51 protein-coding genes and 1 tRNA gene (2 of these 52 only partly in view) are annotated in these 56837 nt (G+C 71.6%); 19 read left to right on the plus strand and 33 right to left on the minus strand.

All coding sequences use genetic code 11. The annotated features are described in order from the left end of the window. A protein-coding gene (locus ABTW95_RS06650) for an amidohydrolase family protein (RefSeq protein WP_396449027.1) crosses the window boundary here: on the plus strand, window positions 1-111 show its final stretch. The gene continues 954 nt to the left of window position 1, outside the view; the window shows 111 of its 1065 coding nt (coding positions 955-1065); the start codon falls outside the window, past its left edge; it ends in the stop codon at window positions 109-111. A gap of 62 nt (window positions 112-173) precedes the next feature. Here ABTW95_RS06650 and ABTW95_RS06655 read toward each other — a convergent pair whose 3' ends face one another. Then, complete coding sequence (locus tag ABTW95_RS06655; protein WP_396449028.1) at window positions 174-1175, minus strand: zinc-binding dehydrogenase; 1002 nt, start codon at window positions 1173-1175, stop codon at window positions 174-176. A 71-nt stretch (window positions 1176-1246) separates the two neighbouring features. Then, a complete protein-coding gene (locus ABTW95_RS06660) occupies window positions 1247-2086 on the minus strand; it encodes a LysR family transcriptional regulator (protein ID WP_500225266.1) in 840 nt (279 codons plus the stop codon). 82 nt (window positions 2087-2168) lie between these two features. Between ABTW95_RS06660 and ABTW95_RS06665 the strand changes: the two genes are divergently transcribed. Next, window positions 2169-2894: an SDR family oxidoreductase gene (locus ABTW95_RS06665; RefSeq protein ID WP_500225268.1), complete on the plus strand. Its 726-nt coding sequence runs from the start codon at window positions 2169-2171 to the stop codon at window positions 2892-2894. Here the strand turns inward: ABTW95_RS06665 and ABTW95_RS06670 are convergent, their stop codons facing one another. The 5 genes from ABTW95_RS06670 to ABTW95_RS06690 all read right to left on the minus strand — a co-directional run bounded on the left by ABTW95_RS06670 (window position 2895) and on the right by ABTW95_RS06690 (window position 6987). Continuing rightward, on the minus strand, window positions 2895-4157 hold the full coding sequence (locus ABTW95_RS06670) for a cytochrome P450 (RefSeq protein WP_500225270.1): 1263 nt from the start codon (window positions 4155-4157) through the stop codon (window positions 2895-2897). Between the two features lie 3 nt (window positions 4158-4160). Beyond that, window positions 4161-4358: a ferredoxin gene (locus ABTW95_RS06675; protein ID WP_396449032.1), complete on the minus strand. Its 198-nt coding sequence runs from the start codon at window positions 4356-4358 to the stop codon at window positions 4161-4163. Window positions 4359-4531: 173 nt separating this feature from the next. After that, a complete protein-coding gene (locus tag ABTW95_RS06680; RefSeq protein WP_396449033.1) occupies window positions 4532-4966 on the minus strand; it encodes a hypothetical protein in 435 nt (144 codons plus the stop codon). A 226-nt stretch (window positions 4967-5192) separates the two neighbouring features. Continuing rightward, window positions 5193-5591: a PGPGW domain-containing protein gene (locus ABTW95_RS06685; RefSeq protein WP_500225272.1), complete on the minus strand. Its 399-nt coding sequence runs from the start codon at window positions 5589-5591 to the stop codon at window positions 5193-5195. A 148-nt stretch (window positions 5592-5739) separates the two neighbouring features. Next, entirely contained in the window at window positions 5740-6987 is a 1248-nt protein-coding gene (locus ABTW95_RS06690; RefSeq protein ID WP_500225274.1) for a hypothetical protein, read from the minus strand. Window positions 6988-7021: 34 nt separating this feature from the next. Here ABTW95_RS06690 and ABTW95_RS06695 point away from each other — a divergent pair, with 34 nt between their 5' ends. Beyond that, window positions 7022-8761 carry a hypothetical protein gene (locus ABTW95_RS06695; RefSeq protein WP_396449036.1) on the plus strand — a complete coding sequence of 580 codons (1740 nt, stop codon included), beginning with the start codon at window positions 7022-7024 and terminating at the stop codon, window positions 8759-8761. A 111-nt stretch (window positions 8762-8872) separates the two neighbouring features. Here the strand turns inward: ABTW95_RS06695 and ABTW95_RS06700 are convergent, their stop codons facing one another. The 6 genes from ABTW95_RS06700 to ABTW95_RS06725 all read right to left on the minus strand — a co-directional run bounded on the left by ABTW95_RS06700 (window position 8873) and on the right by ABTW95_RS06725 (window position 15218). Continuing rightward, window positions 8873-10483 (minus strand): monocarboxylic acid transporter, encoded by a 1611-nt coding sequence (locus tag ABTW95_RS06700; protein ID WP_396446802.1) that lies wholly within the window; start codon window positions 10481-10483, stop codon window positions 8873-8875. Continuing rightward, window positions 10480-10842, minus strand: coding sequence for a DUF485 domain-containing protein (locus tag ABTW95_RS06705; protein WP_396446803.1), 363 nt, complete (start codon window positions 10840-10842; stop codon window positions 10480-10482). The genes ABTW95_RS06700 and ABTW95_RS06705 overlap by 4 nt, the downstream gene beginning before the upstream one ends. A 156-nt stretch (window positions 10843-10998) precedes the next feature. Next, entirely contained in the window at window positions 10999-12729 is a 1731-nt protein-coding gene (locus tag ABTW95_RS06710) for a sodium/solute symporter (protein WP_396446804.1), read from the minus strand. Next, on the minus strand, window positions 12726-13145 hold the full coding sequence (locus ABTW95_RS06715; RefSeq protein WP_500225277.1) for a hypothetical protein: 420 nt from the start codon (window positions 13143-13145) through the stop codon (window positions 12726-12728). Before ABTW95_RS06715 ends, ABTW95_RS06710 begins: the two co-directional genes overlap by 4 nt. A gap of 65 nt (window positions 13146-13210) precedes the next feature. Next, on the minus strand, window positions 13211-13975 hold the full coding sequence (locus tag ABTW95_RS06720; protein WP_396446806.1) for a LytR/AlgR family response regulator transcription factor: 765 nt from the start codon (window positions 13973-13975) through the stop codon (window positions 13211-13213). Window positions 13976-14030: 55 nt separating this feature from the next. Then, a complete protein-coding gene (locus ABTW95_RS06725; RefSeq protein ID WP_396446807.1) occupies window positions 14031-15218 on the minus strand; it encodes a sensor histidine kinase in 1188 nt (395 codons plus the stop codon). A 177-nt stretch (window positions 15219-15395) separates the two neighbouring features. On the opposite strand from ABTW95_RS06725, the gene ABTW95_RS06730 reads away from it, so the two are divergent. Further along, entirely contained in the window at window positions 15396-16709 is a 1314-nt protein-coding gene (locus tag ABTW95_RS06730) for a hypothetical protein (RefSeq protein WP_500225283.1), read from the plus strand. A 72-nt stretch (window positions 16710-16781) separates the two neighbouring features. Here the strand turns inward: ABTW95_RS06730 and ABTW95_RS06735 are convergent, their stop codons facing one another. Genes ABTW95_RS06735 through ABTW95_RS06755 form a run of 5 tightly spaced genes read right to left on the minus strand, consistent with a single transcriptional unit; the run spans window position 16782 to window position 22398 of the window. Beyond that, window positions 16782-17858, minus strand: coding sequence for an acyl-CoA dehydrogenase family protein (locus ABTW95_RS06735; protein WP_396446809.1), 1077 nt, complete (start codon window positions 17856-17858; stop codon window positions 16782-16784). Further along, window positions 17849-18787 (minus strand): VOC family protein, encoded by a 939-nt coding sequence (locus ABTW95_RS06740; RefSeq protein WP_500225288.1) that lies wholly within the window; start codon window positions 18785-18787, stop codon window positions 17849-17851. Before ABTW95_RS06740 ends, ABTW95_RS06735 begins: the two co-directional genes overlap by 10 nt. Before the next feature lie 8 nt (window positions 18788-18795). Next, on the minus strand, window positions 18796-19554 hold the full coding sequence (locus ABTW95_RS06745) for an enoyl-CoA hydratase/isomerase family protein (protein WP_396446811.1): 759 nt from the start codon (window positions 19552-19554) through the stop codon (window positions 18796-18798). Window positions 19555-19579: 25 nt separating this feature from the next. Continuing rightward, window positions 19580-20812 (minus strand): acyl-CoA dehydrogenase family protein, encoded by a 1233-nt coding sequence (locus ABTW95_RS06750; protein WP_396446812.1) that lies wholly within the window; start codon window positions 20810-20812, stop codon window positions 19580-19582. Beyond that, complete coding sequence (locus ABTW95_RS06755; protein ID WP_396446813.1) at window positions 20809-22398, minus strand: AMP-binding protein; 1590 nt, start codon at window positions 22396-22398, stop codon at window positions 20809-20811. The genes ABTW95_RS06750 and ABTW95_RS06755 overlap by 4 nt, the downstream gene beginning before the upstream one ends. A 438-nt stretch (window positions 22399-22836) precedes the next feature. On the opposite strand from ABTW95_RS06755, the gene ABTW95_RS06760 reads away from it, so the two are divergent. Further along, complete coding sequence (locus ABTW95_RS06760; protein WP_500225297.1) at window positions 22837-24654, plus strand: bifunctional metallophosphatase/5'-nucleotidase; 1818 nt, start codon at window positions 22837-22839, stop codon at window positions 24652-24654. 102 nt (window positions 24655-24756) lie between these two features. Here the strand turns inward: ABTW95_RS06760 and ABTW95_RS06765 are convergent, their stop codons facing one another. Then, complete coding sequence (locus ABTW95_RS06765; RefSeq protein WP_500225299.1) at window positions 24757-26238, minus strand: MFS transporter; 1482 nt, start codon at window positions 26236-26238, stop codon at window positions 24757-24759. Window positions 26239-26444: 206 nt separating this feature from the next. Here ABTW95_RS06765 and ABTW95_RS06770 point away from each other — a divergent pair, with 206 nt between their 5' ends. Further along, a complete protein-coding gene (locus ABTW95_RS06770; RefSeq protein WP_396446816.1) occupies window positions 26445-27362 on the plus strand; it encodes an RNA polymerase sigma-70 factor in 918 nt (305 codons plus the stop codon). Between the two features lie 184 nt (window positions 27363-27546). On the opposite strand, the gene ABTW95_RS06775 is transcribed toward ABTW95_RS06770, so the two are convergent. Continuing rightward, a complete protein-coding gene (locus ABTW95_RS06775; protein ID WP_500225302.1) occupies window positions 27547-28500 on the minus strand; it encodes a helix-turn-helix domain-containing protein in 954 nt (317 codons plus the stop codon). Between the two features lie 71 nt (window positions 28501-28571). On the opposite strand from ABTW95_RS06775, the gene ABTW95_RS06780 reads away from it, so the two are divergent. Both ABTW95_RS06780 and ABTW95_RS06785 read left to right on the plus strand, forming a co-directional pair. Then, entirely contained in the window at window positions 28572-30002 is a 1431-nt protein-coding gene (locus ABTW95_RS06780) for a pyridoxal phosphate-dependent decarboxylase family protein (protein WP_500225306.1), read from the plus strand. Window positions 30003-30095: 93 nt separating this feature from the next. Then, window positions 30096-31814: a BCCT family transporter gene (locus tag ABTW95_RS06785; RefSeq protein ID WP_500225309.1), complete on the plus strand. Its 1719-nt coding sequence runs from the start codon at window positions 30096-30098 to the stop codon at window positions 31812-31814. On the opposite strand, the gene ABTW95_RS06790 is transcribed toward ABTW95_RS06785, so the two are convergent. After that, entirely contained in the window at window positions 31777-32430 is a 654-nt protein-coding gene (locus ABTW95_RS06790; protein WP_396446821.1) for a hypothetical protein, read from the minus strand. The two genes, ABTW95_RS06785 and ABTW95_RS06790, sit on opposite strands and share 38 nt — an antisense overlap. Window positions 32431-32534: 104 nt before the next feature. Then, window positions 32535-33329 carry a GntR family transcriptional regulator gene (locus ABTW95_RS06795; protein ID WP_396446822.1) on the minus strand — a complete coding sequence of 265 codons (795 nt, stop codon included), beginning with the start codon at window positions 33327-33329 and terminating at the stop codon, window positions 32535-32537. Between the two features lie 425 nt (window positions 33330-33754). Here ABTW95_RS06795 and ABTW95_RS06800 point away from each other — a divergent pair, with 425 nt between their 5' ends. Further along, window positions 33755-34705 (plus strand): hypothetical protein, encoded by a 951-nt coding sequence (locus ABTW95_RS06800; protein ID WP_500225311.1) that lies wholly within the window; start codon window positions 33755-33757, stop codon window positions 34703-34705. Window positions 34706-34728: 23 nt separating this feature from the next. On the opposite strand, the gene ABTW95_RS06805 is transcribed toward ABTW95_RS06800, so the two are convergent. Then, a complete protein-coding gene (locus ABTW95_RS06805; RefSeq protein WP_500225315.1) occupies window positions 34729-35556 on the minus strand; it encodes an oxygenase MpaB family protein in 828 nt (275 codons plus the stop codon). Window positions 35557-35656: 100 nt separating this feature from the next. Beyond that, entirely contained in the window at window positions 35657-36388 is a 732-nt protein-coding gene (locus ABTW95_RS06810) for an isocitrate lyase/PEP mutase family protein (protein ID WP_500225317.1), read from the minus strand. A 119-nt stretch (window positions 36389-36507) separates the two neighbouring features. Here ABTW95_RS06810 and ABTW95_RS06815 point away from each other — a divergent pair, with 119 nt between their 5' ends. The 4 genes from ABTW95_RS06815 (at window position 36508) to ABTW95_RS06830 (ending at window position 42470) form a co-directional block, all read left to right on the plus strand. After that, window positions 36508-37536 (plus strand): alpha/beta hydrolase, encoded by a 1029-nt coding sequence (locus ABTW95_RS06815; RefSeq protein ID WP_500225319.1) that lies wholly within the window; start codon window positions 36508-36510, stop codon window positions 37534-37536. Between the two features lie 314 nt (window positions 37537-37850). Further along, window positions 37851-40268: a M4 family metallopeptidase gene (locus ABTW95_RS06820; protein ID WP_500225322.1), complete on the plus strand. Its 2418-nt coding sequence runs from the start codon at window positions 37851-37853 to the stop codon at window positions 40266-40268. A 76-nt stretch (window positions 40269-40344) separates the two neighbouring features. Beyond that, entirely contained in the window at window positions 40345-41862 is a 1518-nt protein-coding gene (locus ABTW95_RS06825; RefSeq protein WP_500225324.1) for a M28 family peptidase, read from the plus strand. A 389-nt stretch (window positions 41863-42251) separates the two neighbouring features. Further along, a complete protein-coding gene (locus tag ABTW95_RS06830; protein WP_396446829.1) occupies window positions 42252-42470 on the plus strand; it encodes a DUF2277 domain-containing protein in 219 nt (72 codons plus the stop codon). Between the two features lie 4 nt (window positions 42471-42474). Here ABTW95_RS06830 and ABTW95_RS06835 read toward each other — a convergent pair whose 3' ends face one another. Together ABTW95_RS06835 and ABTW95_RS06840 are read right to left on the minus strand one after the other, a co-directional pair. Continuing rightward, window positions 42475-43494: an aspartate-semialdehyde dehydrogenase gene (locus tag ABTW95_RS06835; protein WP_500225327.1), complete on the minus strand. Its 1020-nt coding sequence runs from the start codon at window positions 43492-43494 to the stop codon at window positions 42475-42477. Window positions 43495-43591: 97 nt separating this feature from the next. Then, a complete protein-coding gene (locus ABTW95_RS06840; RefSeq protein WP_396446831.1) occupies window positions 43592-44743 on the minus strand; it encodes an acyl-CoA dehydrogenase family protein in 1152 nt (383 codons plus the stop codon). A gap of 139 nt (window positions 44744-44882) precedes the next feature. Here ABTW95_RS06840 and ABTW95_RS06845 point away from each other — a divergent pair, with 139 nt between their 5' ends. Further along, window positions 44883-45260: a PspC domain-containing protein gene (locus tag ABTW95_RS06845; protein WP_500225329.1), complete on the plus strand. Its 378-nt coding sequence runs from the start codon at window positions 44883-44885 to the stop codon at window positions 45258-45260. Here the strand turns inward: ABTW95_RS06845 and ABTW95_RS06850 are convergent. Further along, complete coding sequence (locus ABTW95_RS06850; protein WP_500225330.1) at window positions 45257-46585, minus strand: MFS transporter; 1329 nt, start codon at window positions 46583-46585, stop codon at window positions 45257-45259. The genes ABTW95_RS06845 and ABTW95_RS06850 overlap by 4 nt on opposite strands. Window positions 46586-46680: 95 nt before the next feature. Next, the gene (locus ABTW95_RS06855; protein ID WP_500225333.1) at window positions 46681-47022 is read right to left on the minus strand and encodes a metallopeptidase family protein; all 342 of its coding nucleotides are present in this window, start codon (window positions 47020-47022) and stop codon (window positions 46681-46683) included. Window positions 47023-47054: 32 nt separating this feature from the next. On the opposite strand from ABTW95_RS06855, the gene ABTW95_RS06860 reads away from it, so the two are divergent. The 4 genes from ABTW95_RS06860 to ABTW95_RS06875 all read left to right on the plus strand — a co-directional run bounded on the left by ABTW95_RS06860 (window position 47055) and on the right by ABTW95_RS06875 (window position 49757). Beyond that, a complete protein-coding gene (locus tag ABTW95_RS06860) occupies window positions 47055-48722 on the plus strand; it encodes a metallophosphoesterase family protein (RefSeq protein ID WP_396454184.1) in 1668 nt (555 codons plus the stop codon). Window positions 48723-48795: 73 nt separating this feature from the next. Continuing rightward, a tRNA-Glu gene (locus tag ABTW95_RS06865) sits at window positions 48796-48868 on the plus strand. Window positions 48869-48900: 32 nt separating this feature from the next. Continuing rightward, window positions 48901-49137: a helix-turn-helix domain-containing protein gene (locus tag ABTW95_RS06870; RefSeq protein ID WP_500225445.1), complete on the plus strand. Its 237-nt coding sequence runs from the start codon at window positions 48901-48903 to the stop codon at window positions 49135-49137. Window positions 49138-49151: 14 nt separating this feature from the next. Further along, the gene (locus ABTW95_RS06875; RefSeq protein WP_396450688.1) at window positions 49152-49757 is read left to right on the plus strand and encodes a dihydrofolate reductase family protein; all 606 of its coding nucleotides are present in this window, start codon (window positions 49152-49154) and stop codon (window positions 49755-49757) included. Window positions 49758-50005: 248 nt separating this feature from the next. Here the strand turns inward: ABTW95_RS06875 and ABTW95_RS06880 are convergent, their stop codons facing one another. From ABTW95_RS06880 to ABTW95_RS06895, 4 genes are read right to left on the minus strand one after another with little or no spacing between them, the layout of a single operon-like run. Next, window positions 50006-51727, minus strand: coding sequence for an amylo-alpha-1,6-glucosidase (locus ABTW95_RS06880; RefSeq protein WP_500225337.1), 1722 nt, complete (start codon window positions 51725-51727; stop codon window positions 50006-50008). Window positions 51728-51771: 44 nt separating this feature from the next. Next, window positions 51772-52590, minus strand: a complete 819-nt coding sequence (locus tag ABTW95_RS06885) for a carbohydrate ABC transporter permease (protein ID WP_396450692.1) — start codon at window positions 52588-52590, stop codon at window positions 51772-51774. Next, window positions 52587-53570 (minus strand): carbohydrate ABC transporter permease, encoded by a 984-nt coding sequence (locus ABTW95_RS06890; RefSeq protein WP_500225342.1) that lies wholly within the window; start codon window positions 53568-53570, stop codon window positions 52587-52589. The genes ABTW95_RS06885 and ABTW95_RS06890 overlap by 4 nt, the downstream gene beginning before the upstream one ends. A gap of 4 nt (window positions 53571-53574) precedes the next feature. Further along, window positions 53575-54810, minus strand: coding sequence for a sugar ABC transporter substrate-binding protein (locus tag ABTW95_RS06895; RefSeq protein ID WP_396450700.1), 1236 nt, complete (start codon window positions 54808-54810; stop codon window positions 53575-53577). Window positions 54811-55028: 218 nt separating this feature from the next. On the opposite strand from ABTW95_RS06895, the gene ABTW95_RS06900 reads away from it, so the two are divergent. Further along, complete coding sequence (locus ABTW95_RS06900) at window positions 55029-56045, plus strand: LacI family DNA-binding transcriptional regulator (protein ID WP_500225345.1); 1017 nt, start codon at window positions 55029-55031, stop codon at window positions 56043-56045. Here the strand turns inward: ABTW95_RS06900 and ABTW95_RS06905 are convergent, their stop codons facing one another. Continuing rightward, a protein-coding gene (locus tag ABTW95_RS06905) for a LacI family DNA-binding transcriptional regulator (RefSeq protein WP_396450703.1) crosses the window boundary here: on the minus strand, window positions 56046-56837 show its 3' portion. It continues 225 nt past the right edge of the window; the window shows 792 of its 1017 coding nt (coding positions 226-1017); the start codon falls outside the window, past its right edge; it ends in the stop codon at window positions 56046-56048. It abuts the gene before it with no gap.

Here is a 56837-nt window from a genome sequence, read left to right on the forward strand (position 1 = left end):
ACCCGTGACCTCGACCGCGACCCGGCGATCGACCACCGCGCGCACCGCGCCATCACCCGGACCAACGCCCTCCGCATCCTGCCGCGGCTGGCCGCCCGCCTCCCCCGCTAGGCCGCCCGGCGGAGCCACGGCCGCGGGACGACCACGGACCCCGCGGCCCCGGCTCCGCCGTTCTAGTGCCGGACGCGGACGACGAGCTTGCCGGTCGCGCGGTTGTGCTCCATGTCGTCGTGGGCCTGCCTCACCTGCTCCAGGCCGTCGTAGACGCGGTCGACGGGAAAGGCGAGGCGGCCCGCCGCGACCGCGTCGAGGATCTCCTGGAAGACGTCCCGGGGCAGGTCGTCGACGTCGCCGAAGTAGCCCGCCAGGCGCACGCCCCTCGGGATGTACTCGTTCGGTGAGAAGTCCCGCACCGTCCACTGATTGGAGAGGCTGCCGGCGAAGCAGGCCGTGCCGTGCACGCGCACCGCGCGCAGGGTGTCGGGCAGGGTGGGCGTCCCGACGAGATCGAGTGCGGCGTCGACACCGTCCGGGAAGAGTTCGCGTACGGCGGGCGCGACCTCGCCGGTGTCGAGCAGGGGGTGGTCGATGCCGCGGTCCGCCAGGAAGGCGAGGCGGCCGGCCCGGCGCGTGGTGGCCAGCACCGTGGCGCCGCGCCAGGCGGCCAGCGCGGCGGCGGCCAGGCCCACCGAGGAGGTGCCGCCGCGGATCAGGACGGTCTGACCTGGCTGCAGGTCCAGGCCCGTGGTCAGGGAGCCGTAGGCGGTCTGCACCATCTCCGGCAGCGCGCCCAGCACCTCCCAGGGCAACTCGGTGTCGACCGGGATGACCTGCGACAGCGGCACCGACGTGTACTCGGCGTAGCCGCCGTCGTAGGTGCGGCCCATGTCCCCCATCATCGCGACGACCTTCTGACCGGCGGCGAGCCCGCTGCCGGCGGGCGCCGCGTCGACGGTTCCGGCGGCCTCGATGCCCGGCACCCGGGGGAAGGTGACGCCCTCGCTCACCCCCAGCCGCAGCTTCAGCTCCGAGCGGTTGACGCCGAACGCCTCGACGCGGACGCGCACCCAGCCGTCCCGGACGGGCGGGAGCGGGAGCGTGGCCGGCCGCAGGTCGTCCACCGGGCCCGGGCCGGAGAGGCGGACCGCCCGCATGGTGGTCGATGAGGACGTCATCGGCGTCACCTTCCCTTCCGCGCCAGATCAACCGGAAGGCTCTGCCGCCGCATTCCCGCCGCGGGGACGATCTAGAGGGCGGTGGCGGTCCGGATCAGGGCGGCCAGGGCCCGGGAGCGGCTGTGCGGCGGCCAGGCGATCACCGTCGTCACCTTCGGCGCGTCCAGGACCGGGACGGCGGCGAGGCCGTCGCGCAGGTACGCCCGGCACGACTCGGGGAGGACCGCCGCGGCGCGGCCGAGCGCGATGAGCTGCAGCAGCTGCGCGTGGTCGCGCACCTGCGGGCCGGGACCGTCCGGGTAGGCGCCGTCGGCGTCCGGCCAGCGCGGCAGCGGCAGGCCGGGGAGATCGGTGACGTCGGCCATCCGCAGGTGGGTCCGGGCGGCGAGGGGGTGCCCCGAGGGCAGCAGCGCCACCTGGTCCTCCGTGCGCAGCTCCTCGGTGTCGAGCCCGGCGGTCGAGTCGAACGGCAGGTGCAGCAGCGCCACGTCGGCCCGCCCGTCGCGCAGCAGCCGCTCCTGCTCGCCGGGCCCGCACAGCAGCACGTCGACGGCGATCGCGCCGGGTTCGGCGGCGTACGCGTCGAGCAGCTTCGACAGCAGCTCGCTGGACGCGACGGCCTTCGTGACCAGGACGAGGCGGGGCTCGGCACGGGCGGCGCGGCGGGTGCGCCGCTCGGCGGCCGCGACCGCGTTCAGAGCCGCCCGCCCCTCGCGCAGGAGCACCCCCCCGGCCTCCGTCAGCGCGACGGCCCGGTTGGTGCGTTCGAGCAGGGTCACCCCGAGGCGCCGCTCCAGCTGCTTGATCGCCCGCGAGAGGGGCGGCTGCGCGATGCCGAGCCGCTCGGCGGCCCGCCCGAAGTGCAGCTCCTCGGCGACGGCGACGAAGTACCGCAGCTCCCGCGTCTCCATGCCCGCCACGATACCCGGGAGGTATCACCGGCCACCCGAACGGTGTTGGAGGCGGGGCCCGCGGCGCGCACAGGATGAAGGCATGAGCGAACAGACGATCGCGCTGGTCACCGGCGCGAACAAGGGAATCGGGTACGAGATCGCCGCCGGGCTCGGCGCCCTCGGCTGGAGCGTCGGCGTCGGCGCCCGGGACGACGGGCGGCGCGAGGCCGCCGTGGCGAAGCTGCGCGCGGGCGGCGCCGACGCGTTCGGCGTCCCGCTGGACGTGACCGACGACGCGAGCGCGGCCGCGGCGGCGGCGCTGCTCGAGGAGCGCGGCGGGCGCCTCGACGTGCTCGTCAACAACGCCGGAGTCACCGGCGGCATGCCGCAGGAGCCGACGAAGGTCGCCCCGGGGACCATGCGGACGGTCGTGGAGACCAACGTGATCGGCGTCATCCGCGTCACCAACGCGATGCTGCCGCTGCTGCGCCGCTCGGCGTCCCCGCGGATCGTGAACATGTCGAGCACCGTCGGCTCCATCACGCGGCAGAGCGAGCCCGGCGCCGAGACGGGCCCGATCTCGGCGGCCTACGCGCCGTCGAAGTCGTTCCTCAACGCGGTCACCGTCCAGTACGCCAAGGAGCTGAAGGACACCGGCATCCTGATCAACGCCGGCTGCCCCGGCTTCTGCGCGACGGACCTCAACGGCTTCCGCGGCGTCCGCACCCCCGAGCAGGGCGCGGCGATCGCAATCCGCCTCGCCCGGCTCCCCGACGACGGCCCGACCGGCGGCTTCTTCGACGACGACGGCCCCATCCCCTGGTGATCAGCGCTCGACGCGGAGGGGAAGGGTGCGGGGGCCGCGGACCTGGCCCGCGGCCCATGTCACCGCCGACGGGTCCGCCAAGGTGAAGACGGGGACGCGTTCCAGCCAGACCTCCAAGGCCACCCGGAGCTCCATGCGGGCCAGGTGCGAGCCGAGGCAGCGGTGGATGCCGAGGCCGAAGGCGGCGTGGCGGTTGACCTCCCGGCCGATGACGACCTCGTCCGCTCGGTCGAACTGCGCCGGGTCGCGGTTGGCCGCCGGGAAGGACAGCAGGACCCAGTCGTCGGCCTTCATGTCGACGCCGCGCCAGTGCATGTCCTCCTTCACCAGCCGCGCCATGGTGACCGGCGCGTAGGCGCGGAGGAACTCCTCCATCGCCGTCGGCAGGAGGGACGGGTCGGCGACGAGGCGCTCGCGGTCGGACGGGGTCTTCGCCAGATGCCACAGCGAGGCGCCGATCGCGCTCCACGTCGTGTCGATGCCGGCGATCAGGAGGAGCGCCATCGTCCCGGACACGTGGGACGCGTCGAGCTTCCGCCCGTACAGCTCGGCGTTGATCAGGTACGTGGTGAGGTCGTCGCGGGGGTCGTCGACATGGTCGCGGATCTGCTCGTACAGGTACTCGAACAGCTTGTCCATGCGGGCGATGCGCTCGTCCGGGGGCAGGTTGACGCCTTCGAGGGTGTTCTCGACGAACTCGCGGAACCTCGGCCCGTCCTCCGGCGGGAAGCCCAGCATGTCGGCGATGACCCGCATCGGGATGTGCTGGGCGTAGTCGTGCGCGGCGTCCACGACGTCCCGGCCCTCGAAGGAGTCGACGAGCTCGTGGCAGAACGCCCTGGTGCCCGCCTCCAGCTTCTGGACGGCCGACTTCTTGAACGCCGGCAGCAGCAGCTTGCGCGCGTCGTGGTGGAACGGCGGGTCGGACGAGATCGGCGGCGTGACGCCCACCGGGGCGAGGTCCGCGGGCGGCCGGTAGTTGCTCATCACCACCGACCGGGACGTGAAGCGCTCGGTGTCGTAGGCGATCGCGGCGACGTCCTCGTAGCGGACCGGCAGCCAGCCGCCGCCGAACCGCTCGGTCCGCGCGACCGGGCACCGCCGCCGCAGGTCGTCCTGGATCGGGTACGGGTCGGCCGCCCATTCCGGTTCCAGGTGGGAGAAGTCGGTCGCCCAGTCGGCGACCGGCCCGGTGATGACCTCGTTGCGGGTGCCGAGCGGCGTGGTGTCCCGCGCCCCGGTGAACCGGTCGTCGGCGGCCATGCCTCAGCCCTCCTCCACGGTGATCGCGCGCTCCGGGCAGTTCGCGACGGCGAGCCGGGCCTCGTGCTCCCGGCCTTCCGGGACGACGCCGGCGCCGAGGACCGTCCCGTAGCCCTCGTCGTCCTCGCCGAAGATCTCGGGCGCGAGGTCGTAGCAGCGGCCGTGGCCCTGGCAGCGTCCAGAGTCGATGCGCACCTTCATGGCGTTCCTCCTTCGGGGCGGCCGGGCGGCGCGAGCGCCGCCGCGATGCGGACGCGCACGGCGAGCCCGCCCCGGAACGGGTCGGCCGGTGAGGTTCGCCGACCCGCGCGGGCCCGCCGCGGCCATGCCGGGCCCCGTCGCCGGCCGCCGCCCGGAGAGGTGCCCGGCGGCTCCTACCCCACGGGCGTCCTGGTGGAGTGCGATTCCGCGGGCTCCTTCCGGCCGGCGGTGAAGAAGCCGATGAGCGCGGCGATCGTCGCCACCGCCTCCCCGGTGAAACTGATCGTCTTGTCGGAGTACCACTGCGGGTCGTACATGCGCGGGATCGGGCCGAGCTGCCCGAAGTCGACGAAGTAGTACAGCAGGACGGCGCCGGCGGCGCTCGCCGCGACGATGAACGCGATCGCGTACGTCCATCTTCGCGCCCACACCAGGACCAGGACGGCGGCCACGGCCGCCGCGATGGCCTGCGCGCGGAACAGGTCGTCCCCGGGGATGACGTCGTCCGGAGTGTTCGGCCCGGGGGCCATGTCCGGCGCGAACCGCCAGTGCACGATGGCGTCGGCCGCGAGTCCGGCGGCCACGAGAAGTCGAAGAACAATGCCCATACCCATTGCACGGTGATACCCGGGCCGCGGATCAAATCGAGCGCACCTTTTCGGAAGCATTTGGGCACAAGGATGACCGCATCCGGACGCCGGCGGTCAGGCGGCGCGCAGGAACATCGCCGACCAGGCGGATCCGAACGCCGGCGCCCCCCGCGATGATCAGCACGGCCCTGCGCCGGAACCCCGGCGCAGATGCGGGCCGTCCTGGCGGTGATGCCACGAAGCGTCAGCGGCGGCTCTTGACCCGGAGATAGCTCCAGTAGAGAAGTCCGAAGAGGATGAATCCGGACAGGATGAGCCCCGACCCCGTGCTCCACCCGGAGAACGGCAGGACGGGCACCAGCCCCCAGGCGACGCCCGCCGCGATCAGCCCCAGCCCCGTCAGGATCGACCCGGTCAGCCGCCACCAGGAGGTCACGCTCTCCTCGGCCGCCTGGATCGCACGATGCCGGACCGGCTCGACATACCGGTCCACGGCCGGGAACTCACGCGCGAGGATCAGCAGCCCGGCCAGCACGAGCAGCAACCCGGGACCGGGCAGGACGAGCAGGGCGACCCCGGTCACCAGCACCGCACCCCCGCCGACCAGCACCACCCCCCGCTTGGCCGACCTCCCATACCCCATGCCGTACCTCCCGCCGGACCGCGTCCGCCCACCGTGCACCTGCCACGCTAGATCTTGCGCACGGCGACCCACCCAAACCCCGCTCCCGGCAGTGGAAAAGACTCACCCCCGACCGGCAACCACACGTCAACCGTCCCCTGCGCAGCCTTCATCGGCCCCGGGACTCTCCGATCACCGGTGGCACATCTCCGTACCCCAGCGATGCGAACGGGCTGGACCGGCCGCCCGCAGGCCCCTCCCGTGCGGGGACGACCGGCGGCGGCCCTGACGGCGGGAGTTGCGGCGCGGGAGGCTGCGCATCGGGAGCCTGGGCGCCGGGCGGCTCGATGCCTCCGAAGGGAAGGTCGAAGGCCCAGGAACGCGGATACCATTCGATGGCGTACCGGTAGTTCTCGTTGATCACGCGAAATAGCGACACGAGCTGCTGGTCGGCGAACCGGCCTGGCGATAAGTCGCGGGAATGCATCGAGGCGAAGATGTCTTCCAGCATCCGGCTCAGCCGCTGCCTCAGGCCCGCCGCCGCTTCGCCGAAATCGACGGAACTTCCGATCGTGGCATCGATGCGTTGGAGCTTTGCCTGCGCTAGTGGAGAGGCTCGGTCGGACCATCCCCTCTCCAGCAACTGGGCCTGCCTGTAGAGGAATGCGCGAAATTCTTCGAGGGTTTTGGTCACGACCGAAATATGTTCGGCGCCCGCCAGGTGCGCATCCCAGACCCGCCCCGCTTTGAGTGATTTAAGCCACTCGGCGAGCTGCCACGCCGGATAGGCTTCGATGATCTCCGGATGCAGGGGCACATGGGGAATCGCAAGGTCCCCGTGTACGCTGCGCGCGGGGTTGATCTCAGGCCGGGGATAAGGCCGGGGAGGCGTGTCATAGGCCCGATCCGTCCGGGACCAGTTCGAGCCGGGCGAGCGCACGTTGATCTCCCAGCCGTTGATCTGGTCGCGCTGGTCCAGCAGGCGGACGATCAGGTCCTCCGCCTCGCGGTAGTGCACGGAGACGGGCGCCAGCCGCCCGCCGAACTCCCGCAGGTTGTACCGGGTCGCGTGGACGCCGCGTACGAAGATCGAGCAAACCGCCCGGTCGAGCCAGCTCAGGTAGCGGGCCGTATACCAGGCGCCGAAGGGCTCCTGCACGCAGGCGGCCAGGAGCGCCTCCCGCGAGGCCACGACCTCGCCGAGACGGGCCTCCTCCCGGCGGAGGCCGACCTGCACCGCCGCGAGGTCTTGGTGATCAACGTGAACATAATGCGAAGGGGAGGTCAGACCGGGCCAGTTCCGATAAGACAGCTGCGTCAACGGCACCCTTGCCTGCGGTAGCCCGGCGCCGCGCGATACAGCGGCGCCGATCGGGACAGGATGGAAGGGAAACGTACCAGACTTCAGGATCAGCACCTAATGAACAGAAGTCTAGTTTAGAGTCGCGATCATGGTGAGCTGGCATAACAAGATCGAAAAGGAACTACTCGAACATCTCAAAAGCGGACATGTCACTCCCTTCGCCCCCGCTATGGGCGTCCCCGCCTCCGAACGGACGATAAGAGCCGGGGTTCTGCGCGGTTTACTCACGGACCCCGATGTGAAACGCCTCCACCCGCCGCTGGTAAGCCTCGAAGGCGTGATCATCGAGGGCCGCCTGAGCCTGAACGGCCTCGAATGCGAGGTCAACCTTTTCCTGGTCGGCTGCGTTTTTCGTGAGGTGCTCGAACTGAGCTTCGCCCATCTGCCGCGGCTGGTGCTGGCCAAATCCAAGCTGGTCGGCATGGAAGCGGCCGGCGTCCGGATCGACAACGGGCTGGACGCCAGGTTCGTCGAATGCGCCGGCACCGTGCGGCTGAGCGGGGCGCGGATCGGAGGGCAGACCGATTTCACCGGAGCCCGGTTGGTGTCGGCGGAGAGATCCGCGCTGGAGGCCGACGGCTTCCGTGCCGACGGGGACCTGCTGCTGCGCACCGAGCTCCGCACACAGGCGGCGCGCGCGGACTCAGAGTTCTGCGCACGGGCGGCCGAGGACGCGGTCCGGCTCATCGGAGCGCAAATCTCGGGAGACCTCGACCTCATCGGCGCCAGGCTCGAAGCGGAACGCGGGCCCGCCTTGACCGCCGAGCGCGTCCGGGTCGGCGGCAGTGCGCTGTTCCAGGCGGTCAAGGCCGCGAGCATGCTCGGCGACGAGCCCGCCGCACGCGACGGCGTCAGCGTCCTGGTGCTGAAGGGGGCGGTGATCAGCGGCGAGCTCAGCCTGGACAAAGCAAAGATCAGCAGCGCGCAGGCGGGCGCGCTGGCCGCCGACAATATCAGGGTGGGCGGCGACGCCTTCCTCAGGAACATGCGGGCCATCGGCAGCGATCCGGAAGGGGTGGTACGGCTGCTCGGAGCCCATGTCGAGGGGAGCCTCAAGTGCCACGGCGGCGTCATGGCCAGCCACAGCGGCAACCAATGCAGCCTTGACCTGCGCTTCGCCACGCTGCACAAGGCCCTCTACCTCAAGCCGGACTTCCTCCGGGCCGGCAGCGCGGACAAGGTGAACCTCGACGGGCTCAAATACGCGATCGACCTGCCCGAGGCGATGGACCGCCGGGAGTGGATCGCTTTCCTGCGCGCTCGGGTCCCCTATGCGGCGCAGCCGTACCGGCAGCTCGCCGATGTCTACAAGGCCGCCGGGCGCGAGGAGGACGCGCGCCGGGTGCTCATCGCCCAGCAGGACCATCTGCTGGCCTCGGGCAACGACATCCCGCCGTTCGAGAAGTTCCGGCTGCGGGCACTGAAGATCACGGTCGGCTACGGGTACCGGATGTCACGACCGCTGGCCGGGCTCGCGCTGACCACCGTCGCGGCGATCGCCATGGTCGTCGTCTCGGCCGCCACGACCGACGCCGTCCGCCTCACCCCGGTGTACAGCAACCAGGTCAAGGCGTCCGCCACCGCTCATCCGGGCGGGGCCGGGGCGCAGGCGGCCGCCGAGCGCTGCACGCTCGTGGACCAGGTCGGCCTCGGTATCGAGCTGTCGGTGCCGCTGATCAACACCACGACGCGCGTCCGCTGCAACATCATCGCGTCGTCGAAGGTCGAGCAGCTGATCGTCGCCGCGGGCTGGATCTTCCAGGTGCTGGGCTGGATGTTCGCCGCGCTGTTCGCGGCGGGCGTGGCCAAGACGATCCGCGAGGACTGACGCGACTCCGCAAGTGGGCATGGAGCGGCCCCGTCCCGGGGGCGTTGATTCGGGACGGGGCCGCGGGCCGCGCGAGACCGGGCGACGGTCGCCCGCGCGGCGGGTCGGGGGTCAGTCCTTCACGGCCGCCTCGGCGCCCGCGCCGGTGAGGGAGCGGACCTCGATCTCGGCGTACTTGGCGGCGTTGTACTCCTTGCTCAGGACGGTCCCGAGGAAGCCGCACAGGAAGCCGATCGGGATGGAGAGGATGCCGGGGTTGCTGAGCGGGAACCAGCTCCAGTCGTGGTCGGTGAACAGGGCCTTCTCGTCGCCGGACACGACCGGGGAGAACGCCACGAAGAAGATCGCGGCGCCGAGGCCGCCGTAGATGGCGGAGGTCGCGCCGGCCGTGTTGAACCTCTTCCAGAACAGGCTGTAGAGGATCGCGGGCAGGTTCCCGGACGCCGCCACCGCGAACGCGAGGGCGACGAGGAACGCGACGTTGAGGCGCTGGGCGTAGATGCCGAGGACGATGGAGACGGCCCCGATCACCAGCGCGGAGATGCGGGCGACGCGGACCTCGTCCCCCTCGGTGGCCTTGCCCCTGCGGAACACGTGCGCGTACAGGTCGTGGGCGAAGGACGAGGACGAGGCGAGGGTGAGGCCCGCCACGACCGCGAGGATGGTGGCGAACGCGACCGCGGCGATGACCGCGAGCAGGATCGTGCCGCCGGCCGAGCCGAAGACGATCTCGCCGATGCGTTCGGCGAGCTGCGGTGCCGCGGTGTTCCCGGCCGAGTTGACCTTGCGGATCTCCTCCGATCCGACCAGGGCGGCGGCGCCGAAGCCGAGCACCAGGGTGAACAGGTAGAAGACCCCGATGAGCCCGATGCCCCACATGACGGACTTGCGGGCGTCGCGGGCGGTCGGGACGGTGTAGAAGCGGATCAGGATGTGCGGCAGCCCGGCGGTGCCGAGGACGAGCGCGAGGCCCAGGCTGATCAGGTCGAGCTTGCCGGTGAGGCCGGAGTCCTCGGTGGCGTAGCGCTGGCCGGGCTGCAGGAACTTGTCGCCCTTGCCGCTCTGCTCGGCGGCGTCGTTCAGCAGCGAGGAGAGGTTGAAGCCGAACTTGCCGAGCACCAGCAGGGTGATCAGGGCCGCGCCGGTCATCAGCAGGACGGCCTTGACGATCTGCACCCAGGTGGTGCCCTTCATCCCGCCGAACACCACGTAGATGATCATCAGGACGCCGACCAGCGCGATCGTCGCGCCCTTGGCGAAATCGCTGGTGAAGCCGAACAGCAGCGAGACGAGCGCGCCCGCGCCGACCATCTGCGCCAGCAGGTAGAAGATCGACACGACGATGGTGGACACGCCGGCGGCGGTCCGCACGGGCCGCGGGCTCATCCGGAACGCCAGCACGTCCGCCATCGTGAACCGGCCGGAGTTCCGCAGCAGCTCGGCGACGAGCAGCAGCGCGACGAGCCAGGCGACGAGGAACCCGATCGAGTACAGGAAGCCGTCGTAGCCGTACAGGGCGATGAGCCCGGCGATGCCGAGGAACGACGCGGCGGACATGTAGTCGCCGCCGATCGCGAGGCCGTTCTGCGGGCCGGAGAACGACCGCCCGCCGGCGTAGAAGTCGGTGGCGTTCTTGGTGTTGCGGCTCGCCCACACGGTGATCGCGAGGGTGGCCGCCACGAACACGACGAACAGGCTGATCGACAGGGCCTCGTGGCTCATCGGGCGTCCTCCGCGGTCCGCGCCGCCGGGGCCGTCTCGGCGACGATCTCGGCGCGCAGCTTGTCGGCGGCCGGGTCGAGCCGCCGCTCGGCGTGCCGCGAGTACAGGTACGCGATGCCGAACGTCGAGACGAACTGCAGCAACCCGAAGACCAGGGCGATGTTGATCGAGCCGAACAGCTCGGTCCCCATGAAGCCGCGCGCCCACCCGGACAGCACGACGTAGAGCAGGTACCAGCTGAGGAACGCGGCGGTCATGGGGAATGCGAATCGGCGGAATCTGCGGCGGAGATCTTGGAACTCCGCGGTGCCCTGGAACCGTTCATAGACGGTGCCGGCGGCGTTCTTATCGACGGACACGACCGCCCTCCTCTTCTGTGACGCCAGTCACGCGCCACCGTAAAGACCCAGCTCGGAGGGGGCGAGGGGTCGGCGGCAAGGCTGCGGTCAGGTGCCGTTCATCGTCGCCGGGATGCCGGACCCGTCGCCGAACGGTCGCTCTGGCGCGATGAACGGTCAGACGCGCCGGGGCCGCCAGGTGCCCCGGTCGACGTTGAGCGACTCCGGAGTGTGCAGGCGCACCATCATGCGGGCGACGCCCTTCGGCACGCGGCGCTGCGTGCACAGCGACACGACGATCATGACGGCGAACGCGATCGGCACCGTCCAGGCGGCGGGCTGGGCGAGCAGCGCGCCGGCGAACCCGGACGGCGGCCCGGCCGCGATCGTCACGATGACGGCGGTGCCCGCGAGCACGCCGCCGGCGACGAGCCCGGCGAGCGCGCCCGGGACGGTGAGCCGCCGCCACCAGACGCCGAGGACGAGCAGCGGGCAGAAGGTGGACGCGGCGACGGCGAACGCGAGCCCCACGACGTCCGCGACGGCGAGCGACCGCGCGGCTATCGCCAGGGCCAGCGGGACGACGAGGGCGAGCAGCGTCCCAACGCGGAACGACCGGACGCCGCCGCGCAGGATGTCCTGGGCGAGCACCCCGGCGACGGACACGGTGATGCCGGACGACGTCGACAGGAACGCCGCGACCGCGCCCCCGGTCACCAGCGCGCCGAGGAGGTCGCCGCCGAGCCCGCCGATCAGCCGTCCGGGCAGGGTGAGGACGACGGCGTCCGCCCGCCCGGTCATCAGCAGCTCGGGCGTGTAGAGGCGCCCGAACACCCCGTACAGCGCCGGGAGCAGGTAGAACGCGCCGAGCAGCGACAGCACCATCACGGTCGTGCGGCGTGCGGCGCGCCCGTCCGGGTTGGTGTAGAAGCGGACGAGCACGTGCGGCAGCCCCATCGTCCCGAGGAACGTCGCGAGGATCAGCGAGTACGTCGCGTACAGCGAATGCTCGCGCCCGTCGAGCGGCAGGGCCCATTCCCGGTCGGTGGTGACGGGGCGCCCGCTCACGTGCGGGACGTCGGCGCCGGCCGGGAAGGTGACGGACGTGTCCGCGTCGATTCTGTGCGGCCCGGGTGTCAGGGTGAGCGGCGCGCGGCGGTGGTGGCGGCCGTCGACCTTCCCGTCCACGACGACCTGGACGGGCGCGGTCACGTTCACCGTGACGGCGACGCCGACCGCGACGGTCGTCCGGTCGCCGAACCGCGGGGGCGCGTCCGACGACAGGCCGGGCGAGCCGTCGCCGCGCCACGCCAGCAGCAGGAACACCAGCGGCACGGCCAGGGCGGTCAGCTTCATCCAGTACTGGAACGCCTGGACGAGGGTGACGCTGCGCATGCCGCCGCCCAGGACGTTCACGGCGACGACGACCGCGATCAGCACGCCGCCCGCCCACACCGGCGTGCCCGTGACCGTGCGGAGCACCAGCCCGGCGCTCTGGAACTGGGGCAGCAGGTACAGCCAGCTGATCAGCACGACCAGGACGCTCGCGACGCGGCGCACGGCCATCGACTCCAGCCGCGCCTCGGCGAAGTCCGGCAGGGTGTAGGCCCCGGAGCGGCGCAGCGGCGCCGAGACCAGCACGAGCAGCACCAGGTACCCGCCCGTCCAGCCGACCGGGAGCCACAGCATGTCCGCGCCGTACGCGAGGATCAGGCCCGCGATGCCGAGGAAGGACGCCGCCGACAGGTACTCGCCGCCGATCGCGGACGCGTTCCGCAGCGGCGTCACCGTCCGGGACGCCACGTAGAAGTCGGACGTCGTCCGGGAGATGCGGACCCCGAGGACGCCGATCAGGACGGTCGCGACGACGACGAGCATGACCCCCGCGAGACCGTAGGCGGCGTTCACGGCCGGTCCTCGGTCCGGTCGACGAGGTCGGCGAAGTCGTCCTCGTTGCGCTCGGCCTGCCGGACGTACCACCAGCCGCACGCCACGAACCACGGGTAGATCAGCCCGCCGAGCAGCACCCACGGCAGCGGCAGGCCGAACACCTCCGCCTCGCGCACCTCGGGGACGGTCGCGAACAGCAGCGGCAGCCCGAGCACCACGACGGCGAGCACCAGGCAGAGCCGGGCGGCGAGCCGCAGCTGGGTGCGCAGCAGCGAGCGCATGTACGCCTCGCCGAGCCCGGTCTGCTCGTCGATCTCGCGGGTCACCGGGTAGCGGGGCCGCCGCACGGTCCGGGTCCGCGGCCCGGTCACCAGCGTGCGGCCGGCCGCGACGCCGCGCGGCCGCTCCGCCGGCCGTCCGGTGGAGCGCTCCACCGGCCGCCCGGCCGGGTGCTCGGCCGGGTGCTCGGCCGGGTGCTCGGCCGGCCGCTCCCGCGGGCTCAGGACGATCTCCTCGCCCGCCGCACCAGCAGGTCGCGCAGCTCCCGCACGTGCCGCCGCGCCACCGGCAGCTCGGCGTCGCCGACCACGACCGTGCAGCGCCCCGAGTCGAGCCGCAGCTCCTTGATCGCCGACAGCGCGACCAGGTGGCTCCGGTGGACCCGGACGAACCCGGCGCCGCTCCACCGCTCGCACAGCGCGTTCAGCGGGATCCGCACGAGGTGGCTGCCGCCGGACGTGTGCAGGCGCGCGTAATCGCCCTGCGCCTCCACGTACAGCACCTCGGCCGGGGTGACGAACCGGGTGACTCCGCCCAGCTCGACGGGCATGGGCTCCGGCTCCGCGGGCGCCGGGTCGGCGGGGACGTCCGCCCAGCCGGCCTCCTCGGCGGCCTCGGTGACCCGCGTGATCGCCAGGCTGAGCCGCTCGGGCCGCACCGGCTTCAGGATGTAGTCGGTCGCCTTGATCTCGAACGCGTCCACGGCGTGCCCCTCGTAGGCCGTGACGTACACGATCAGCGGGGGGCGGGCGAACTGGGCGAGGACGCGGCCGAGCACGGTGCCGTCCAGTCCGGGCATGCGGATGTCGAGGAACACCGCGGAGACGGGCCGCCCGTCCGCGAGCGCGCGGTCGAGCTTGCGCAGCGCGGCGGCGCCGTCCCGGGCCGTGTGGATCTCGCCGATCCGCGGATCGGCGCGCAGCAGGTGCACGAGGTCGTCCAGTGCAGGCGCCTCGTCATCCACCGCAAGGACACGCAGGCCCACCGCATCGTCCTTTCCCGTACCGTCCGCCACATTCCAGTCAACGCCGCCGGGAGAGTCAAGAGGCCGTGACGCCGGGACGGTACTTGGGAACCCGCACGATGACCTTGGTTCCGGCGCCCGGCCCGGTCTCCACGGCGAGCCCGTACTCGTCCCCGTACACCTGCCGGAGCCGGTCGTCGACGTTGGCGAGCCCGATCCCCGCCTGGTCCGCGGCGGGGGTGCGCCGCTCCCCCGCGAGCAGCTGCCGGACCTCCTCGGGGTCCATGCCGATCCCGTCGTCCTCGACGCTGATCACGCAGTCGGACCCGGCGTCCTCCGCGATGATCGTGATGAGGCCGGGCTCCGACCTGTCCTGCAGCCCGTGCCGGACGGCGTTCTCCACGAGCGGCTGCAGGCACAGGAACGGGACCGCCACCGGCAGCACCTCGGGCGCGATCCGCAGCGTCACCCGAAGCTCCTCGCCGAACCTGGCCCGCTGCAGGAGCAGGTACCGGTCGATCGACCGCAGCTCCTCGGCGAGCGTCGTGAAGTCGCCGTGCCGCCGGAACGAGTACCGGGTGAACCCGGCGAACTCCAGCAGCAGCTCCCGCGCCCGCTCCGGGTCGGACCGGACGAACGACGCGATCGTGGTCAGCGAGTTGTAGATGAAGTGCGGGGAGATCTGCGCCCGCAGCGCCCGCATCTCCGCCTCCATCAGCAGCGCCCGCGAATGGTCGAGCTCGGCGAGCTCCAGCTGGGCGTCGACCCACTGCGCGACCTCCTCGGCCGCCCGGATCAGCCCGGCCGGGACGTCCTCCCCGTACGCGGCCAGCGTCCCGACGACCCGGTCGTCGGTCGCGAGCGGGACGACGACGACCCGCCGGATCGGGCAGTCGACCCGGTCGCAGCCCACGTCGTGCACCTGCGTCCGCCCGTTCCCCAGCGTGACCTCGGCGTGCGCGAGCCCCTCCGCCGCGTGGTGGTCGTGCTCGCCGTCCCAGGCCAGCAGGCGCTCCCCGTCGGTGATGGCGAGCGCCGGGCAGTCGAGCAGCGCCCGCAGGTGCCGCGCGGCCTTCTGCGCCCCCTGCTCGGTCAGCCCGGCCCGGAACGCGGGCGCGGCCCGGGAGGCGGTGTGCAGCATCTCGAACGTCGCGCGCCGCGCGGGTCCGCCCAGGTCACCGCCGCGCCCCTGGCGGCGCCACCACAGCAGCGCCGGAACCCACGTCACCACGAGCGTCGCGACGACGGCAACGACCACGTCCATCCAGCAAATTTATGCCGCATACGCCGAGGAAAGTGAAGTTGATCACTTTCCTCCCCAACCCGCTATGGAACGAACCCGGCATCCATGACATTTTGATCAAGCCGACATTGTCGATCTTGGCCGGAGTACCCGCCGCTCCCCCAGACCCACGGCCGGGCCCGGCCGTGAGGAGTGCGCATGCGCCGACGTCGAAGCGCGGCAGCCCTTGCCGTCCTGCCCCTCGCCCTCTCCCTGCTCGCCGCGCTGCAGGCCCCGGCCGCCGCGGACGAGCTGGACCTCGCCAACTTCCAGCTCCGCCCGAACTCCTACGGCACCGACCTCCAGGACCGCGCCGACGCCCTGCCGCTGGTGAAGGCCACCGTCACCGACATCATGAACGACCTGAACCGGCGGAGCGACACGACGCCGGTCGCCGTCGGCGGCGCCTGCAACCCGGCCGCGCGGGCGTCCGGCAGCAGCGTCGACATCGAGCGGAGCATCTGCTTCAACAGCGGCGACAACGACACGGAGGACTGGTACCCGCAGGGCGTCACCACCGTCGCCGACATGCAGTCCGACCGGGTGTGGGGCAACGGCTACCAGCCGGTCATCGTCAGCTGGTACGACCACAACACGTCCACGAAGAACCCGGTCAAGGGCGTCCGCATCAGCTTCATCAACCCGTACACCGGCGCCTACCGGCACGTCCTGCTGGTGTATCCGCGGGCCAACGGCGACTACGACGCCGTACGGGTGTCGCAGGACTCGTCCAGCGGCGACTACAGCAAGCCGCTGCACGCGGGCGGCATCCTCTGGTACGGCAACTACCTGTTCGTCGCCGACACCGCGCGCGGGTTCCGGATGTTCGACATGCGCCGCATCTACGACCTGGGCGCGTCCAAGAACGGGACCACCAGCAACAAGGACTGGGTCGGCCTCGTCGGCGACACCTACTACGGCTTCAGCTACCGCTACATCATGCCGCAGGTCGGCTCGTGGACCCGGACCGCGTCGACCGGCACCAAGTGCACCGCGTCGGACGGCTCGCCGAACTTCTCCTACGTCTCCCTCGACCGCAGCGGCACCGACCACCTCATCGCCGGGGAGTACTGCGCGGGCGGCGAGGCGGTCAACGGCCGGGTCGCCGCCTGGCCCATCGCGGGCGCGTTCGACTCGAACCACAACCTGATCATGAACACGTCGTACCGCTGGAACGCCGACGTGGCGCACAGGCTGCCGGACAGCAACGTGCAGGGCGCGATGCGCTTCAACGGCCGCTGGTACCTCAGCCGCAGCCACGGCGAGACCGGCGCAGGCGACCTCATCAAGACCGAGCCGGCGACATCGTCCACCGCCACGCTGCGGATCGACCAGCGGCAGGACCTCGCGATCGGTCCGGAGGACCTGTCCCACTGGCAGGGCGGTGCCGCCTCGACCCCGACGCTGGGCACCATCTGGACGCTCGGCGAACACCCGGGCAAGCGGATGGTCTACTCCGTCTACCCGCACTAGGTCCACCCGCACCAGCCCCGGGCTCCCCGGGAGACGCCCGGCCGGCCGCCGCCGGCCGGGCGTTCCCGGTGGTCAGTCCGGATCGAGGTCTTCGGCGAGCTTGTCGTAGTGGAGGTCGGGGTCGCCGAACGCCAGGGACGCGGCCATCGCGTGTTCGGAGAACAGGCGCAGGTCGTGCTCCCCGGTGAAGCCGATGGCGCCGTGGACCTGGTGGCCCAGGGCGCACACCCGTTCGTACGCCTCGCTCACCCACGCCTTGGCCATCGCGACCTCCTGGGCGGCCTCGCGGCCCGCCGACAGCAGCCAGATGGCCTCGTAGGCGATGAAGCGGGACCCGAGCACGTCGATCGCCATGTCGGCGCAGTGGTGCTGGACGGCCTGGAACGACCCGATCGCGCGGCCGAACTGCTCGCGTTCCGTCGCGTACTCCACCGTCATGTCGAGGACGCGCTGCGCCCCGCCCACCATCTCGGCGCACGTCGCGGCCGCGCCGAACAGGTTGATCGCGGCGGCGGCGTCCGCGCCGAGAGCGTCCTCGGCGCGGACGCCGTCCAGCTCGACGTGGCAGGGACGGTCCGAGCCGATCGCGCCGAGCGGCCGGAGCGTCACGTCCGAGGCGTCCACCCAGAAGGCGCGCGGCTCACCGTCCAGCCGCGCCACCACCAGGATGTGCTCGGCCGAGGCGGCGTACGGGACGAACTCGGCGGTCCCGCTGAGGACGAACGCGTCGCCTTCGCGCGCGGCAGCCGGGCCCTCACCTGGACGATCCCAGGGCAGGGGGGCGGCCGTCACGATCCGGCCGTCCGCGATGGCGGCCAGCCAGCGTTCCCTCTGCTCCGGCGTCCCGCAGCGGGCGACCGGCATGCCGCAGCAGGCCACCGACGCCGGCAGCGGGCTCGGCACCCGCGCGTAGCCGAGCTGCTCGAACAGCAGGCACGCGTCCAGGAAGTCGCCGCCCACGCCGCCGTGCTCCTCGGGGAAGGCCAGGCCCGTCCAGCCGAGCTCGACCATCTCCTTCCAGAGCGCGGCAGAGTAGCCGGACGGGTCGCCTTCCAGCGCCCGCGCCCCGGCGGTCGAGACGCGCGAGGCCAGGACCTCGCGGGCGGTGGAGGCGATCAGCTCCTGGTCTTCGGTCAGGCTCAGGTCCATGGCGGCGGCACCTTGTCGGAGCGGACCCACACGCCGGGGCGTTCCTCCCAGAACAGCTGCACGAGGACGCCGCCGGTCTTCTTCGGATGGATGAACGTGTGCCTCCAGGCAGCCCCGTCGGTGACGCCCTCCTCGTCGTCGAAGGTCGGGGTGTCGTAGTGCTCGCAGGCGGCCATCGCCGCGTCCCAGTCGGCGACCTCGAACGTGACGTGGTGGGCGCCGGGGCCGCCCTTGGCCAGGAAGCGCTCGATGAACGAGTCCTCGCCGCGCGGCATGATCACTTCCCAGCAGATGGCGGAGCCGGGGATGTTCAGCACGAGGTCGGCCATGTCGGGATGCTCGTCGTCGGCCGTCCGCCACACCTGCACGAAGCCGGCGAGGTCGCGGTACCAGCGGGCGAGCACGTCGCGGTCGTGGAACGCCTGGCAGATGTGGTCGAGGGCCACGATGCCGAGGGACGGCCCGTCCGGCGACCCCGTCTCCACCGCGGAGGCGGACGTGTCGCCGCACATGTCGAGGCTCCCGGGGCCGCGCAGCCGCCACAGGACGCCGGGGCCGTACTCGGGCGGGCTCAGCGACGCCTCCAGCCAGCGGCCGCGCGCACCGTCGGTCGGCTTGATGCCGCGCACTTCGAGTTCGGCCTGCACGGCTTCGAGGTCGGGCACCTCGGCGCCGACATGGTGCAGGCCGGGCCGCCCGGAATGCTCGTCCAGCCACGTCTGCAGCGGCGAGCCCTCGCCCGCGGGGGAGACGACCTCCCACGCCTGCCCCCGGCTGCCGGGGATCTCCAGGCGGGCGCCGCGCACCCCTTCGCCCGGGTTGTCCCAGCTCCGGACGCGCCGGAACCCGAACAGCCCGGAGAGCAGCGCCACCTGCGCGTCGAGGTCGGGGGTCACCTGCGCGACGTGATCGATGCGGTAGATCTGCACGGGTCCTCCTAGCTCGGGTGCGGCTCGATCCAGTCGTAGCCGTAGGTGACGAGTTCCTTGACGAGGCGCAGGTTGTAGCGGTTCATCGCGGCGATGCGCTCGGCCAGCTCGCCGACCCGCTTGTCGAACTCGTCCGCCGGGTACACGTCGTTGACCAGCCCCAGCTGCAGCGCGCGCTCGGCGCCGATCCGCGCGCCGGTGAAGAGCAGCTCCTTGGCGCGGGCCTTGCCGATCCGCTCCGGCAGCCGCTTCACACCGCCCCAGCCCGGCGCCGACCCGCCGAACTCCGGCTGGTCCGGGTCGCCGTCCTCGGTCATCTTCGGCCGGTACGGGGGCCGCGCCGACAGCGTGATCTCGACGAGGCCCATCTTCGCGTCGTCGGAGGCGACGATGAAGTCGGCGGCGAGCGCCAGCTCCAGGCCGCCGCCGACCGCGTACCCGTGCACGGCCGCGATCACCGGCACCGACAGCCGCTCCATCATCGCGAACGTCTTCTCCCCGAGCCGCCCCTGCTCGACGCGCTCGCGCGGGGTCAGCTTCTCCGACCAGGCCAGGTCCATCCCGGCGCAGAACGCGCGCTCGCCGGCGCCGCGCAGCACCACCGCGCAGACGTCCTCGTCGTCGTCGACGCGGGTGAAGATGTCGCGCAGCTCCGTCATGGTGGTGGGCGTCAGGGCGTTCAGCTTCTCCGGGCGGTTCAGCGTCAGCCAGGCGACTCGCTCCTCGATCCGCAGGTCGACGGTCTCGTAGGCGTTCTCGTCGGGCATACGGGTTCGCTCCTCCTGGTGGTGGTCAGCCGCGGGGCAGGTTCAGGCCCCGGGTGGCGATGACGTTGCGCTGGATCTCGGTGGTGCCGCCGAGGAAGGTGGACGCCACCGAGTCGCGGCGCATGTGGGTGAACAGGGCGCCGAGCGGGGCGCCCTCGCGCTCCCAGAGCGCGGCGGACCGGCCGAAGGCGCGCGCGCCGGTGCGCGCCAGCCGCTGGTGCAGCTCCGCGCCGAACAGCTGGTTGACGGACGCCTCGAAGCCGGGCTCCTCCCCCGCCGCCTGCCGCGACACCGTGTAGCGGGCCAGGTTGTACAGCACGCGGACCTCCGTGCGGCGGCGCGCGATCTCCCGCCGGATCGCCGGGGTGTTCCGCGCGAACCGCCGCCCGTCCGGCGACCGCAGGTACGCCGCCAGCTCGGCGAGCGCCTGCTCGTACTTGATCGTGGCGCCGATCCCGGCCCGCTCGAAGCCGAGCGCGGACATCGCCACGTACCAGCCGCGGTTCTCCTCGCCGACCCGGTCCGCCACCGGCACCCGGACGCCGTCGAAGAAGATCTCGCAGAACGGCGCCGCGCCGCGGATGTCGGTGATGGGGCGGATCGTCACGCCGGGCGCGTCCGCCTTGACGAGCAGGAACGTGATGCCGCGATGCGGCCTGCCGGCGTCGGGGTCGGTGCGGACCAGGACGAACAGCCAGTCGGCGTACTGGCCGAGGGACGTCCACACCTTCTGGCCGTCCACGACGTACTCGTCCCCGTCGCGGACGGCGCGGGTGCGGAGCGAGGCCAGGTCGGAGCCCGAGCCGGGTTCGGAGAAGCCCTGCGCCCAGGCGGCCCGGCCCGAGGCGATGGGCGGCAGGTGCCGGGCCTTCTGCTCCTCGGTGCCGTGCACCAGAAGCGTCGGGCCGAGGAGGAACGCGCCGATGCCGTTCACGGTCGGCACCCGCGCCCGCATCATCTCCTCGTGCAGGACGAACTCCTCCAGCGGCGACAGCCCGGCGCCGCCGTACTCCCGCGGCCAGTGCGGGGCGATCCAGCCGCGCTCGGCCAGCGCCGCGGCCCACGCCCTGGCCCCCTCCCGCCGCTCCGGGTCGTCGGACACCCGGTCGACGGGCCAGTTGTAGCCCGCGACGTCCTCGGGTTCGAGGCTCTGCTCCTCGTCCGCCGCCGGACGGTAGGACGCGGGGAACCGCTCCGCGATGAAAGCCCTGACCTCTTCGCGGAAGGCCGCCTGCTCCGGCGTGTCGTCCCAGTTCACCGGCCGCCCGCCTCCCGGTCCCAGGTCGTCTCGGTGATCCCCGACTCGCCCTGCGCGCGCAGCTTGTACTTGGCGACCTTGTCGGTCGGGGTGCGCGGGAGGGCGTCCACGAACTCCACGTATCGGGGGATCATCGAGCGCGGCAGCCGCTCCTCGCAGTAGGCGACGAGCTCCTCCGGGTCGAGCCCGGTGTCCGGCTGCACGACGATCGAAACCTTGATGTCCTCGTCCTCCAGCTCCGAGGGCACGCCGATCGCGGCGCACTCCAGCACCGCCGGATGCTGGTTGATCTCGGTCTCCAGGTCGAAGGCCGAGATGTTCTCCCCGCGCCGGCGGATGGCGTCCTTCATCCGGTCAAGGAAGTAGAAATACCCGTCGTCGTCTCGCCATACCCGGTCCCCGGTGTGAAACCACATGTTGCGGAAGCAACGTGTGGTCGCCTCCCAGTCGCCGTAGTAACCGGTCGTGAGGACGAATGGCTGCTTCGGCCGCAGCACCAGCTCGCCCGGCTCTCCCGGCCCGACCTCGCGGTCCAGTTCGTCCACCACGGCGACGTGGAAGCGCTCCTCGTGCGCCCGCCCGCACGAGCCGACCCGCCACTCCCCGTACGGGCTGCCGGTCGCGATGCCCGCCTCGGTGCTGGTGTAGGTCTCCACCGACCGGACGCCGAACCGCTCCCGCATCGCCTCGTCGAGGTTCGACTTGCCCATGTAGAACGTCTCCAGCCGGTGGTCGCGGTCCCGCGACGTCGGCGGCCGGTTCAGCAGGATCGGGATCATCGAGAACACGCTCATGCAGACCTGCGCGTCGAAGCGGCGCACGTCGTCCCAGAACCTGGACGCGCTGAACCGCTCGACGATCGCGATCGAGCCGCCGCCCAGCAGGGCCGACAGCATGCCGTCCCAGAGCGCGGCGGCGTGGAACAGCGGGAGCGGGCAGTAGATCGTCTTGCCCCACCGGTCGAGGAAGTCGAGCGAGTCGTACGCGCAGGTCAGCGCCAGCGCGTGCGGCACCATGGCGCCCTTGGACGGCCCGGTCGTCCCGGACGTGTACATGATGGCCTGAAGATCCCCGAAGCCGACCTTCACATCGACCGTGCCGCCCTCGTCCGGCAGGGAGTTCAGCTCGCGCGCCGGCTTGCCGAGCCGGTCCAGCGGCACCCCGGCCCCGGCGGCGTCCCGGACGAGGACGCCGCCGAGCTTCGGCAGCCTCTCCGCGACATCGGCGACCCGCTCGGCGTAGGGGCCGTCGATGATGAGCCAGCGCGAGTCCGAGCTGTCCAGGACGTGCCGCAGCAGCTCGCCCCTGTACGCGATGTTGATCGGCACGGCGACCGCGCCGAGCCGCGCCAGCGCGAACACGAGATGGACGAAGTCGGCGCAGTTGGGCAGCATCAGGCCCACGTGGTCGCCGCGTCCGATGCCGGCCCCGGAGAGGGAGCGGGCCAGCCGGTCGGCGGCGGCGTCGACCTCGCCGTAGGTGACCTCGCCGTCCCGGAACTTGAGGAACGTCTGCCTTCGATGTACCTGCGCCTGTGACCGGAGGACGTCCCCGAGGACGAAGCTCTCCAGCGTCTCCTTGCGCATCCGGACCCTCCGCTGTCGCTGCGTTGGCGTGCGTGCGTGCCGTTGGCGTGCCTGCGTGCGTTGGCTTGCGTGCGTTGGCGTGCGTGCGTCGTCGGTGGCTGGGCGGCTAGATGGCGGCGGCGCGGAATCGGCTGGGAGCGATCCGCAACCGGACAATGTCATAAATAGAGGAACACGAAACTACAGACACGGCAACAGTGTCAGAAAGGGAACAAACCTGTTTCAGGAGTCATCTACTGGGACACCACGTACCCCGTGTGACTTAGGCCACACACTCTCCGCGCGGGGTTTCGGACGCACACCGCAGCACTTTCCAGGCACCCGGCTTTGGAGGGGAGTGCCAACGATCCCCCTCCAGGATCGGCGGATTCCACCGGCTTCGCGACCGACCCGCGGGCCTATCGTTCTGCCGTCCCCTGCGGAAGGAACGGGTGCGCCATGCAGAATCCACAGCCGCGCTGGTGTTCGTGCCGGGTCCCGGACGGGGTCACCCGCCGGCAGGTCCTCGGCGGCCTGAGCGCGGCGAGCGCCCTCGCGGTCGCCGGCTGGCCGGGCACCGCCTCGGCGGCCGGGCCGCACGGCCGGTCGGTGACGATCACCGTGATGGGCACGTCCGACATCCACAGCCACGCGGTGAACTGGGACTACTACAAGGACGCCGAGTACGGCGACAGTGACGGGAACACGGTCGGCCTGGCCCGCGTGTCGAGCCTCGTCAACGAGGTCCGCGCCGCCCGCGGACGCGACCGCACCCTGCTGTTCGACGCCGGCGACACCATCCAGGGCACCCCGCTCGGCTTCTACTACGCCACCGTCGAGCCGATCACCGAGACCGGCGGGACGCATCCGATGGCCCGCCAGATGAACGCCATCGGCTACGACGCCGTGGCGCTCGGCAACCACGAGTTCAACTACGGCATCCCGTTCCTGAACAAGTGGATCAGCCAGATGGACGCGCCGGTGCTGGCCGCGAACGCCGTCCACGCGGGAACCCGCCGGCCCGCCTACCGCCCGTACATCATCAAGAGGATGCACGTCCGCGGGTACCCGCCGATCCGGGTCGGCCTCCTCGGCCTGACGAACCCGGGCATCGCGATCTGGGACAAGGCGAACGTCTCCGGCAAGCTCGACTTCCTCGACCTGGTCGAGACCGCGCGCCGGTGGGTGCCGGTCATCCGCGCCCGCGGCGCCGACGTCGTGATCATCAGCGCGCACTCCGGCGACAGCGGGACGTCGTCCTACGGCGACGCGCTGCCCATCGAGAACGCGGCCGCGCTGGTCGCCGAGCAGGTCCCGGGCATCGACGCCATCCTGTTCGGCCACGCGCACCTGGAGATCCCGGAGCGCTTCGTCACCAACAAGATCACCGGCCGGACCGTCGTGATGAGCGAGCCGAAGTGCTGGGGCCAGCGCCTGTCCATCTTCGACCTGACCCTCACCCACTCGCGGGGCCGCTGGAAGGTCACCGGCAAGTCGGCGACCACGGTGAACTCGAACACCGTCCAGGAGGACCCGGAGATGGTCACCCTGGTCAAGAAGCAGCACGACGCGGTCGTGGCCTACGTGAACAAGGAGGTCGCCACCTCGACCGAGGAGATGTCCGCCGCGGAGGCGTGCTGGAAGGACACGGCGATCCTCGACTACATCCACCTCGTCCAGACCGAGAGGGTGAAAGCCGCGCTCGCGGGCTCGGAACACGAGTCCCTCCCCGTGGTGTCGATCGCGGCGCCCTTCAGCCGGGCCGCGACCTTCCCCGCCGGCAAGGTCACCATCAAGGACATCGCGGGCCTCTACATCTACGACAACACCCTCCTGGGCAGCATTCTCACGGGCTCCCAGATCAAGGACTACCTGGAGTACTCCGCCCAGTACTTCAAGCAGGTCTCCGCGTCCGACCCCGTCGACCCGGCGTCCTGGACGAACGCCGACAACCGCCCCGACTACAACTACGACCAGTTCTCCGGCATCGCCTACGACGTCGACATAGCCAAGCCGGAGGGCTCGCGGATCACCAACATGACCTACGACGGGGCACCGGTCGCGGACGACCAGCGGTTCGCGGTCGCGGTCAACAACTACCGGCAGTCGGGCGGCGGAGGCTTCCCGCACATCACCACCGCCGAGGTCGTCTACAACGCGCAGGTGGCGATCCGCGAGGCGATCGTCGAGTACGCCTCCGCCGCCGGCACCATCGACCCCGCGACCTTCCACACGGAGAACTGGCGGCTCGTCCGCGACGGCACGCCCGTGTTCTGACGCGGAGCCGTCGTGTCGTGGCGACCCGGTGCCCGCGCTTCCGGCAGGCCGTGGCGGAACGGATCACCCGGGCGGCGCCGGCCGCGGGTGATCCGTCCCGGGTCAGGAGTGCGCGGGCAGCGGCACCTCCGTTTCGGCTCCGGGGGCGGGCCGGGTCTCCGGGCGGGGGGCGTTCATGAGGACGGCGACGATCAGCGCACCCGCCAGGAGGATCCCGGCGCCCCAGGCGCTGCCCGTCCCGAACCCCTCCACCAGCGCCTGCTTCGCGACGGCGGGGCTCCTGCCGTGCGAGACGAGGTAGTCCGCGGTCGCGCTGGTCGCGATGGTGTTGAGCAGCGCGATCCCGATCGAGCTGCCGACCTGCTGCGCCGCGTTGACGGTCGCCGACGCCACGCCCGAGTCGCCCTGGTCGACGCCGCGGGTGGCGTAGTTCATGGCCACCGGCATGATCATGCCCGCCCCGAACCCGTAGAGCAGGCCCGTGACCAGCACGCCTCCGGCGTACCCGGTGCCGGGTTCGAGGGTGAGCATCCACAGCATGCCGCACGCGCTGACGAGCATCCCGGGGACGATCAGCGCCCGCGGCGGGACCCTGGGCAGCAGCCGGGCGCTGATCGCGCCGGCCGACACCATGACCGTCAGCACCATCGGGAAGAAGGCCACGCCCGTCCTGATCGGCGAGTAGCCCTTGACGATCTGCAGGTAGTAGGTCATGAACAGGAACGCGCCGAACATGCCGGCCCCCGCCAGCCCCACCGCCAGGTAGGCGGCGCCGCGGGTGCGGTCGGCGAGGACGCGCGGCGGCAGCAGCGGCTCCGGCACCCGCCGCTCGACGAGGACGAACGCGGCGAGCAGCACCGCACCGGCGGCGAGCAGGCCGGTGACGGTCGCCGACCGCCAGCCGTCCGACTCGGCCCGGCCGGTGCCGTACACGATCGCGACGAGCCCGGCAGTGGCGAGCAGGACGCCGGGGACGTCGAACCGGGCCCGGCCCTCGCGCCGCGACTCGGTCAGCATCGCGGACCCGCCGGCCACCGCGACCAGGGCGATCGGGATGTTGATGAAGAGGCACCAGCGCCAGTCCAGGTAGTCGGTCAGCGCCCCGCCCGCCAGCAGCCCGATGGCGCCGCCCGCGGCGGAGACCCCGCCCCAGACCCCGAACGCCTTGGCGCGCTCCTGCGGCCGGGTGAACGTCACCGTCAGCAGCGACAGCGCGGACGGGCCGAGCAGCGCGCCGAACGCGCCCTGCAGCGCGCGGGCGACCAGCAGCATCTCGAAGCCGGAGGCCACGCCGCCGAGCGCGGACGCCCCGGCGAAGCCGAGCAGCGCGACCAGGAAGGTCCGCCTGCGTCCGGTGTAGTCGGCGATCCGGCCGCCGAGCAGCAGCAGGCCCCCGAACGCCAGCGTGTACGCGGTGATGACCCACTGGCGGTCGCCGTCGGAGATCCCGAGATCCCGCTGGACGGACGGCAGCGCGATGTTCACGACCGTCCCGTCCAGGACGATCATGAGCTGCGCCAGCCCGATGAAGAACAGCGCGGTCCAGCGGCGCGGAACGGCCGCCGGCGCATCCCTGGTCGACATGATGAGGTCCCCCGTTCATGGTGGGTGCGGTGCGCGCCGCGCGGAGCGTCCGGCGCGGCGTCCTGACGACCACGAGATGCCGGGCGCCCGGTCCTTTGTGACAGCGCCCCGCTGTGATGAGGGCCACCGCCGGCCGATGTCACAAAGCGGCGCCGGAAGGCGTCCCGTGCGCATAGGGCCGTTGAAGACCGACCGGGGAGCCGACCATGAGCGAGCACAGCGACCAGGCGGCGGGTACGGCCGATCCCGCCACCGAGGCGTTCGTCGCCCACCGCAACCTGCTGTTCACCGTCGCCTACGAGATGCTGGGCTCGGCCGCCGACGCCGAGGACGTCCTGCAGGAGACGTGGCTGCGGTGGGTGGGCGTCGACCTCGCCGAGGTCCGGGACCAGCGCGCCTACCTGGTCCGGATCACGACGCGCCAGGCGCTGACCCGGCTGCGCACCCTCGGCCGCCGCAAGGAGACCTATGTCGGCCCCTGGCTGCCCGAACCGCTGCTGACCACGCCCGACGTGGCCGAGGACGTCGAGCTCGCCGACAACGTCTCGATGGCGATGCTGCTGGTGCTGGAGACGCTCACGCCGACCGAGCGGGCCGTGTTCGTGCTGCGCGACGTGTTCGACTTCCCCTACGGCGAGATCGCCGAGGCCGTCGGCAAGACCCCGGCGGCCGTCCGGCAGATCGCCCACCGTGCCCGCTCGCACGTCGCCGCGCGCCGCCCCCGCGACGCCGTCTCCTCGGACGAGACCCGCGCCGCGCTCCAGGCGTTCCAGCACGCGGTCGAGACCGGCGACGTGCAGAGCCTGGTGGACGTCCTCGCACCGGACGTCGTCCTCCTGTCCGACGCCGGGGGGCGCAGGCAGGCCCTGCCGCGTCCGGTCGTCGGCGCCGACAAGGTGGCCCGCGTGCTGTCCGCGGGCCTCCGGTGGATCAGGACGGAGACCGAACTGTCGTTCGAGCCGGTCCAGGTGAACGGCTGGCCGGGCCTCATCATCCGGTTCGGCGGCGAGACCGACACCGTCATGGCGGCCCGCGTCGAGAACGGCCTGATCACCGGCCTCTACTTCGTCCGCAACCCCGAAAAGCTCTCCCGCGTGGACCAGCGAACCGCCCTGAGCCGCTGACCCCACCCCACCTAGCGACTCACCCGACTCGCGGCGGTGATCGACTGGCACCTGCGCGTGGCGTCCTGCTGAGAAGTGCGCGGGCCGGTGGCGGCCGGGCTGACTCTTGCTGGTCGCGCCTGGCCGTTCCGCCGCGCGGTCCTCGTCCCCCGGCGGGCCGCGCGGCGGGCACCGCCCGTGGGTGCTAGCGGGTGTTCGCGGGTGTGGCGGAAAAGGTGCGGCGGTACGTGGTCGGGGGGACGCCCACGGTGCGGGTGAAGTGGTGGCGGAGGTTGGCGGCGCTGCCCAGGCCGGAGCGTGCGGCGATCTGGTCGACCGGGAGCGTCGTGGTCTCCAGCAGTTCGCGGGCCCGGTCGATGCGGATGCCGCGCAGCCATGTCATCGGGGTCGTGCCGGTGGCGGCGTGGAAGCGGCGGATCAGGGTGCGGGTGGTGACGTTGGCGCGGCGGGCCAGGACGCCCACGGTCAGTGGTTCGTGCAGGTGGCGGCGGGCCCAGTCGAGGAGGGGGCCGAGTTCGTCGGCGTCCTCGACGGCTTGCGCGTCGATGTACTGCGCCTGGCCTCCGGGGCGGTGGGCGGGCATCACCAGGCGCTTGGCGAGCGCGCTGGCGACCGTGGCGCCGTGGTCCTTGCGGACGACGTGCAGGCACAGGTCGAGCCCGGCGGCGGTGCCCGCGCTGGTCAGGACGTCGCCGTCGTCTATGTAGAGGACGGACGCGTCCACCTTGACCTCGGGGTAGCGGGCGCTGAGCTGGTCGGCGTGCATCCAGTGGGTGGTCGCCGGGCGTCCGTCCAGGATGCCCGCCGCGGCGAGGACGAAGGCGCCGGTGCAGAGCGAGACGATGCGGGCGCCGCCGGCGTGGGCCGCGCGGACGGCCTCCACCAGGTCGGCCGGCTGGTCGTCGATGACGCTCGCGCAGGCCGGCACCACGACCGTGTCGGCCTCGGCGAGCACGTCGAGGCCGTGGACGGTGTCCGGGGCGAAGCCGGCGGCGGTGCGGGTGCCGGGCGCGGCGCAGAGGCGGAAGTCGTACCACCAGTCGGCGAGGCCGGGCCGTTCGTAGCCGAACACCTCGCAGGGGATGGCCAGTTCGAAGATCGGCACCCCGGAGGCGACGGCGACCGCGAGCGTGTGCATGTCACTAATTTAGCGATGATGGTCGTTACTGCCACTTGGCCGGGTGCGACGCCCGCGGGAGGGTCGGTGGCATGGACCGATTCCCTCTTGGACGCGCCTCCTTCGATCCGCATCCGGCGGCGGCCGAGCGGCTGTGGCGGCGCGTCATCGAACTGCTCGAGGACGAGCGCCGGCAGATCGCCCAGCGGGAGGTGAGCGCGCCGGTGGACGTCCGGGACCTGCGCAGGGCGGTCGGCGCGTACGGCTTCGACCGTCCGGCGGACCCCGAGGACGTGCTGGAGGACGTGGCCGGGCTGCTGCGGGCGACCACCGTCCACACGACCCATCCGCGCTACTTCGGCCTGTTCAACCCGACGCCGACGCTGATGGGCGTCCTCGGGGAGACGCTCGCCGCCGCGTTCAACCCCCAGCTGGCCGCCTGGTCGCACGCCCCGGCGGCGGTGGAGATCGAGGCCCACCTGCTGCGCTTCCTGGGCGGGCGGCTCGGCTACCCGGAGGACGCCGTCGCCGGGTCGTTCACCAGCGGCGGCGCCGAGGCGAACTTGACGGCCGTGCTGCTGGCGCTGACCAAGACGTGGCCGGAGTACGGCGAGAAGGGGCTGCGGGCGGTGGAAGGCCGTCCGGTCATGTACGCGTCGGCGGAGAGCCACCTCGCCTGGCTCAAGATCGCGCACGCCACCGGCATCGGGCGGGACGCCGTCCGCCTCGTCCCCGCCGGCCCCGACCTGCGCATGGACACCGGGGCCCTGGCCGCTCAGGTGGCCGCCGACCGCGCGAACGGCGACCGGCCGTTCCTCGTCGTCGCGACCGCCGGGACCACGGCCGCCGGGGTCATCGACCCGCTGCACGAGCTCGCCGACCTGTGCCGCGAGCAGGGCATGCGGCTCCACGCCGACGCCGCCTACGGGGGCGCGGCGGCGCTGTCGGACCGGCTGCGGCCCGCGCTGTCCGGCATCGAGCGCGCCGACTCGATCACCGTGGACGCGCACAAATGGCTGAGCGTCCCGATGGGTGCGGGCGCCTTCCTCTGCACGGACGCGGAGGGGCTCGCGGAGACGTTCCGGGTCACCACGTCCTACATGCCGGCCGGGATCCCCGACACCGTCGACCCCTACACGTCCAGCCAGCAGTGGTCGCGCCGCTTCATGGGCCTGAAGCTGTTCCTCAGCCTCGCCGTCGCCGGCCGCGAAGGCTACGCCGGGCAGCTCGAACGCGACGCGGACCTCGCGGACGCGTTGCGCCGCGGGCTCGCCGAGGCCGGCTGGGACATCGTCAACGACACCCCGCTCCCGGTCGTCTGCTTCGCCGACCCCGGCACCGCGACCCGGGAGCACCATGACGCGCTCGCGGAGCACGTGGTCCGCGGCGGGCGGGCGTGGATCAGCCCCGTCGACCTGAGCGGACGCGCCGCCCTGCGCGCCTGCGTGATCAGCCACCGCACGACGCCGGCCGACGTCGACGACCTCGTCGAGGCGGTGGGCGAGGCGCGCAAGGCGCTCTGAACCCCCGCGGACGGTCACGTGCGCCGGGGGCGAGGTCGACGGATTACCCTCCCGTGTCACTGACGAGCGGTTATTCGGGCAAGACACCAGATCATGAGGAGCAACACCGGAGGCGAGGACGCCTATCCCGGCACCGACCCGGTGCCCCTCGGAAAACCCGCGCGTGCGCGCACCGACTGGGTCGTCTACGGCGTCACCGCCGTGCTGTCCCTGGCGTTCGTGATCTGGGGCGGGGCGTCCACCGGCACCCTGAGCTCGGTGTCGGAGACGACGCTGAACTGGCTGCTGCGCAACGTCGGCTGGCTCTTCGTCCTCGCCGCGACCGGTTTCGTGATCTTCTCCTTGTGGCTGGCGGTCAGCCGGTACGGGCGGATCCCCCTCGGCCGGGAGGGCGACGAGCCCGAGTTCCGCACCGTCTCGTGGATCGCGATGATGTTCAGCGCCGGCATGGGCATCGGGCTCATGTTCTTCGGCGCCGCCGAGCCCCTCACCCACTACGTGATGCCGCCGCCGGACACCGACGCGCCGCAGAGCGAGCAGGCGATCGAGACGGCCATGGCCACCACGATGTTCCACTGGACCCTGCACCCGTGGTCGATCTACGCCGTCCTCGGCCTCGCCATCGGGTACGGGCACTACCGGCGGGGCCGCAGCCAGCTGATCAGCTCGGCGTTCGCGCCGCTGCTCGGGCACCGCCGCGCGACCGGCCCGCTGAGCAAGCTGATCGACATCCTCGCGCTGTTCGCGACGCTGTTCGGGTCGGCCGCCTCCCTCGGCATCGGCGCCCTGCAGATCCAGACCGGCATGCGGGAGGCGGGCTGGATCGAGAGCCTCGGCACCACCGTGCTCGTCCTGACCATCGTCGTGCTGACGATCTGCTTCATCGTGTCGGCGGTCTCCGGCATCGCGCGCGGCATCCAGTGGCTGTCCAACACCAACATGGTGATCGCGGCCGTCCTCGCCGTCTTCGTGTTCGTCGTCGGGCCGACGGTGTTCATCCTCGAACTGCTGCCCACCTCGATCGGCGTCTACCTGGAGGACTTCGGCGAGATGGCGTCCCGCTCCGGCGCGACCGGCGGCGCGGCGATGGAGAAGTTCCTCGCGAGCTGGACGATCTTCTACTGGGCGTGGTGGATCTCCTGGGCGCCGTTCGTCGGCATGTTCCTGGCCCGGATCAGCCGGGGCCGCACCATCCGCCAGTTCGTCGCCGGCGTGATCATCGTGCCGAGCACGGTCAGCCTGGTCTGGTTCGCCGTCTTCGGCGGGACCGCGATCAGCCAGCAGCGCGAGGGCCTGAACCCGTACGGGAACGGCTCGGAGGAGCAGATCACCTTCAACATGCTGGGCCACCTGCCGTGGTCGTCCGTCACCGCGGTGGTCGTGATGCTCCTGGTCGGGATCTTCTTCGTGTCCGGCGCGGACGCCGCCTCGGTCGTCATGGGCACGCTCTCCCAGCGCGGCTCCACCGCCCCCGCCCGCTGGGTGGTGATCTTCTGGGGCGCGCTGACCGGCGCCGTCGCCGCGATCATGCTGGTGATCGGCGGCGACGAGGCCCTCAACGGCATCCAGAACATCACGTTCATCGGCGCGCTGCCGTTCACGATCGTCCTGATCCTGCTGTGCTTCGCCCTCTACAAGGACGTCCACGACGACCCCATGATGCGCCGCCAACTCAAAGGCGCCGAGGTGCTGGAGGACGCCGTGGTCGCCGGCGTCCGGCAGCACCAGGGCGACTTCGAACTGCAGATCCGCCCCTCCGCCCCCGACCCCGCCCTCAAGGACGACGCTGCACGACCTCGTCCAGCCGACTGATCAGCGCAGCAAGCAGCACAGTGACCTGCGCGGTAGCCACCGACGCCTCAACAGACCCCCCGCGCTGCGGGTCGGGCGGAAGCCAGACCCACCCCCGGCCATGGGTCTCCTTCACCATGACCGGCACACAGGTGAACGCGGACGGCTCGATCACCCCGACGCTATAGGAGACGACCTCCTCGAACAGATGATGCGACACGATGAGCGCGAAGTCGGTCCCGGCCTCGGCGAGCCGGTATTTCAGCGCTCCCGCGTCCAGCAGCCGGAAGAGATGGTTGAGGGCCACCCCCGTGACGCCGTGCTCGTCGAGATGCAGGTATCCGGCGTGGACAGCCACCCTCAACTGGATCCGCGCCTCCCCGCCGGCCAGCTTGTTGTGCCGCCGGACGCCCGCGAGCAGCCGCACCACGAGCGGCTCCAGCAGGACGTCGATGCCGGCGTCGGGCTCCGCGATGACGAACAGGCCGTCCCCGCGGTCCTCATGATGGCAGGCGTCCCAGCGCAGGCCGGCCGCCTGGCACGACTCCCGCACGATCCGGTGGATGGACGACCGCAGATACCGCTGGATGTCCGGATCTCGACGCAGGCCGAAGGAGGCGATGTCAACGGCGAACATCCCCCTGTGCAGCGTCCGTGGGGACGAGGTCTCCGGTATGGGAATCTGAGCCACCTGCCTCATGACGGGGCGGTCGGCTCCGCCCCAGGTGGACGCGTGAGCGGCTATCCGACGATGGAGATCTGCCCGGTGGCCATGGGCCGCTCGGGGACGTCTCCGATGTCGTAGGACGGCCTGTTGCGATCCGCCGCGTACGTGGTGACCGTCAGGCGAATCGGCAGGGAAGCACTGGTGTAGGCGACACGGTGGACCACGACGACGGGGATACCGGGCCCGATCTTGAAGAACCTCTTTTCCTCCGGGGTGGGCATCCGGGCCACGAGTTCGTCCCGGTACCCGGACTGCTCGTAGCCCATCTCGGCGAGCGCCCGGATCGTCCCCCGCGCGATCTTCTCCTTGCTCTCGATCTCGGTTCCCCGGACGAGGTCCATCGAGTAGTACGACTTCTGCAGCGAGTACGGCGTGTCGTCGATGAACCGCTTCGAGCCGCGCACGACGACCTGGACGTCCTCGCCGATCTCCAGCCATCCGGCGACCTCCCGGTCCGGGTACTCGATCCGCATCTCGAAGTCGCGGATGCTCGGCTTGCGGCCGGCCGCCCGGACGCCGGAGCTGTAGGAGTCCAGGGGCGAATCGGTCCCGTCCCCGCCCTCCTCTCGGGAGAGGACCACGAAGAACGGGATCGGCCCCTTCGGTACGAACATCCCCCGCCCCGGCTGGATCTGGATCAGGCCCTCGTGCACCAGATTGGTGATCGCGACTCTGATGGTGTTCCTCGACGCACCGAAAAGCCGTTCCAGTTCCGGTTCCGTGGGAATCCGGGCTCCCGGCGCGAACTCTCCGGATCTGATCTTCTCCCGGAGCTCGTCGGCGATCTCCCGGTGCAGCGCATCCGCCATCGGAAATCCTCTCCAGCCGGTCGATATTCATTTTCACCGGAATCGCGCGCATCGACGCTCCCGGACAGGACATAGGTACCTCACCTACCGGTCGACAATGACCCATCCGCTGCACGCCGGCACTCCGTGATGCCCCGTGGCGTGTCCTCAGCGCGGCGCCCGACCGAGCCAATGCCGCAAACCGGTATACGGACGGGTTGGTATTGGTTATGTGTACTGTCCTGAATCGCGAGAACGAGAGTCCTGCTGACGGCGGACACCCGGAGATGAGAGGCTCTGGCCCCTTACCAACTGCGGACCTGGAACATGAGACCCACAATCCGGTCAGTCACTTCCCAAGATCAGGCAACAAGATCGGCTCATCGGCCCGAATTCCCCAAGCTCCTCGGTCACGTCGCCCACTGCGGGTATGGACGGGCCGGGACGTGCCGGGCGGTCTTCGAGGGGGGACGATGACCTTTGCCAATCAGGCGGACATTCAGCATGAGGCGATCGGCGAAATCGGCGACAAGGATCTTGTCGTGGCGGGCCGGAAACTGGCGATGTTCGCGTCCGCTCCGCTGCACGAACGGCAGCGCAGGCTCACCGAGGCGGTCATCGTCGTGCACGGCGCGCTGCGCAACGCCGGCGACTACTTCCGGTCGATCGAGAAGGCACCGCACCGGCTGGTCGTCGCGCCGCAGTTCCTCACCGAGGACGACGTGCGCGGCGACCCGGAGCGCGCCGAATACCTGCACTGGCGCACGGAGGACTGGAAAGGCGGGCTCGGCTCGGTCAGCTCGTTCACGGTCATGGACGAATTACTGCGCGGGCTGCGCATCCATCCCCGGCTGCGGCGGGTGACCATCGTCGGGAATTCGGCGGGCGGCCAGTTCGTCAACCGCTACGCGGCCGTGGGCCGGGGTCCCGACGACCTCGCGGCGGACGTCCGGTTCGTCGTCGCGAACCCGTCGACCTATCTGTACTTCGACAGGATGCGGCGTAAGGGGGACACCTTCCTTGCCCACAGCGACCCCGCGGTGGACCGCTGGCGCTACGGGTTCGGCGGCGGCGTTCCGGACTACGTGGGCACCGCGCGGCCGGCCGACGACTACTTCGAGCGCTATATCGCCAGGGACGTCGTCTACCTGCTCGGCGCGGAGGACGCGGACCGCGGCGCGGCGCTGCTGGAGATCCATCCGGCCGCCGAGGCGCAGGGCGCCACACGCATCGAGCGCGGCGAGATCTACTACAGCTACCTGCGCCACAAGGCGGGACGGGAAGTCCACAAGCTGGTGCATGTGCCCGGCGTCGGCCATGACGCCGGGCAGATGTTCGCATCGCCCCAGGGCCGCGCGCACATCTACGGGCGGCGTGGTTGGTTTCGCCGCCGCTGAGGGGGCCGGGGCCGTACGCCGGGCTAGACGACGGGGCGGCCGGTTTTGATTCGGCGGCGGAAGTCGTAGAGGTAGGCGTTGAAGGGGAACTCTCGGGCCGGGCGCGGCATCGCGCGGTTGGCGAGGCGCATTGCGCGGGTGAAGCGGTCGAAGCGGCGCTGCCGGCGGGGCGTCCAGGTGTAGCCGAGCTCTTCGCGGAACGGCTGCGGCAGGAAGCCCAGGGTCAGGAAGGTGTGGTAGCGGCCGAGAGCGAGGCGCACCGGCGCGTGCAGGAAGCGCAGCTCGACCAGGTCGCGCAGGTAGGTGCGGGTGACGTCGTCCATCTCGATCTTGCGGACGCCGTCCTGCCAGTACTCCTCGAAGGCGGCGCGGTCGGCGGGCCACAGCTCGGGCTTCATCTGCAGGGTCGTGCCGAACCGGGCGCCGTACCTGTACAGCTCCTCGGCCTGCTCGGGGGTCGGCTTCCCGTACAGGATCTCGTAGATCATTTCGAGGCCGTAGTACAGGCACGCGGCGACCCAGAGCTGGAGCTCGGGGTCGAACGCGTTGTAGGCGACGGGCTCCTTCGCGCGGACCTGCCGGTGGGCGCGGTTGACCTCCTGGCGCAGCGCCTCGCGCTCCTCGTCGGTGCCGAGCATCGCGACGGCGATGTAGGTGAGGGTGGTGCGGCCGCGCTTGACCGGATGCCTGTCGACGCGGCCGCTCTCCACCTTGCTCTCCGCGACGCCGTGCCCGATGGGGAGGCGCGCGAGCTGCATGACGACGTTCGCCGCGGCCGCGGCGAGGGCCAGGCCGCTGATGGAGTCGAGGACGACCTTCGGGGTCTGCGCCTCCGCCGCGATCGCTGTCATACCGCCCTCACTTCCTGAGACATAGAGGCGAATTCCGTCTCACTGTGCCAGTGTAAGTGAATGCTTGCAAGGGCGCCCGGACGTGGGCGCCCTCACAGCGTCAGGCGTACGGGTCCTCCATGGCCTTGATCCGGGTCGCGAACTCCTTCAGCGTGTCGAGCGCCCGCAGGTAGCCCATGGGGCCGTAGGACACGCGGGCCACCCCGGCGGCGGCCAGGTCCGCGAGGGACGTGCCGGGCGGGTTGTTCGCGTTGACCGGCCCCGGCAGCCCCTCGACCAGGGCGGGGACGGCGTCCATCGGCGCGACGATCGGGTAGACGCAGTCGGCCCCGGCCTGGAGGTACAGCCGACCCCGCTCGATCGCGGCCTCCACCGGGTCCGGCACCCCGCGGATGAACGTGTCGATCCGCGCGTTGATCACCAGGGCGTCGCCGGCGGCGGCCCGGACGGCGGCGAGGAACTCCGCCTGCTCCTCCGGCTTCGCCAGCTCGCCGGCGTAGGTGTCCTCCAGGTTGCAGCCGGCGGCGCCGATCGCGAGCAGCCGTTCGACCAGCTCGGCGGGCCGCAGCCCGTAGCCGGCCTCGGCGTCCACGGTGACCGGGACGGTCGCGGCGCGGATGACGCGCTCGGCGGCGGCGAACATCTCCTCCACCGGCGCACCCTCGTGGTCGGGGTAGCCGAGCATCGCGGAGACGGCGGCGCTGGCGGTGGCGAGCGCCGGGAACCCCGCCTCCTGGACGATCTGCGCGCTGCCGGCGTCCCAGACGTTCGGCAGCAGCAGCGGGTCACCGGGCCGGTGCAGCTCGCGGAGCTTCGCAGCGTTGTCAGTCATATGGGTCTCCTTCCCTCAGGAGTGCAGACCAGGCGGCGCGCCGGAAGGCATCGTGCCCGACCCGCCGTCCGCCTGGGTTAGCGTCAATGTGATCATCCACCCGCGATGAGGGAGCGCCCATGCTGCCGTGGTCGGCCGAGTTCGCCGGACGCCTGGAAGAGCACACCGTGAGCAGCGAGCTGCTGCGCGGCAACCCGCTGAAGGACCCGCACGAGCGGCCGCTCCTCGTCTACGTCCCGCCGGGCTACGACGACGAGCCGGACCGCCGCTACCCGAGCGTGTACGTGATCACCGGGTTCACCGGGCACGTCGGGATATGGCGCAACCGGACACCGTACCGCCAGCCGTTCCCGGAGACGGCGGACGCGGTGTTCGCGTCCGGCGAGGCCCCGCCCGCGATCGTGGTGTTCGTCGACGCCTGGACCGCGCACGGCGGCAGCCAGTACGTCGACTCGCCGGGAACCGGCCGCTACCACTCCTACATCTGCGACGAGGTCGTCCCCTGGGTCGACGCCCGCTACCGGACGCTCGACGCGCCCGAGCACCGCGCGATCAGCGGCAAGTCCAGCGGCGGCTACGGCGCGATGATCACGCCGATGCTGCGGCCCGACCTGTTCGGCGCCCTCGCGACGCACGCCGGCGACGCGCTGTTCGAGTACTCCTACCTGCCCGAGTTCCCGAAGTGCGTCCGGCACCTGCGCAAGTACGACGGCGACATCTGGCGCTGGTGGAACGACTTCAACTCGCGCGCGTCGTTCACCAAGCCGGAGGACATGGACCTGCTCAACGTCCTCGGCATGGCGCTCTGCTACACCGCGCGCGAGGACGGCGCGCCGGAGCTGCCGTTCGACCCGGTCACCGGGGTGATCCGGCAGGACGTGTGGGAGCGCTGGCTGTCCTTCGACCCGGTCCGCATGGTGCCGGCGCACGCGGAGGCGATGCGCTCGCAGCGGGCGATCTGGATCGACGGCGGGACGCGCGACGAGTGGTTCCTCGACATCGGCGCCCAGGCGTTCCACCGGGCGCTCCTCGACAACGGCGTCCGGGAGGACGTGATCCACTTCGAGCTGTTCGACGCGGGCCACGGCGGCATCGACTACCGCTACCCGTTGGCGCTCGCCTGGCTCTGCCGGCGCATCGCCCCCTAGCCCGGCGGCGCGGGGCCGAAACGCTCACCGCGCGCCGAAGGTTCCCACCGGCACGGGCCGGGCCGACAAGATCGGCCCGGCCCGTTCGCGCTGGATGCAAGGGGTTTTTCAGTGGTTTCGTTCACTCAATTGAAAATCCAATAACAAATGGATTCATTGACACTTTTCACAATTCGGGTTGCACTTCGGGCAGCTCATCCGGATGAGTCCCCCATCCATACCCCCGCCGGGCGACCGGTGGCCCCGCGGAGCGCTCCCACAAGGAGCTCCACGTGTCCCCGCGCACCGCCCCGGCACGTGGAAGGAGCACCCCCGTGAGACACCAGACCGCGATCGGGGCGGCGGTGCTGTCCGCCGGCCTCGCCGTGGCGATGTCCTCCCCCGCCACCGGTGCGACCGCCCGCACCGCCCCCGCGGCCCCGGCCAAGCCGGATCCGCGCACCGTCGCCGCCGCCTCGGCCGACCGCCTGGTCGCGGCGAAGCCCGCCGAGTTCAAGGTCGCCGCGAAGGACGGGATCGTCCGGCGCGGCGTCACGTCCGGGCTGCGCGGCCTCCAGCACGTCCAGTACGAGCGCACCTACGACGGCCTGCCCGTGTACGGCGGCGACTTCGTCGTCACCACCAACGCGAGCGGCGGCGTCCTCAGCACGTCCGTCGACCAGACGAAGAAGCTCAGCGTGTCGACCAGCGCGGAGATCAGCGCGGCGAAGGCCGCGAAGACCTCCCGCGCCCAGGTGTCCGAGGTGGACAGCGCGACCGCGCCCCGCCTGATGGTGGTCGCCGAGGGTTCCGGACGGCTCGTCTACGAGACCGTCGTCAGCGGCACCCGGAAGAACGCCCCGACGAAGCTGCACGTCCTCGTCGACGCGAAGACCGGCAAGGTCGTCAAGACGTGGGACGAGGTCCGGGACGCGGCCGACGACCGCAGCTACTACCACGGCACCGTCGACCTCAGCACCGCCGCGACGTCCATGACGGACCCGCAGCGCTCCGGCGTCCGGTGCGGCGGCCAGAACGGCTCCACCTACACCGGCCCCGACAGCGCCTGGGGCAACGGCAGCGGCACCGACCTGGAGACCGCCTGCGTCGACGCCCTGTACGCCGTCCAGAAGGAATGGGACATGCTGGGCGAGTGGCTCGGCCGCAGCGGCATCAACGGCCGCGGCGGCGGGTTCCCGCTCCGCGTCGGCCTCAACCAGGCCAACGCCTACTGGAACGGCAGCTACACCAGCTTCGGCCGCAACCAGGCAGGCACCAGGCAGGCCACGTCCGTGGACGTCGTCGGGCACGAGAACGGCCACGCGGTCTTCACCAACACCCCCGGCGGCGACAGCGGCGGCAACGGCAACGAGAAGGGCGGCATGAACGAGTCGGCCGGCGACATCTTCGGCGCGCTGACCGAGCACTACATGAACGAGCCGTCCACCTTCGACCCGCCGGACTACCTGGTCGGCGAGGAGGTCGACCTGGTCGGCTCGGGCCCGATCCGCAACATGTACAACCCGCAGGCGCTCGGCGACCCGAACTGCTACTCGTCGTCGATCCCGCGGACCGAGGTGCACGCGGCGGCCGGCCCGCAGAACCACTGGTTCTACCTCCTGGCCGAGGGCTCGAACCCGTCCAACGGCAACCCGGCCAGCCCCACCTGCAACGGCTCGACCGTGACCGGCATCGGCATCAAGAAGGCCGGCCAGATCTTCATGGGCGGCCTGAACCGCAAGGTCACCAACTGGAGCCACGCGCGCGCCCGCGTCGAGACGGTCAACGCGGCGCTGGAGCTGTTCCCCGGCTCGCCGGCCGAGTGCAACGCGGTGAAGGCCGCGTGGAGCGCGATCAACGTCCCGGCGCAGAGCGGTGAGGCGTCCTGCGGCACGCAGCAGCAGAACGACTTCTCGCTGTCGCCGAGCCCCGGGTCCGGCGGCGCGCAGGCCGGCGGTACCGTCACCGCGACCGTGAACACCGCCGTCACCGGCGGCAGCGCGCAGCAGGTGGCGCTGTCGGCGACGAGCAGCCCGTCCGGCCCGACCGTGTCGTTCTCGCCGAGCACCGTCACCGCGGGCCAGTCGGCCACGATGACGGTCCGCGTCCCGGCGGGCACCGCCGACGGGACGTACCGGATCACGGTGCTCGGCGACGGCGCGTCCGTCGACCGCACCGCCGTCTACACGCTCACGGTCGGGAACGGCGGCCCCGGCGGGACCGTCTTCTCCGACGGCTTCGAGACGGACCAGGGCTGGACCACCGACCCTGACGGCTCTGACACCGCCACCGCGGGCGCCTGGGAGCGCGGCACCCCGCAGCCGACGAGCTGGTCCGGCATCAGCCTGCAGCTGGCCGCCGCCGGCGGCAGCGGCGCCCTGGTGACCGGCGCGGCGGCCGGGACCGACGCCGGGACGTACGACGTGGACGGCGGCGTCACCACCGTCCGGTCCCCGGCGATCAGCCTGCCCGGCGGCACGCTGACGCTCAGCTTCGACTGGTACCTGGCCTACCTCAACAACAGCTCCACCGAGGACTACCTGCGCGTCCGCGTCGTCGGCTCGAACGGCGCCGGCACCGTGCTGAACCAGAGCGGCGCCATGGCCAACAAGGCCGGGGCGTGGCAGACGGCGACGTACGACCTGTCCGCCTTCGCGGGCCAGTCCGTCCGCATCGTCGTGGAGGCCGCCGACGCGGGCTCCGCCAGCCTCGTCGAAGCCGGACTCGACAACGTGAAGATCACCCGGTCCTGACCGCCTCCCGCACGCGGCCCGTGACGGGGCCCGCTCCCTCGTCACGGGCCGTTCCCTCCCCCGACTCGGAGGATCGATGAGATCGCGCACCATGGCGGTGCTCGGGGCGGCGGCCCTGACCGTGTCCGCCCTCCTGCCCCTCCCGGCCTCGGCGGCGCCCGCCGCGGCCGCCGCCCCCGACATCCCGCTCGCCAACGTCAAGGCCCACCTGTCGCAGCTGCAGGGCATCGCGAACGCCAACGGCGGCAACCGGGCCCACGGCCGCCCCGGCTTCCGCGCCTCGCTCGACTACGTGAAGGGCAGGCTGGACGCGGCCGGCTACCAGACCAGCGTCCAGTCGTTCTCGCGCAGCGGCGCGACCGGCTACAACCTGATCGCCGACTGGCCGGGCGGCGACTCGAACGACGTCCTGATGACCGGCGCGCACCTCGACAGCGTCACGGCCGGGCCCGGCGTCAACGACAACGGCTCGGGCACGGCGGCGGTCCTGGAGACCGCGCTCGCCGTCGCACGCGAGGGCCACCGGCCCGACCGCCACCTCCGCTTCGCGTGGTGGGGCGCCGAGGAGCTCGGCCTCGTCGGGTCGACGTACTACGTCGACAACCTGCCGCCGAGCGAACGGTCGAAGATCACCGGCTATCTGAACTTCGACATGGTCGGCTCCCCCAACGCGGGCTACTTCGCCTACGACGGCGACGGGTCGTCCGGCAGCGGCGGCCCGGCCGGGTCCGCCGAGATCGAGCGGGTGCTCCGGTCGTACTTCTCGTCGATCGGCGTGCCCGTCCAGGACACGGCGTTCGACGGGCGCTCCGACTACCGCCCGTTCATCCGCGCCGGGATACCCGCCGGCGGGCTGTTCACCGGCGCCGAGGGACGCAAGACGTCCCAGCAGGCGCAGCTGTGGGGCGGCCAGGCGGGCGTCGCGTTCGACCGCTGCTACCACTCGTCGTGCGACACCACGTCCAACATCGACGACACCGCGCTGGACCGCAACGCCGACGCCATCGCGCACGCCGTCTGGACGCTCGGCGGCGACGGCGGGACGCAGCAGCCGCCCGGCGACACCGTCCACTCCGACGACTTCGAGACGGCCACCGGCTGGACGGCCGACCCTGACGGCTCCGACACCGCCACCGCGGGCGCCTGGGAGCGCGGCACCCCGCAGCCGACGAGCTGGTCCGGCATCAGCCTGCAGCTCGCCGCCGCCGGCGGCAGCGGCGCCCTGGTGACCGGCGCGGCGGCCGGGACCGACGCCGGGACGTACGACCTCGACGGCGGCGCCAGCAGCATCCGGTCACCGGCGATCGCGCTCCCGGCGGGGGCGAGAACGCTGTCGTTCTCCTGGTTCTTCGCCCACCTGAACAACAGCTCGTCCGCCGACTACCTCCGGGTGCGGGTCGTGGGGCCGAACGGGTCCACGACCGTGCTGAACCAGACGGGCGCGGCGACGAACCGCGCCGGGTCCTGGCAGACGCAGACCGCGGACGTCTCCGGCTACGCCGGGCAGACCGTCCGCATCCTGGTGGAGGCCGCCGACGCGGGCTCCGCCAGCCTCGTCGAAGCCGGCCTGGACGACCTCAAGATCACCACGTAGGCGCAGCTCAAAGGCCGGTTTCAGTGTTTTCCACGAGCCCGTTCACACAATTGAAAATCCAGTGCCGGATGGATTCGTTGACACCCGGCAGGCCCGCGCGGTGCACTGCTGAACAGCCCGCCCTCCACCCCCAGGGCTGATCACCGGCGGGCGCACGGCACGAATCTCGGCCCGAGCCGTGCGACCCGCCACCGGGGTCCCCGCCCCCCGCCGGACCCCCGGGCGCTCGTGTCTACAGTTCCCAGGACACGAGGGCCCGGGGGCCCAACTGTGTCTGCGGCGGTTCCCTCCCCCTTTCGGACGCGATCGCGGCGCCCAGGGGTGTCGCGTGGGCGCGGCGGTGGCCGGGCACCCCGCGAAACGTCCGACCTCAGGGTCACAATGGGAGCATGTGTCGAAGCATCAAGACGCTCCGGCCGCCCTATGCGGAGGACGTCACCGACGAGGACGTCCGGGCGGCGGCGCTCCAATACGTCCGGAAGATCTCCGGGTTCCGGGCGCCCGCGGCCCACAACGCGGAGGCGTTCGAGCGGGCCGTGGAGGAGATCGCGCACAGCACGGCGGCCCTCCTCGAAACGCTGGAGGTCCGAGGAGGGCGCGCTCGCTAGGTCGTCACTCGGCGGCGACGAGCTCGGCGATCTGGACGGTGTTCAGGGCGGCGCCCTTGCGCAGGTTGTCGCCCGAGCAGAACAGGGCGAGGCCGTTCTCCACGGTCTCGTCCCGGCGGATGCGGCCCACGTAGGTGGGGTCCTGGCCGGCGGCCTGCAGCGGGGTCGGGACGTCCGACAGGACGACGCCGGGCGCGCCGGCGAGCAGCTCGCTCGCGCGCTCCGGGCTGATCGGGCGCTCGAACCGGGCGTTGACCTGCAGCGAGTGGCCGGTGAAGACCGGGACGCGGACGCAGGTCCCCGACACCTTCAGCTCCGGGATCCCCAGGATCTTGCGGCTCTCGTTGCGGAGCTTCTGCTCCTCGTCGGTCTCGGCGAGGCCGTCGTCCACGATCGAGCCCGCCATCGGCAGCACGTTGAACGCGATCGGCCGCACGTACACCGACGGCTCGGGGAAGTCCACGGCGGCGCCGGAGTGGGTGAGCCGGTCGGCGTTCTGGACGGTCTTGGACGCCTGGTCGTGCAGCTCGGCGACGCCCGCGAGGCCGCTGCCCGACACGGCCTGGTAGGTGGACACGACGAGGGCGGTCAGCCCGGCCTCCTCGTGCAGCGGGCGCAGCACCGGCATCGCGGCCATCGTGGTGCAGTTCGGGTTCGCGATGATGCCCTTGGGGCGGTTCCGCGCGGCGTGCGGGTTGACCTCGGCGACGACGAGCGGGACGTCCGGGTCCATCCGCCAGCCGGAGGAGTTGTCGACCACGACCGCGCCCGCGGCGGCGACCTTCGGCGCCAGGGCCCGGGACGTGGTCTTCCCCGCGGAGAACAGCACGATGTCGAGGCCGGCGTAGTCGGCGGTCTCCGCGTCCTCGACGGTGATCTCGGTGCCGTCCCACGGGAGCCTGCGCCCCGCCGAGCGCGCCGAGGCGAACAGCCGCAGCTCGTCGACCGGGAATCCGCGCTCGGCCAGGATTTCGAGCATCTTGGCCCCGACCTGTCCGGTGGCCCCGACGATGCCGACTCTCATGCCGCTCCCTCTGGTAGATCGCTTGACCCGGTGAGTCTGCCCAGGTCGATGGCGCAACGTCCAGGCAATAACACTACGCGGAAAGGTCGACCGCTCCTTAACGGAACGCGTCGAGGCCGGTGACGGCCTTCCCGAGGGTGAGCAGATGCACTTCCTGCGTGCCCTCGTAGGTGAGGACGCTCTCCAGGTTGTTCATGTGCCTGATCACCGGGTATTCGAGCGTGATCCCGTTCGCGCCGAGGACCGTGCGGGCCTGGCGGGCGACGTCCAAGGCCGCGCGGACGTTCGCGAGCTTGCCGAACGACACCTGCTGCGGTGTGACCTCGCCCTCGTCCTTGAGGCGGCCGATGTGCAGGGCGACGAGCCCGGCCTGCCCGAGGGCGACCTCCATCCAGGCGAGCTTCTCCTGCGTGAGCTGGAACGACCCGATGGGCCTGCCGAACTGCTCGCGGGTCTTGGCGTAGTCGACGGCCGCCTCGTAGCACGACCGCCCGGCCCCGACGGCGCCCCACAGGATGCCGTAGCGGGCCTCCGAGAGGCAGCCGAGCGGCCCCCTCAGGCCCTTCACGTTCGGGAGCATCGCCGATTCGGGGAGCCGCACGTCGTCCAGGACGAGCTCGGAGGTGACGGACGCGCGCAGCGACAGCTTCTGGTGGATGTCGCTGCTGGTGAACCCGGGCGTGCCCTTGGGGACGAGGAACCCGCGGATCCCGTCGCCGGTCTGCGCCCAGACGACCGCGACGTCCGCGATCGACCCGTTCGTGATCCACATCTTGGTGCCGTTCAGCACCCAGTCCGCGCCGTCGCGGCGGGCGCGGGTCAGCATGTCGCCCGGGTCGGAGCCGCGGTCGGGCTCGGTCAGCCCGAAGCAGCCGATCGCCTCCCCGGCCGCCATCCGCGGCAGCCATTCGTTCTTCTGCTCCTCCGACCCGTACTTGTGGATCGCCGCCATCGCCAGGGACCCCTGGACGGACACGAAGCTGCGCAGCCCCGAGTCGGCCGCCTCCAGCTCCCGGCACGCCACCCCGTACGCGACGGCGCTCGTCCCGGCGCAGCCGTAGCCCCGCAGGTGCATCCCGAGCAGGCCGAGCTCGCCCAGCCGCGGGGCCAGCTCCCGGGCGGGGAACGTCCCGTCCTCGAACCATCCGGCCAGGTGGGGGGCGACCTTCTCCGCCACGAAGGCGCGCACGGTGTCGCGGACCATCCGCTCCTCGTCCGTGAGCCGGTCGTCCACGCGCAGCACGTCCATGCTGGTCTCCTCCGTTCCGGGGCCGTCCGCCCACGAGGGTACGTCGGGGACGGCGCCCCGGGCGGCCAGGGGTGGACTCAGGGGTGAATCAGGGCGAATCCCGATGTCCTATCCGCCGCCCGCTGGGCATGATCGAGGCATGGACATGAACAAGGACACCGCCCAGAACAGCACCGACAACACCGCCCAGACCGACACCACCGCGCAGACCGACGACACCGCCGCCAAGAAGCTCCGGCGGCCCCGCGACAACCGGATGCTCGCCGGCGTGTGCGCGGGCGCCGCCGAGTTCCTCGGCATCGACGTCAACATCGTCCGGATCGGCCTGGTCGTCTTCAACCTCTTCGGCGGCGCCGGCGTCGGCCTCTACCTGATCGGGTGGGCGCTGATCCCGGAGGAGGGCGCCGCGACCTCCATCGCCGAGGACTTCATGAAGAACGTGAGCGAGTCCCCGAGCGTCAAGGACGCCGTGAAGAAGACGAAGGAGTCGCTCAAGAAGGAGCGCGCCGGCGCCTAACCCGCCCGGCCCGCACCGGACATCTCGCCCTCGCCCCGGCCGGGCGGCGGGGCCGCGGCGACCGGGCCCGCGCGCTTGCCGGCGATGACGCCGCCGCGGACCTGGTTCCAGCCGAGCGTCAGCATCGCCGCGCACGACAGACCGAGGACGCCCGCGAGCGCCACCACCGTCTCCGGCCCGAGCACCTGCGCCGCCGCGCCGCCGACCAGGATGCCGACGCCCTGGCCGGCGAGGATGCCCGACTGGGCGAGCCCGAACGCCTGCCCGCGCCCCGACGCGGGGACCGCGGCCACGAACGCGGTGTTCGCCACCAGCTGGTAGGCGCTGCCGACGCCCGACAGCGCCCACAGCCCGACCACCCACCACAGCGGCGGGTGGACGCCGGCGCCGACCAGCGGCAGGCAGGCCAGCATCGACATCCATCCCATCGCGTGCAGCCGGTTCGCCGGGCGGACGAACCGGCTGAACAGCAGCGAGCCGACCACCATCCCGGTCGGCATCGCCGCGAGCAGCAGCCCGGCGGTCACCGCGCCGCCGCCGAACGTCGCCGCGTACGGCACGGCCAGCCCCTCGGGGATCACGTAGAACGCGCACAGCCACGCGAACAGCACCAGCGACCGCAGCGCCGGGTCGCCGAACACGAGGCGGGCGCCGTCCCGCGTCCCGCGCAGCAGGCGCAGCGACTCGCGCTCCCCGCGGCGCGGGGCGGCCCGCCGCCGCAGCCCGCCGATCAGGATGACGGCGGACGCGCCGAACGTCAGCGCGTCCAGGGCGAGGGTCTCGTACGTCCCGACGATCGCGACGACCGCGCCGCCCGCCAGGAAGCCGAGCACCTGCGTGACCTGGTGGGTGATGTTGGCGATCGCCGAGCCCGCCACATATCTGTCGCCCTCCAGGACGTCCGGCATGACTGCGGCGCGCGCGGCGGAGAACGGCGTCCCCAGCAGGACGACGAGGAACACCAGCGCCGACAGCACCCCGACCGGCATCACCACCAGCGCCATCACGGCGACCAGCGCGGCCCGCAGCACGTCGCAGACGACCATCACCGTGCGGCGCGGGAACAGGTCGGCCAGCCCGGACAGCACGGGCCCGCCGAGGATCGGCGGCAGGTAGGTCAGCGCGTAGATCAGCGCCGTGAGCAGCGTCGACCGCGTGTGGTCGTACACGAGCACGGCCAGCGCGACCTGCGCCAGCTGGTCCCCGATGTACGACAGCGCCTGCGCCAGCCAGAGGGCACGGAACTCCCCGACCGCGAACACCTCGCGGTAGGTCGCCTGCTCCTCCGGCGGACGACGATGCCGGCCGGTCTGCCTTCCCGCCACGCACGCTCCAGTTCAGCCCGCCCGGTACGGGCGCCCTCCCCTATTAACTCACGCTGCGTGGCAGTTACGTGACCTACAGTGCACAATTCTTTGCGTCAGTATCCGAGTTCGTGCAACTTCCCGTCGTCGATCCCGAAGTGGTGGGCGATCTCGTGCACCACCGTTATCCGGACTTCTTCCACTACGTCCTCTCGTGTGTCGCAAATCCGGAGAATCTCGTTGCGGTAGATCGAAATGTGATCGGGCAGGACGCCTCCGTACCAGTCGCCCCGCTCGGTGAGGGGTACCCCTTGGTACAGGCCGAGCAGGCCGCGCTCGGGCGCGTCGTCCTCCACGACGATGACGACGTTGCGCATGTGGGCGGTCAACTCGGGTGGGATGGTGTCGAGGGCCTCGGCCACGAGGTCCTCGAACTCATCGCGCGACAACTCCATCACGCCATCGATTCTGCTCGATAGAAGGGGAACACGTGCCCAAGGTCCGCGCCGCGTTGACCAAGGCCATCGCAGCACTCCGCGCGTTCGGCGCCGTCACCGCCGACCGCGTCCACCGGTTCGGCTCCCCCGTCGCCCGGCGCGTCTCACCGTTCCTGGCCCACCGCTGGACGCGCCTCGGACTCGTCATCGTCATCGGCCTGGCCGGCGGCTACCTCGGCCTCATCGCCGGCGGCCGCTACGTCACCCCGGTCGGCCCCACCGACGTCCAGCTCACCCTCCAGCCGTCCCTGCACGGCGGGACGACCCTGAAGCTGCCTCCCCTCGGCTCCCTCCGCCTCGACACCCACGAGGGCCCGGTCACCCTGGAGGCCCGGCTCACCGACCTGCGCCCCGACCAGGCCAAGAAGCTCATCGAGGACGACACCGAGATCGACCGCCTCACCGACCGGATCGCCGGCCAGATCCGGCACGGCCTCATCGAGCTGCTCGTGCGCGCCGTCCTGATCGCGCTCGCCGCGAGCTTCGCCGCGTCCCTCATCCTCTTCCGCTCCTGGCGCCGCGCCCTCCTCGGCCTTGGCTCCGCCGCCGCCGGCCTCGTGGCCGTCACCCTGCTGACCTGGGCGACGTTCAACCCCCAGTCCATCGCCGAACCCCGCTACACCGGCCTGCTCGCCAACGCCCCCCAGATCGTCGGCGACGCCCGCAGCATCGTCGAGCGCTTCTCCGCCTACCGCGCCCAGCTCGCCCGCCTCGTCGGCAACGTCTCCGAGCTCTACACCACCACCTCGACCCTGCCGACCTACGAGCCGGACCCGTCCACCATCCGCGTCCTGGACGTCTCCGACATCCACCTGAACCCCGCCGCGTGGAACGTCATCAAGTCCGTCTCCACCCAGTTCAAGGTCGACCTCATCATCGACAGCGGCGACCTCATGGACCACGGCAGCAAACCGGAGGACAAGTTCGCCGACGCCATCTCCGACCTGAAGGTCCCCTACGTCTACGTCCGCGGCAACCACGACTCCAAGGAGACCCAGAAGGCCGTCGGCCGGGAGAAGAACGCCATCGTCCTGGACGACGACACCCGCGAGGTCAAGGGCCTGCGCATCTACGGAGTCGGGGACCCCCGCTTCACCCCCGACAAGAGCACCCGCGACGACTTCGTCGGCGCCGACCAGCTCCGCGCCGAGGGCCTCCGCTACGCCTCCAAGCTCCGCGCCTCCGGCACCACCCCCGACATCGTCGTCACCCACGACCCCACCGAGGGCGAGGCGTTCTCCGGCATCACGCCCCTGATCCTCGCGGGCCACACCCACTCCCGCTCCACCAAGCTCCTCCCCACCGGCACCCGCCTCTTCATCCAGGGCTCCACCGGCGGCGCCGGCCTCCGCGGCCTCGAACACGAGGAGCCCACCCCGATCGAGCTTTCCGTCCTCTACTTCAGCCGCGCCACCCACCGCCTCCAGGGCTGGGACGACCTGCGCCTCGGCGGCCTCGGCTTGACCTCCGCCCAGATCGAACGCCACCTGGAACCCGACCCCGACCGCACCATCAACCCGACGCCCCCGGCCTCCTCCCCACCCGCCTCCCCGACCTCCCCGTTCCCGTCCGAGTTCCCCTCGGACTGGCCGTCCCGCAGCCCGTCCCCCACCGAGAGCGCCCCCGGCGCCCGCCTCCCGTCCCCCACCCGCACCGGGTAACCGTTTGCACGCCGCCCCGCCACGTCCTCTAGACTGGCGAGGTCGAGTGGCGACCGCACCCGCCACCACCCGGGCCCCCTTCGTCTAGCGGCCTAGGACGCCGCCCTTTCAAGGCGGTAGCGCCGGTTCGAATCCGGTAGGGGGTACACCGCAGCCCGGCGCGCGATCCCGTTGTGGGATCCCTCCCCCCGTCGCCCGCCGGCTGAGCCGCGCTCCCTCAACGGTCTCAAGGGAGCTGAAGCGCAACATGCGCCCGCATGACCAGGCCCCTGCCGCGCTCAACGCCCTCGCCGCCCACGACACGGTGCTGCAAACCGTCCCTAGCGGCAAGGCCGCAACGATCTCGGTCGATGCCGAGCCGATAGATCGGCCGATGAGTTTGTGGCTCCGGGCCGGTCAGCCTGGTGACACCTAGGAAAGGACACCGCCATGTCGGAGCTTCTCGTGGACTTCATCACCTCCCTCGACGGCTACGCATCGGGAGAGGGGTGGCCCGGGTTCTGGGGCCTTGAGGGACCGGAGTACCTCGCATGGCTCGGCGAGCAGCCCGAGGTCACGTACCTGATGGGAGCCAACACCTACCGCCTGATGTCGGGCTTCGCCGCCGGCGAGGTCCCCGCTGGCCAAGACGAGTTCAGGCCCGAAGAAGAGGCGTCCGTCGACGAGCTCACGCGAGCGTCCAAGGTGGTGTTCTCCTCCTCACTCGAGGAGCCACTGACGTGGGCCAACTCCACGCTCGTCCGCGACGACGCCGTCGAGGTCGTCCGCGCCATGAAGTCGAACGGCTCGGGGCTCCTCAGCACGATCGGCAGCCTGAGCCTGTGCCGGTCCCTGCTGCGGGCCGGGCTCGTCGACCGCTTCCGGGTCGTGATGTTCCCGGTGATCACCGGGGCCACGGGCGCAGAACGCATCTACGACGGCTATCCGGACGTCGCCCTGGAGATGATCGAGCACCGCACCTTCGACGGCCGCATCCAGCTGGTCGAGTACAAGCCCCGGGTGCTCGAGCACCCGCCGCTCGGCGCCCCAGCGTGACGCCGTGAAGCGGCGCGACGAGGGACGCTTCATCCCTCACGGCGGCGGTCCGCTGCCCGGCCCGGCCGAGGTGGAGTCGCTCGGCCGGGAGTCGCCGGGGGAACGCATTGACGCCGGTGGCCTGCTGCACGGCCGCCCTTGGACTCGCCGAGTAGGCGTTTGTGTAGTTTGCCCGTGGTCTGGCGGGTGAGTACCGCCGGAGCTTGGAGACCCACGACGTGTTGCACGGCGACTTCACCGCCTGACCGCTAGGGCAGTTCGGCGCCCAGTGCGCGTCCGGGGGCGCGGCGGGCCTCGTGGGCGGCGGCGAGCAGGAGGTAGGCGCTGGCCGTCCAGGTGTAGGCGCGGTCCCGCAGGCCCGCCCCGGTGAGCGCGTCGAAGTTCTCCGCGAAGCCCGACCGTTCGCACAGGGCGCGGAAGCGGGCGCTGATCTCGTCGGCGAGGGCGGTCTGCCCGGCCCGGCGCAGGCCGTCCTCGATCAGGATCGTCGCCGGCGCCCATATGGGGCCGCGCCAGTAGCCGTCGGGACGGTAGTGCGGCGACGCCGGCAGCTCGGTGGCCAGGCCGAACTCGGTCAGGTGCGCGGTGATCCGCCCGGTCAGCGCGGTCACCGCGGACGGGGGCAGGTCGGCGCCGAGGACGATCGGCATCAGGTCGAGCAGCCCGTCGGTGTGCCAGGTGTTCCCGGTGGCGACGCCGCGGGCGGCGAAGCGGTCGTCCTGCCAGAGGCGGGCGAACAGCTCGGCCTGCAGCTCGTCGGCGGTGTCGGCCCAGTGCCGTGCGCCGGGACGGCCCAGTTCGGCGCCGAGCCGGGACAGCTCGCGCATCTGCAGGATCAGGAACGCGCTGAGATCGGCGGTCTCCACGACCCGCTCGGGATCGAAGGCCGTGGCGTTGTCCCAGCCGCTGTCGTTGCCGTGCTCGTAGTGCGGAAGCGGGCTGCCGGGGGCGCGGCGCGCGGTGAGCCAGAAACGGGTCCACGCTTCGAGCTGGCCGTGCACCCGCTCCAGTTCGGAACGCTCCAATCGCAGATGGCGGCGCAGGAGGCCGAACGCCCAGCCGTGGATCGGCGGCTTGACGTAGTTGAACAGGACCTCCGAGTGCGTCACCGAGTCGGGCAGGGCCCCGGAGGACTCCTGGTGGTCGAAAAGGATCTGGTACTGGTCCCAGGCCAGCGCCGGGTCGCCCGCGGCCAGCGCGAGCGCGTTGAAGCAGTGGTCCCAGCTCCACACCTTGTTCATCCAGTGCTTGGACATCAGCACGCTGGGACGTCCCAGAAACCCGGCGGGCCGGACGGTGGCCGACCACAGGACGTAGGCGGCCAGTTCGGCGGCCGGGGTGTCCGGGCCGCGCCAGGGGGCGATCGCGTCCGCGAAGCGCAGGAAGGACTTCAGCGACGCGTCGGCGACGGCGTCGAACGGCACCGACGGGGAGTACGGCGCGCGGGCGGTGCCGTACTCCTCGATCACCGCCTCCCAGTCGCCGCCGCCGAGCGTCAGGCCGCGTTCGGCGGTCTGGAGGGCCTGGGCGCCGTGCGCGGCGGCCTCACCGGCGATCACGGTCACGCGGTAGCGGCGCCCGGTCTCGTAGGACGTGAACACGTGGACGCCGGCGACGTCGTAGAAGTAGGTCCCGGTGAACGGGGTCAGCTCGGCGATCGCGGCGTCCAGCCGCAGCGCCAGGCCGGAGCCGCGGAGCCGCACGGTGTCGGGCGACTCGAAGGCCGCCTCGATCCGCCCGGACGGGTGCGTCCAGGCCAGCCGGCCGGGCGTGGCGGTGATCGTCGCGGCCGCCCGGGCGCCGCCCGCGAGCGGGGTGAGGCGCAGCACCGGGTTCAGTCCGCCCTGGTGGGAGACCAGGTGAAGGTCTTCGGCATGGGTGGCCAGCGCGGTGACGGGAGAAAGGGCGAGCCAGGAGCCGAAGATGCTGAACGGGATGTCCTGGACGGAGAAAACGGGTCCGGCGGTCATGGAGACAGGAGCTCATTTCTGGAGGGGACGGGTGAGGGAAGGGGTCAGTCCTTGACGGCGCCGGCTGTGGCTCCCGCGGCGATGTAGCGCTGGGCGCCGATCAGAATGAGCGTGGTCGGGATCGATGCCACGACCGCGGCGGCCATGATGGCGTTCCACTGCTGGTTGTTGTTGCCGATGTAGTGGTAGATGCCGAGGGTGATCGGCCGGTGGCGCCCGCCGCCGTCCAGCGTGCTGGCGAAGATGAAGTCCGACCAGGACCACAGGAACGCGAACAGCGACACGGTGACGACGCTGTTGCGGCTGATCGGCAGCACGATGGACCAGAAGGTGCGGAACGGCCCCGCGCCGTCCACCCGGGACGCCTGCAGCAGCTCCCGGGGGATGCCGCCCATGAAGGCGGTGAAGATCAGCACGCCGAACGGGACGGCGAGCGTGGAGTCGGCGAGGATCAGTCCGGGCACCGTGTTCAGCACGCCGAGGTTCAGGTAGATGGCGTAGAACCCCATCGCCATGATGATCCCGGGGATCATCTGGGCGGCGAGCAGCAGGAAGCTCAGCGCGCCGGTGCCGCGGGGGCGCAGCAGGCCGAGGGCGTAACCCGCCGGCGCGGCGACCGCCACGGTCAGCAGCACGGTGCCGAGCCCGACGACCAGGCTCGTGGCGAGGTAGGGAAGCTGCTGGTCCAGGACGGCGCGGTAGCCCTCCAGGGTGGGGTGCGCGGGGAAGAAGGACGGCGGGGTCCGCCGCATGTCCTCGTCCCGGGTGAGCGAGTTGTTGAGCATCCAGTAGACCGGGAACAGCATTACCGCGGTCAGCAGCAGCGCGATCCCCGTCTTCCACCAGGACCTGGTCGCCTTCATGCGGCCTCCCGCTGCCGGCGTTCGAAGCGGATGTAGAGCAGGCCGAACGCGAGGGCCGCCAGCACCAGCAGGTTGCCGACGGCGGCGCCGGGGCCGAAGGACGGCAGCGGGTTGGCGAAGCCCAGGTGGTAGGACCACGTGGCGAACGTCGTGGAGGAGTCCGCGGGCCCGCCCCGCGTCATGATCCAGATGAGGTCGAAGACCTTCAGCGTGTAGACGAGGCCGAGCATCAGCGTGATCGCCGAGACGGGGCGCAGCAGCGGGAACGCGATCCGCCAGAACCGCTGCCACGCGGACGCGCCGTCCAGCGCCGCCGCCTCGTACAGCTCGTCCGGGACCGACTGCAGCCCGCTGTACAGGATGACCAGGTTGAACGGGATGCCGATCCAGATGTTGGCGATCGTCACCGAGGCCAGCGACCAGTGCGGCGAGGTCAGCCAGTCAACCGGCCCGATGCCGGCCAGGCCCAGCAGCCAGTTGACGGCGCCGGCCTCGGAGTTCAGCAGCAGCGTCCAGGTGGACGCCGACACGATCAGCGGCAGCAGCCACGGCACCAGGAAGAGGGCCCGCAGCACCGCCGAGAGCTTGAAGTGCCGGTTGAAGAACACCGCCAGGGCCAGCCCGATGGAGAACTGGAACAGCAGCGACACCAGCGTGAAGACCACGGTGTGCCACAGCGCGGGCCAGAACGTCGCGTCGCGCACGACCTCGATGTAGTTGTCCAGGCCCGTGAACGGCGCCCCGCCGTGGACGAACGACCGGACGGTGTAGTCCCGCAGGCTCAGCTCGATGTTGCGGTACAGGGGGTAGGCGTAGAACAGGACGAGGTAGGCCACCAGCGGCAGGAGGAAGGCCCAGGCCGTCCAGTGCCCCGATCGCCGGTACGCCGCCTTCGGTCGGGCGCGGGAGGCGGCGCGGCCCCCCGATGCCGCGGGGACGCTCCTCCCCGCGTGCCGGGCCCGCTGCGTCGTGTCGTTCATCGCGTCACTTCACCGACGTCTGGGCCTTCGCCATCGCCTCCTGGGGCGTGGCCGAACCGCTCAGCGCGCCCTGCACGGCCGTCCACATCTGCTGGGAGATCCTCGGGTACTTGGTACCGAGGTTGTCGCTGGTGCGGCCCTTCGCCGCGTGCACCGCGTCGACCCACACCTTGAGCTCGGGCTTGGCCTCGACCTGCTTCTGCTGGATCTGGGTGGTCGGCGCGATGTAGGAGAGCGTGCTGACCGCGGTGAAGGAGTGGTCCCCGCTGGTCAGGCAGTCGGCGATCTTCTTGGACGTCCCGTAGCGGCCGGTGTCGTCCTGCACCGGGATGGTCACGAACTCGCCCCCGGTCGGGGCGGGCGCGGTCCCGCCGTCCTTCGCGGGGATCGGGATGATCCCGTACGGGAAGCCCGCCTTCTTGACGTTCTCCAGCTGCCACGTGCCGTTCTCGGAGAAGGCGTAGTCGCCGGTGGCGAACTCCTGCCAGCTGGTGGTCTGGGTGTTGTTCAGGACCGACTTGGGCGCGTAGCCCTTCTTCAGCCAGTCGGACCACAGGGCCAGCGCGCTGACGGACTGCTCCGAGTCGAGCTTCGTGAGCTGCGCTTTCGCACCCCAGAACCAGGGCAGGAACTGGAAGCTGCCCTCCTCGGTGCCGATGGCGGAGAACGTGATCCCCTTCTTGCCGGCCGCCTTCACCTTCTGGAGCGCGGCGGTGAGGCTCGCCCAGTCCTTGATCGTGGAGGCGTCGACGTCCGCCGCCTTCAGCACGTCCTTGTTGTAGAAGAGCGCGAGGGTGTTGGCGCCGAGGGGGATGCCGTAGGTCTTGCCGCCGGCCTGCCCGGCCGCCAGCAGGTTGGGCTGGATCATCGAAGTGTCCGTGCTGGTGTCGGCCGTCGTGGTGAGGACGCCGGCCTCGGCGAGCGTGGACACCACCGGGTTGTCGACGATGAGGACGTCCGGGGCGTTGCCCTGCTGCGCGGCGAGCAGCGCCTTGTTGGTCAGGTCCGTGGTGTCGTAGGCGGTGCGCTTCATCTTCACGCCCGCGGCGGAGCCGCACCCGTCCAGCAGCTTCGCCCACTCGGAGTCGGCCTGGTACTGGGGGTAGGGGTCCCAGATCGTGTAGGTGCCGGAGTCGGCCGCAGAGCCGCCGGACGAGCAGCCGGTGAGCGCGGCCAGCGTGAGCGCGGCGGCGCCCGCCGCCAGGAAGCGCGTCCTGAGGTGGTGGACAGGGTGGGTCATCGCGGTTTCCTTTCCGGCGCGCGCCGGGCGCGTCAACTGCATCGAACCGGTTCGCCGAACCGGTTCGATGCACGATAAGCGCGTTCCCCGTCACCGGTCAATGGTTCGGGACGCCCATATTTAGGTGGGGCGAACCGGTTCGACAAAGCGTCGCAGCCGCTATCGTGAAGGCACGGGTTGGAGGATCCTTGTCGAATCGGTTCGATGAAGCGACGTCCGTGACCATCGGGGAGATCGCACGGCGGGCGCGGGTGTCGCGCAGCACGGTGTCCTACGCGATCAGCGGGAAGCGGCCGGTGTCGGAGGGCACCCGGCTGCGCATCCAGCAGGTCATCGACGAGATGGGGTACCAGCCGAACGCCAGCGCGCGTGCGCTCGCCCGCGGCGAGACCCGGACGCTGGGCCTGGTCTTCCCGCCCGCGAGCACGCACTACACCGACATGCAGCTCGACTTCATCGGGGGCCTGGTCGACGCCGCCGCCGTCCGCGACTACGACGTGCTGATGTCGCCGGGAGGGGCGGAGGACCGCGCCTTCCACCGGCTGATCGGGGAGCGGCGGGTGGACGGCGCGGTCCTGATGGAGATCCGCCTGCAGGACGCCCGTGTCGACCGCATGCGCGCGACCGGCTTCCCGTTCGTGACGATCGGCCGCACCGCGCAGCCGGACGGCACCAGCTGGGTCGACCTCGACCACGGGCGGCTCGTCCAGCACTGCGTCCGGCACCTGGCGCAGCTCGGGCACCGCCGGCTCGCGCTGGTCAACCGGTCCGAGGAGCTCATCCGCGCCGGGTACGAGTCGGCGCGGCGCGGCCAGGACGGGTTCGAGGAGGCGCTCGCCGAGCACGGGCTCGCCGGCCGCTCCTACCAGTGCGGGGACGACGCCGCGGCGGGCGAGTCCTGCGTGGCGCGGATCCTGTCGGACGACCCGGGCGTGACCGGGATCGTGACCCTGAACGAGGCGGCGCTCGGCGGGCTGTACCGGGGGCTCGGGGCCGCCGGGCGGGAGATCCCCCGCGACATGTCCGTCACCGGCATCGTGGGCAGCCGGTGGGCCGAGGCCGTGACCCCCGAGCTGACCGCCGCCGACGTCCCCTCCCGCGAGATGGGCCGCATGGCCATCGACCTGCTGCTGGAGCGCATCGGCGACCCGGGGGCGCCGCTGCGGCACCAGCTGCTGACACCGCCGATCTCGCTGCGCGCCAGCACCGGCCCCGCGTCCTCGCGCACCCCGTGATCAGCTCGGCGCGGTCGACTCGCGGACGACGAGCCGGCCCGGATGCCGGACGACGCCCGCCCGCCGCTCGCCCTCCAGCGCCGCGATCAGCTCCCGCGCCGCGGTGGCGCCGAGCCGTTCGAGGTCGAGGTCGACGGTGCTGAGCGGGGGGCGGCTCTCGGTCGCGAAGATCTCCCAGTTGTCGTAGCCGATGACGGCGACGTCGTCGGGCACGCGGCGGCCGAGGTCGTGCAGCGCGTCGATGGCCCCGTAGGCGATCTGGTCGCTGCCGCAGAAGAGCGCGTCCACGCCGGGCTCCGCGTCGAGCAGCATGCGGGTCGCCTGCCGCCCCCAGCGCTGGGACCAGGCCCCGTAGGACGGGCGGCCGCCGGCGAGCCGGAGGCCCGCGCCGCCCAGCACCTCCAGCAGCCCCGCCGCCCGGTCCCGCGCGGCCCGGTAGCCCTCCTCGCCGGTGATGTGCGCGACCCGCCGGCGGCCGAGCGCGAGCAGGTGCTCGGCGGCGAGGCGCGCGCCGCCCACGTCGTCCGCGACGACGGACAGGTCGCCGGGGTCGTCGGACTGCCCGTAGGCGTAGACGACCGGGACGGGGATGCCCGCGGTGAGCGACTCGCGGACGTCGTTGCGGTCGCCGAGCACGATCAGCCCGTCGACCTGCCGGGCCAGCAGCGTGCGGATGTGCTGCCGCCGCCGGACGGCGTCGCCGCGCGCGTCGCACAGCAGCACCGACATCTCCCCGTCCCCGAGCGCGTTCTCGACGCCCAGCAGGACGGGGATCGCGAAGCGCCCCGCGAG

Origin of the sequence: Spirillospora sp. NPDC127506, from assembly GCF_040302145.1 — a bacterium.
In the GTDB taxonomy this organism is placed as follows: Bacteria; Actinomycetota; Actinomycetes; order Streptosporangiales; family Streptosporangiaceae; genus Spirillospora.

Excerpts from the sequence above, each read along its gene's own strand:
- ABTW95_RS06655 (WP_396449028.1), bottom strand. The coding sequence starts at position 1,175 with ATGACGTCCTCATCGACCACCATGCGGGCGGTCCGCCTCTCCGGCCCG.
- ABTW95_RS06875 (WP_396450688.1), top strand. The coding sequence starts at position 49,152 with ATGTCGGAGCTTCTCGTGGACTTCATCACCTCCCTCGACGGCTACGCA.
- ABTW95_RS06755 (WP_396446813.1), bottom strand. The coding sequence starts at position 22,398 with ATGCGCAAGGAGACGCTGGAGAGCTTCGTCCTCGGGGACGTCCTCCGG.
- ABTW95_RS06795 (WP_396446822.1), bottom strand. The coding sequence starts at position 33,329 with ATGGCGGATGCGCTGCACCGGGAGATCGCCGACGAGCTCCGGGAGAAG.
- ABTW95_RS06825 (WP_500225324.1), top strand. The coding sequence starts at position 40,345 with ATGAGATCGCGCACCATGGCGGTGCTCGGGGCGGCGGCCCTGACCGTG.
- ABTW95_RS06745 (WP_396446811.1), bottom strand. The coding sequence starts at position 19,554 with ATGCCCGACGAGAACGCCTACGAGACCGTCGACCTGCGGATCGAGGAG.
- ABTW95_RS06840 (WP_396446831.1), bottom strand. The coding sequence starts at position 44,743 with ATGGACGTGCTGCGCGTGGACGACCGGCTCACGGACGAGGAGCGGATG.
- ABTW95_RS06760 (WP_500225297.1), top strand. The coding sequence starts at position 22,837 with ATGCAGAATCCACAGCCGCGCTGGTGTTCGTGCCGGGTCCCGGACGGG.
- ABTW95_RS06725 (WP_396446807.1), bottom strand. The coding sequence starts at position 15,218 with ATGGACGTGGTCGTTGCCGTCGTCGCGACGCTCGTGGTGACGTGGGTT.
- ABTW95_RS06835 (WP_500225327.1), bottom strand. The coding sequence starts at position 43,494 with ATGAGAGTCGGCATCGTCGGGGCCACCGGACAGGTCGGGGCCAAGATG.
- ABTW95_RS06885 (WP_396450692.1), bottom strand. The coding sequence starts at position 52,590 with ATGAAGGCGACCAGGTCCTGGTGGAAGACGGGGATCGCGCTGCTGCTG.
- ABTW95_RS06845 (WP_500225329.1), top strand. The coding sequence starts at position 44,883 with ATGGACATGAACAAGGACACCGCCCAGAACAGCACCGACAACACCGCC.
- ABTW95_RS06665 (WP_500225268.1), top strand. The coding sequence starts at position 2,169 with ATGAGCGAACAGACGATCGCGCTGGTCACCGGCGCGAACAAGGGAATC.
- ABTW95_RS06735 (WP_396446809.1), bottom strand. The coding sequence starts at position 17,858 with ATGGACCTGAGCCTGACCGAAGACCAGGAGCTGATCGCCTCCACCGCC.
- ABTW95_RS06675 (WP_396449032.1), bottom strand. The coding sequence starts at position 4,358 with ATGAAGGTGCGCATCGACTCTGGACGCTGCCAGGGCCACGGCCGCTGC.
- ABTW95_RS06810 (WP_500225317.1), bottom strand. The coding sequence starts at position 36,388 with ATGACTGACAACGCTGCGAAGCTCCGCGAGCTGCACCGGCCCGGTGAC.
- ABTW95_RS06730 (WP_500225283.1), top strand. The coding sequence starts at position 15,396 with ATGCGCCGACGTCGAAGCGCGGCAGCCCTTGCCGTCCTGCCCCTCGCC.
- ABTW95_RS06895 (WP_396450700.1), bottom strand. The coding sequence starts at position 54,810 with ATGACCCACCCTGTCCACCACCTCAGGACGCGCTTCCTGGCGGCGGGC.
- ABTW95_RS06790 (WP_396446821.1), bottom strand. The coding sequence starts at position 32,430 with ATGTTCGCCGTTGACATCGCCTCCTTCGGCCTGCGTCGAGATCCGGAC.
- ABTW95_RS06890 (WP_500225342.1), bottom strand. The coding sequence starts at position 53,570 with ATGAACGACACGACGCAGCGGGCCCGGCACGCGGGGAGGAGCGTCCCC.
- ABTW95_RS06700 (WP_396446802.1), bottom strand. The coding sequence starts at position 10,483 with ATGAGCCACGAGGCCCTGTCGATCAGCCTGTTCGTCGTGTTCGTGGCG.
- ABTW95_RS06660 (WP_500225266.1), bottom strand. The coding sequence starts at position 2,086 with ATGGAGACGCGGGAGCTGCGGTACTTCGTCGCCGTCGCCGAGGAGCTG.
- ABTW95_RS06680 (WP_396449033.1), bottom strand. The coding sequence starts at position 4,966 with ATGGGCATTGTTCTTCGACTTCTCGTGGCCGCCGGACTCGCGGCCGAC.
- ABTW95_RS06805 (WP_500225315.1), bottom strand. The coding sequence starts at position 35,556 with ATGACAGCGATCGCGGCGGAGGCGCAGACCCCGAAGGTCGTCCTCGAC.
- ABTW95_RS06815 (WP_500225319.1), top strand. The coding sequence starts at position 36,508 with ATGCTGCCGTGGTCGGCCGAGTTCGCCGGACGCCTGGAAGAGCACACC.
- ABTW95_RS06670 (WP_500225270.1), bottom strand. The coding sequence starts at position 4,157 with ATGGCCGCCGACGACCGGTTCACCGGGGCGCGGGACACCACGCCGCTC.
- ABTW95_RS06765 (WP_500225299.1), bottom strand. The coding sequence starts at position 26,238 with ATGTCGACCAGGGATGCGCCGGCGGCCGTTCCGCGCCGCTGGACCGCG.
- ABTW95_RS06695 (WP_396449036.1), top strand. The coding sequence starts at position 7,022 with ATGGTGAGCTGGCATAACAAGATCGAAAAGGAACTACTCGAACATCTC.
- ABTW95_RS06880 (WP_500225337.1), bottom strand. The coding sequence starts at position 51,727 with ATGACCGCCGGACCCGTTTTCTCCGTCCAGGACATCCCGTTCAGCATC.
- ABTW95_RS06770 (WP_396446816.1), top strand. The coding sequence starts at position 26,445 with ATGAGCGAGCACAGCGACCAGGCGGCGGGTACGGCCGATCCCGCCACC.
- ABTW95_RS06780 (WP_500225306.1), top strand. The coding sequence starts at position 28,572 with ATGGACCGATTCCCTCTTGGACGCGCCTCCTTCGATCCGCATCCGGCG.
- ABTW95_RS06830 (WP_396446829.1), top strand. The coding sequence starts at position 42,252 with ATGTGTCGAAGCATCAAGACGCTCCGGCCGCCCTATGCGGAGGACGTC.
- ABTW95_RS06685 (WP_500225272.1), bottom strand. The coding sequence starts at position 5,591 with ATGGGGTATGGGAGGTCGGCCAAGCGGGGGGTGGTGCTGGTCGGCGGG.
- ABTW95_RS06785 (WP_500225309.1), top strand. The coding sequence starts at position 30,096 with ATGAGGAGCAACACCGGAGGCGAGGACGCCTATCCCGGCACCGACCCG.
- ABTW95_RS06775 (WP_500225302.1), bottom strand. The coding sequence starts at position 28,500 with ATGCACACGCTCGCGGTCGCCGTCGCCTCCGGGGTGCCGATCTTCGAA.